Origin of the sequence: Paenibacillus sp. GCM10023252 (genome assembly GCF_042653305.1) — a bacterium.
GTDB lineage: Bacteria > Bacillota > Bacilli > Paenibacillales > Paenibacillaceae > Pristimantibacillus.
Genome location: NZ_JBHSHW010000028.1, coordinates 1 through 57,509, shown reverse-complemented (window position 1 = coordinate 57,509; position 57,509 = coordinate 1). Strand labels below are relative to the sequence as shown.

General features: G+C 51.8%; 53 protein-coding genes and 1 pseudogene (1 of these 54 running past the window's edge). 28 read left to right on the top strand and 26 right to left on the bottom strand.

Going from position 1 to position 57,509, the window contains the following annotated elements; genetic code table 11:
- From ACFO9Q_RS15980 to ACFO9Q_RS15970, 3 genes are all read left to right on the top strand, one after another.
- On the top strand, positions 1-1,994 hold the 3' portion of the coding sequence (locus ACFO9Q_RS15980; protein WP_379183811.1) for a hypothetical protein. 121 nt of this gene lie to the left of the window's left edge; the window shows 1,994 of its 2,115 coding nt (coding positions 122-2,115); its start codon lies beyond the left edge, outside the window; its stop codon occupies positions 1,992-1,994.
- A gap of 51 nt (positions 1,995-2,045) precedes the next feature.
- Positions 2,046-2,663 (top strand): NAD(P)-dependent oxidoreductase, encoded by a 618-nt coding sequence (locus ACFO9Q_RS15975; protein ID WP_379183809.1) that lies wholly within the window; start codon positions 2,046-2,048, stop codon positions 2,661-2,663.
- A 157-nt stretch (positions 2,664-2,820) separates the two neighbouring features.
- Entirely contained in the window at positions 2,821-3,879 is a 1,059-nt protein-coding gene (locus ACFO9Q_RS15970; protein ID WP_379183807.1) for a hypothetical protein, read from the top strand.
- Between the two features lie 45 nt (positions 3,880-3,924).
- Here the strand turns inward: ACFO9Q_RS15970 and ACFO9Q_RS15965 are convergent, their stop codons facing one another.
- Together ACFO9Q_RS15965 and ACFO9Q_RS15960 are read right to left on the bottom strand one after the other, a co-directional pair.
- Positions 3,925-4,359, bottom strand: coding sequence for a DUF6442 family protein (locus ACFO9Q_RS15965; protein ID WP_379183805.1), 435 nt, complete (start codon positions 4,357-4,359; stop codon positions 3,925-3,927).
- Entirely contained in the window at positions 4,349-4,558 is a 210-nt protein-coding gene (locus tag ACFO9Q_RS15960; protein WP_379183803.1) for a helix-turn-helix transcriptional regulator, read from the bottom strand. Before ACFO9Q_RS15960 ends, ACFO9Q_RS15965 begins: the two co-directional genes overlap by 11 nt.
- A 204-nt stretch (positions 4,559-4,762) precedes the next feature.
- On the opposite strand from ACFO9Q_RS15960, the gene ACFO9Q_RS15955 reads away from it, so the two are divergent.
- Positions 4,763-6,505, top strand: a complete 1,743-nt coding sequence (locus tag ACFO9Q_RS15955) for an ABC-F family ATP-binding cassette domain-containing protein (RefSeq protein WP_379183801.1) — start codon at positions 4,763-4,765, stop codon at positions 6,503-6,505.
- Positions 6,506-6,907: 402 nt separating this feature from the next.
- Complete coding sequence (locus ACFO9Q_RS15950; protein ID WP_379183799.1) at positions 6,908-7,681, top strand: TerC family protein; 774 nt, start codon at positions 6,908-6,910, stop codon at positions 7,679-7,681.
- 181 nt (positions 7,682-7,862) lie between these two features.
- Here the strand turns inward: ACFO9Q_RS15950 and ACFO9Q_RS15945 are convergent, their stop codons facing one another.
- On the bottom strand, positions 7,863-8,705 hold the full coding sequence (locus ACFO9Q_RS15945; protein ID WP_379183797.1) for a LysR family transcriptional regulator: 843 nt from the start codon (positions 8,703-8,705) through the stop codon (positions 7,863-7,865).
- Positions 8,706-8,849: 144 nt separating this feature from the next.
- Here ACFO9Q_RS15945 and ACFO9Q_RS15940 point away from each other — a divergent pair, with 144 nt between their 5' ends.
- From ACFO9Q_RS15940 to ACFO9Q_RS15920, 5 genes are all read left to right on the top strand, one after another.
- Entirely contained in the window at positions 8,850-10,301 is a 1,452-nt protein-coding gene (locus ACFO9Q_RS15940; RefSeq protein WP_379183795.1) for an NAD-dependent succinate-semialdehyde dehydrogenase, read from the top strand.
- Positions 10,298-10,963 carry a type 1 glutamine amidotransferase domain-containing protein gene (locus ACFO9Q_RS15935; protein ID WP_379183793.1) on the top strand — a complete coding sequence of 222 codons (666 nt, stop codon included), beginning with the start codon at positions 10,298-10,300 and terminating at the stop codon, positions 10,961-10,963. The genes ACFO9Q_RS15940 and ACFO9Q_RS15935 overlap by 4 nt, the downstream gene beginning before the upstream one ends.
- Positions 10,964-11,000: 37 nt before the next feature.
- A complete protein-coding gene (locus ACFO9Q_RS15930) occupies positions 11,001-11,981 on the top strand; it encodes a zinc-binding dehydrogenase (RefSeq protein WP_379183791.1) in 981 nt (326 codons plus the stop codon).
- A gap of 28 nt (positions 11,982-12,009) precedes the next feature.
- On the top strand, positions 12,010-12,303 hold the full coding sequence (locus ACFO9Q_RS15925; RefSeq protein ID WP_379183789.1) for a putative quinol monooxygenase: 294 nt from the start codon (positions 12,010-12,012) through the stop codon (positions 12,301-12,303).
- A gap of 214 nt (positions 12,304-12,517) precedes the next feature.
- Positions 12,518-13,294, top strand: coding sequence for a TerC family protein (locus tag ACFO9Q_RS15920; RefSeq protein WP_379183787.1), 777 nt, complete (start codon positions 12,518-12,520; stop codon positions 13,292-13,294).
- 67 nt (positions 13,295-13,361) lie between these two features.
- Here ACFO9Q_RS15920 and ACFO9Q_RS15915 read toward each other — a convergent pair whose 3' ends face one another.
- Positions 13,362-13,625, bottom strand: a complete 264-nt coding sequence (locus ACFO9Q_RS15915) for a hypothetical protein (RefSeq protein ID WP_379183785.1) — start codon at positions 13,623-13,625, stop codon at positions 13,362-13,364.
- Positions 13,626-13,640: 15 nt separating this feature from the next.
- Positions 13,641-14,030 (bottom strand): hypothetical protein, encoded by a 390-nt coding sequence (locus tag ACFO9Q_RS15910; protein WP_379183783.1) that lies wholly within the window; start codon positions 14,028-14,030, stop codon positions 13,641-13,643.
- Positions 14,031-14,241: 211 nt separating this feature from the next.
- On the opposite strand from ACFO9Q_RS15910, the gene ACFO9Q_RS15905 reads away from it, so the two are divergent.
- Positions 14,242-14,472, top strand: coding sequence for a small acid-soluble spore protein H (locus tag ACFO9Q_RS15905; RefSeq protein ID WP_379183781.1), 231 nt, complete (start codon positions 14,242-14,244; stop codon positions 14,470-14,472).
- A 321-nt stretch (positions 14,473-14,793) separates the two neighbouring features.
- On the opposite strand, the gene ACFO9Q_RS15900 is transcribed toward ACFO9Q_RS15905, so the two are convergent.
- Positions 14,794-16,260 (bottom strand): PLP-dependent aminotransferase family protein, encoded by a 1,467-nt coding sequence (locus ACFO9Q_RS15900; protein WP_379183779.1) that lies wholly within the window; start codon positions 16,258-16,260, stop codon positions 14,794-14,796.
- A 102-nt stretch (positions 16,261-16,362) separates the two neighbouring features.
- On the opposite strand from ACFO9Q_RS15900, the gene ACFO9Q_RS15895 reads away from it, so the two are divergent.
- Positions 16,363-17,748, top strand: a complete 1,386-nt coding sequence (locus ACFO9Q_RS15895) for a pyridoxal phosphate-dependent decarboxylase family protein (RefSeq protein ID WP_379183777.1) — start codon at positions 16,363-16,365, stop codon at positions 17,746-17,748.
- 158 nt (positions 17,749-17,906) lie between these two features.
- Here ACFO9Q_RS15895 and ACFO9Q_RS15890 read toward each other — a convergent pair whose 3' ends face one another.
- Together ACFO9Q_RS15890 and ACFO9Q_RS15885 are read right to left on the bottom strand one after the other, a co-directional pair.
- A complete protein-coding gene (locus ACFO9Q_RS15890; RefSeq protein WP_379183775.1) occupies positions 17,907-18,338 on the bottom strand; it encodes an HIT family protein in 432 nt (143 codons plus the stop codon).
- Positions 18,339-18,492: 154 nt separating this feature from the next.
- Positions 18,493-19,161 (bottom strand): DNA alkylation repair protein, encoded by a 669-nt coding sequence (locus ACFO9Q_RS15885; protein ID WP_379183773.1) that lies wholly within the window; start codon positions 19,159-19,161, stop codon positions 18,493-18,495.
- 171 nt (positions 19,162-19,332) lie between these two features.
- Here ACFO9Q_RS15885 and ACFO9Q_RS15880 point away from each other — a divergent pair, with 171 nt between their 5' ends.
- Genes ACFO9Q_RS15880 through ACFO9Q_RS15865 form a run of 4 tightly spaced genes read left to right on the top strand, consistent with a single transcriptional unit; the run spans position 19,333 to position 22,371 of the window.
- A complete protein-coding gene (locus ACFO9Q_RS15880; RefSeq protein WP_379183771.1) occupies positions 19,333-20,628 on the top strand; it encodes a phytoene desaturase family protein in 1,296 nt (431 codons plus the stop codon).
- Positions 20,606-21,472, top strand: coding sequence for an RNA polymerase sigma factor SigJ (gene sigJ / locus ACFO9Q_RS15875; RefSeq protein WP_379183769.1), 867 nt, complete (start codon positions 20,606-20,608; stop codon positions 21,470-21,472). The genes ACFO9Q_RS15880 and sigJ overlap by 23 nt, the downstream gene beginning before the upstream one ends.
- A 20-nt stretch (positions 21,473-21,492) precedes the next feature.
- Positions 21,493-21,768, top strand: coding sequence for a hypothetical protein (locus ACFO9Q_RS15870; protein ID WP_379183767.1), 276 nt, complete (start codon positions 21,493-21,495; stop codon positions 21,766-21,768).
- An 18-nt stretch (positions 21,769-21,786) separates the two neighbouring features.
- Entirely contained in the window at positions 21,787-22,371 is a 585-nt protein-coding gene (locus ACFO9Q_RS15865; protein ID WP_379183765.1) for a Crp/Fnr family transcriptional regulator, read from the top strand.
- Here the strand turns inward: ACFO9Q_RS15865 and ACFO9Q_RS15860 are convergent.
- Positions 22,368-23,147, bottom strand: coding sequence for a DUF4386 domain-containing protein (locus ACFO9Q_RS15860; RefSeq protein WP_379183763.1), 780 nt, complete (start codon positions 23,145-23,147; stop codon positions 22,368-22,370). The genes ACFO9Q_RS15865 and ACFO9Q_RS15860 overlap by 4 nt on opposite strands.
- Positions 23,148-23,344: 197 nt before the next feature.
- Here ACFO9Q_RS15860 and ACFO9Q_RS15855 point away from each other — a divergent pair, with 197 nt between their 5' ends.
- Entirely contained in the window at positions 23,345-24,088 is a 744-nt protein-coding gene (locus ACFO9Q_RS15855) for a Bax inhibitor-1/YccA family membrane protein (protein WP_379183761.1), read from the top strand.
- 153 nt (positions 24,089-24,241) lie between these two features.
- Positions 24,242-24,733: an SRPBCC family protein gene (locus tag ACFO9Q_RS15850; RefSeq protein ID WP_379183759.1), complete on the top strand. Its 492-nt coding sequence runs from the start codon at positions 24,242-24,244 to the stop codon at positions 24,731-24,733.
- A 605-nt stretch (positions 24,734-25,338) separates the two neighbouring features.
- On the opposite strand, the gene ACFO9Q_RS22945 is transcribed toward ACFO9Q_RS15850, so the two are convergent.
- The 3 genes from ACFO9Q_RS22945 to ACFO9Q_RS15835 all read right to left on the bottom strand — a co-directional run bounded on the left by ACFO9Q_RS22945 (position 25,339) and on the right by ACFO9Q_RS15835 (position 28,114).
- Positions 25,339-26,247 carry a M15 family metallopeptidase gene (locus ACFO9Q_RS22945; protein WP_417621742.1) on the bottom strand — a complete coding sequence of 303 codons (909 nt, stop codon included), beginning with the start codon at positions 26,245-26,247 and terminating at the stop codon, positions 25,339-25,341.
- 75 nt (positions 26,248-26,322) lie between these two features.
- Positions 26,323-27,426 (bottom strand): HAMP domain-containing sensor histidine kinase, encoded by a 1,104-nt coding sequence (locus ACFO9Q_RS15840; protein WP_379183756.1) that lies wholly within the window; start codon positions 27,424-27,426, stop codon positions 26,323-26,325.
- A complete protein-coding gene (locus ACFO9Q_RS15835; RefSeq protein WP_379183754.1) occupies positions 27,419-28,114 on the bottom strand; it encodes a response regulator transcription factor in 696 nt (231 codons plus the stop codon). The genes ACFO9Q_RS15840 and ACFO9Q_RS15835 overlap by 8 nt, the downstream gene beginning before the upstream one ends.
- Before the next feature lie 171 nt (positions 28,115-28,285).
- Between ACFO9Q_RS15835 and ACFO9Q_RS15830 the strand changes: the two genes are divergently transcribed.
- A complete protein-coding gene (locus tag ACFO9Q_RS15830) occupies positions 28,286-29,779 on the top strand; it encodes a protein adenylyltransferase SelO (protein ID WP_379183751.1) in 1,494 nt (497 codons plus the stop codon).
- 83 nt (positions 29,780-29,862) lie between these two features.
- Here ACFO9Q_RS15830 and ACFO9Q_RS15825 read toward each other — a convergent pair whose 3' ends face one another.
- From ACFO9Q_RS15825 to ACFO9Q_RS15810, 4 genes are all read right to left on the bottom strand, one after another.
- The gene (locus tag ACFO9Q_RS15825) at positions 29,863-30,876 is read right to left on the bottom strand and encodes a FecCD family ABC transporter permease (protein WP_379183937.1); all 1,014 of its coding nucleotides are present in this window, start codon (positions 30,874-30,876) and stop codon (positions 29,863-29,865) included.
- 2 nt (positions 30,877-30,878) lie between these two features.
- Complete coding sequence (locus tag ACFO9Q_RS15820) at positions 30,879-31,895, bottom strand: FecCD family ABC transporter permease (protein ID WP_379183749.1); 1,017 nt, start codon at positions 31,893-31,895, stop codon at positions 30,879-30,881.
- Between the two features lie 4 nt (positions 31,896-31,899).
- Positions 31,900-32,856: an iron-hydroxamate ABC transporter substrate-binding protein gene (locus tag ACFO9Q_RS15815; protein WP_379183747.1), complete on the bottom strand. Its 957-nt coding sequence runs from the start codon at positions 32,854-32,856 to the stop codon at positions 31,900-31,902.
- A 137-nt stretch (positions 32,857-32,993) separates the two neighbouring features.
- Entirely contained in the window at positions 32,994-33,398 is a 405-nt protein-coding gene (locus ACFO9Q_RS15810) for a winged helix-turn-helix transcriptional regulator (RefSeq protein ID WP_379183745.1), read from the bottom strand.
- A 179-nt stretch (positions 33,399-33,577) separates the two neighbouring features.
- On the opposite strand from ACFO9Q_RS15810, the gene ACFO9Q_RS15805 reads away from it, so the two are divergent.
- Positions 33,578-34,372 (top strand): SDR family NAD(P)-dependent oxidoreductase, encoded by a 795-nt coding sequence (locus ACFO9Q_RS15805; protein ID WP_379183743.1) that lies wholly within the window; start codon positions 33,578-33,580, stop codon positions 34,370-34,372.
- A 106-nt stretch (positions 34,373-34,478) separates the two neighbouring features.
- On the opposite strand, the gene ACFO9Q_RS15800 is transcribed toward ACFO9Q_RS15805, so the two are convergent.
- Positions 34,479-35,540, bottom strand: a complete 1,062-nt coding sequence (locus ACFO9Q_RS15800; protein ID WP_379183741.1) for an LLM class flavin-dependent oxidoreductase — start codon at positions 35,538-35,540, stop codon at positions 34,479-34,481.
- 196 nt (positions 35,541-35,736) lie between these two features.
- The gene (locus tag ACFO9Q_RS15795; protein WP_379183739.1) at positions 35,737-36,318 is read right to left on the bottom strand and encodes an NAD(P)H-dependent oxidoreductase; all 582 of its coding nucleotides are present in this window, start codon (positions 36,316-36,318) and stop codon (positions 35,737-35,739) included.
- A 116-nt stretch (positions 36,319-36,434) separates the two neighbouring features.
- Here ACFO9Q_RS15795 and ACFO9Q_RS15790 point away from each other — a divergent pair, with 116 nt between their 5' ends.
- Positions 36,435-37,499, top strand: a complete 1,065-nt coding sequence (locus ACFO9Q_RS15790; protein WP_379183737.1) for an AraC family transcriptional regulator — start codon at positions 36,435-36,437, stop codon at positions 37,497-37,499.
- A 63-nt stretch (positions 37,500-37,562) separates the two neighbouring features.
- On the opposite strand, the gene ACFO9Q_RS15785 is transcribed toward ACFO9Q_RS15790, so the two are convergent.
- The 3 genes from ACFO9Q_RS15785 to ACFO9Q_RS15775 form a co-directional block, all read right to left on the bottom strand.
- On the bottom strand, positions 37,563-38,441 hold the full coding sequence (locus ACFO9Q_RS15785) for an SDR family NAD(P)-dependent oxidoreductase (protein ID WP_379183735.1): 879 nt from the start codon (positions 38,439-38,441) through the stop codon (positions 37,563-37,565).
- Positions 38,438-39,355 carry an SDR family oxidoreductase gene (locus ACFO9Q_RS15780; protein ID WP_379183733.1) on the bottom strand — a complete coding sequence of 306 codons (918 nt, stop codon included), beginning with the start codon at positions 39,353-39,355 and terminating at the stop codon, positions 38,438-38,440. The genes ACFO9Q_RS15785 and ACFO9Q_RS15780 overlap by 4 nt, the downstream gene beginning before the upstream one ends.
- 76 nt (positions 39,356-39,431) lie before the next feature.
- The gene (locus tag ACFO9Q_RS15775) at positions 39,432-39,860 is read right to left on the bottom strand and encodes a MarR family winged helix-turn-helix transcriptional regulator (protein ID WP_379183731.1); all 429 of its coding nucleotides are present in this window, start codon (positions 39,858-39,860) and stop codon (positions 39,432-39,434) included.
- A 152-nt stretch (positions 39,861-40,012) separates the two neighbouring features.
- On the opposite strand from ACFO9Q_RS15775, the gene rlmN reads away from it, so the two are divergent.
- Together rlmN and ACFO9Q_RS15765 are read left to right on the top strand one after the other, a co-directional pair.
- Positions 40,013-41,101: a 23S rRNA (adenine(2503)-C(2))-methyltransferase RlmN gene (rlmN, locus tag ACFO9Q_RS15770; RefSeq protein ID WP_379183729.1), complete on the top strand. Its 1,089-nt coding sequence runs from the start codon at positions 40,013-40,015 to the stop codon at positions 41,099-41,101.
- Positions 41,102-41,279: 178 nt separating this feature from the next.
- Positions 41,280-42,419, top strand: a pseudogene (locus ACFO9Q_RS15765) (DEAD/DEAH box helicase); the annotation flags it as partial.
- Between the two features lie 102 nt (positions 42,420-42,521).
- Here the strand turns inward: ACFO9Q_RS15765 and ACFO9Q_RS15760 are convergent.
- The 5 genes from ACFO9Q_RS15760 to ACFO9Q_RS15740 form a co-directional block, all read right to left on the bottom strand.
- Positions 42,522-44,813 (bottom strand): AraC family transcriptional regulator, encoded by a 2,292-nt coding sequence (locus ACFO9Q_RS15760; RefSeq protein WP_379183726.1) that lies wholly within the window; start codon positions 44,811-44,813, stop codon positions 42,522-42,524.
- A gap of 71 nt (positions 44,814-44,884) precedes the next feature.
- The gene (locus tag ACFO9Q_RS15755) at positions 44,885-46,498 is read right to left on the bottom strand and encodes an extracellular solute-binding protein (RefSeq protein WP_379183724.1); all 1,614 of its coding nucleotides are present in this window, start codon (positions 46,496-46,498) and stop codon (positions 44,885-44,887) included.
- Between the two features lie 35 nt (positions 46,499-46,533).
- Positions 46,534-47,406, bottom strand: coding sequence for a carbohydrate ABC transporter permease (locus ACFO9Q_RS15750; RefSeq protein ID WP_379183722.1), 873 nt, complete (start codon positions 47,404-47,406; stop codon positions 46,534-46,536).
- 12 nt (positions 47,407-47,418) lie between these two features.
- Positions 47,419-48,390, bottom strand: coding sequence for an ABC transporter permease (locus tag ACFO9Q_RS15745; RefSeq protein ID WP_379183720.1), 972 nt, complete (start codon positions 48,388-48,390; stop codon positions 47,419-47,421).
- A 170-nt stretch (positions 48,391-48,560) separates the two neighbouring features.
- On the bottom strand, positions 48,561-50,399 hold the full coding sequence (locus ACFO9Q_RS15740) for a hypothetical protein (protein WP_379183718.1): 1,839 nt from the start codon (positions 50,397-50,399) through the stop codon (positions 48,561-48,563).
- Between the two features lie 188 nt (positions 50,400-50,587).
- Between ACFO9Q_RS15740 and ACFO9Q_RS15735 the strand changes: the two genes are divergently transcribed.
- The 5 genes from ACFO9Q_RS15735 (at position 50,588) to ACFO9Q_RS15715 (ending at position 57,138) form a co-directional block, all read left to right on the top strand.
- Positions 50,588-51,070, top strand: coding sequence for a hypothetical protein (locus tag ACFO9Q_RS15735; RefSeq protein WP_379183716.1), 483 nt, complete (start codon positions 50,588-50,590; stop codon positions 51,068-51,070).
- 270 nt (positions 51,071-51,340) lie between these two features.
- Entirely contained in the window at positions 51,341-52,990 is a 1,650-nt protein-coding gene (locus tag ACFO9Q_RS15730; protein ID WP_379183714.1) for a response regulator, read from the top strand.
- Positions 52,987-54,813 (top strand): histidine kinase, encoded by a 1,827-nt coding sequence (locus tag ACFO9Q_RS15725; RefSeq protein WP_379183712.1) that lies wholly within the window; start codon positions 52,987-52,989, stop codon positions 54,811-54,813. The genes ACFO9Q_RS15730 and ACFO9Q_RS15725 overlap by 4 nt, the downstream gene beginning before the upstream one ends.
- Positions 54,810-55,940, top strand: a complete 1,131-nt coding sequence (locus tag ACFO9Q_RS15720) for a substrate-binding domain-containing protein (RefSeq protein WP_379183710.1) — start codon at positions 54,810-54,812, stop codon at positions 55,938-55,940. The genes ACFO9Q_RS15725 and ACFO9Q_RS15720 overlap by 4 nt, the downstream gene beginning before the upstream one ends.
- 136 nt (positions 55,941-56,076) lie before the next feature.
- Positions 56,077-57,138, top strand: coding sequence for a galactose ABC transporter substrate-binding protein (locus ACFO9Q_RS15715; RefSeq protein WP_379183935.1), 1,062 nt, complete (start codon positions 56,077-56,079; stop codon positions 57,136-57,138).
- Positions 57,139-57,509 lie beyond the last annotated feature (371 nt).

The following is a 57,509-nucleotide window of genomic DNA, read 5'->3' as shown; positions in this document are numbered from 1 at the left end:
GAACGGATGTCGGTGGTCTATACCGCTTACATAAAGAGGAAGAAAGATGGATTCAATTGATGGATTCGTTTGGTCTGACTGAGCGTAATTTCTATGGCATTGATTCTGTTGCACTTGACGCCCAGAATTCCGACGTTATATATGTAGCAGCAGGTAAATATTGCAAGGATGAAATCATGCAATACATCGAAACAGATGATATTGAAGAAGATCCTTGTGATGTCCTTAGGTCGCGAGATAGAGGTATGACATGGGAGAGAACGAACCTTAACAAAGACTTTAGAGGCAACCTAGTCGTGCGATGGAATGGTGAATGTATTGCTGTCGATCCATCGAATAGTGATTATGTTGTCTGTGGTACTCGAAGTGATGGTCTCTACATCATGGAACAAGCGACGAGTAACGATAATTGGAGACAGCTTACTGGTGTTCCAAACGGAATGAAAGGATACGGGATCAGAAGTGTAATGTTCGACCCCAATAGCGTTGCAAATGGCAGGTGTCAGAGATTTTTTGTTGGTATATGCGGTGAAGGTGTATATGAAACACTAGATGGTGGTGAGACATTCAAAGTCATACCAAACACACCATTGATGCCGAATCGAATGAGTATGAACAGCGAAGGTGTCTTATTTATCTCAGCCGGCTATTGTGGTGCAAAAACCACTGATGTGACACGTGGGGTGTATAGATATGACTCAGGTATGACTACAAATATAACACCTGATCCCGTTTACGAAGAATATACGGGTATATCTGTTGATCCAACCAATCCAGATCGAGTCGTGTGTTCGGTTAGGTTTAATGGCTTCTGGAATCCTATCTATATTACCCTTAATCGTGGAGATAGTTGGGAATTAGTTACGAATCAATCTATAGCTCATGCAGATGTACCATGGTTTCCAAGTTGCTACTTTAGTGCAGCCACTTCCAGTGTATTAATCAACCCACATAACCCAAGCCAAGTGTATTTTACAGACTGGTATGCGATCTGGCGAACAGATGATATATCACAGCAACCACGTCATTGGAAGTCTTATACACAAGGATATGAATCTATGGTCAGCTTCACTATGATCTGTCCTCCAATTGGAGCTGCCATCATTACAGGAATTGCGGACAACGATGGTATGCGTCATACAAATTTGCAAGAAAGTCCACTAAAGAAACATGGTGGTCCAGCGATGCAAGAAACAACAGGAATTGACTTCTGTGAAAGTAATCCCAACTTCATAGCTAGAGTGGGCTCTTGGGAATGGGGTAAGACTGGCGGCGGCGGCTATTCTACTGATAATGGTGTAAGTTGGAAAGCATTTGAAAATTGGCCTTTTGGAGCAAATGGTAAGTTAGCTATGAACCCAGTAAATGAAAATAACTTTGTTGTTCTTCCCATTGGAGACACGCCCAAAGTCACATTTGATGCAGGTGTCACATGGCAGGAGTCTGTAGGTGCACCCAAGGGTAGTGTTGAGAAATTTTGGTCTAATAATCATTGCGTTGCTTCTGACAGAGTTGTAAACAATGTGTACTACATCTATCATCGTGGTGAAGTTTATAGAAGTACCGATGGCGGCATTAACTGGATGAAAGTCAGTGAATTACCTTTAGAGACTTTCTCAAACATTAAAGCAATGCCTAATAATAAGGGCCATGTGTGGGTTAACCTGAACCATTACGGCTTATACACTTCCTGTGATTTTGGAGATACCTTTACCAGACTGAATCATGTTGACCAAGCTTACTTATTTGCTTTTGGCAAGGGGCTTAGCGAGGACATACCTGCAGTCTATGTATATGGCCGTGTGGATGGTGTTGAAGGTATTTTTAGATCTGATGACAAGGGTACCACTTGGATTCGTATTAATGATGATGCAAACCGTGTTGGTAATGATCCTAACTGTATGGAAGGCGACAGACAAGTATATGGTCGTGTATATATCGGTACGAATGGCAGGGGCTACTATTACGGAGAAAAAGAAACCTGTGGCGGTTAACCACGTAGTTGTTAAGAGCCGAAATAAACAGGGAGAGTCGTGTAGATTATTATGAAAATTATTGTTTTTGGTGCAACAGGTGGTGTAGGTCAATCTGTCGTGCAACAGGCCTTAGAGAATGGGTTGGAGGTAACGGCGTTTGTACGGACACCAACAAAGCTAGATGTCATGCACAAGAACTTAAATATTGTACAAGGAAATGCATTCAATCAAGCAGAAGTCGCAAAAGCGATTGCTGGTCATGACGCTGTCGTGTCTTGCTTAGGCTCTAGTCAAGGAATGAAAAAATCAACGGAGCTCCAAGAGATGGTGAAAAATATTGTTACGGGCATGCAGGAGCATGATGTGAAACGAATTGTCTACACCGCATCAGCGGGAATTCATAAAGAACTACCAGGCATAAGCGGGAAACTGATCATGCGAATGCTTAAGAATGCCCTAACGGATCATCGGGCTGCTTTTGATTATATTGAAGCAAGTGGTCTGATCTACACCATTGTTAGACCAATGGGGTTAACCAATGGTTCGTATTCAGGTAAGTATAGAGAATCTGCAACGAGCGTACCTGAAAAATCAAGATCAATACCTCGTGCCGACGTGGCCCACTTTATCATAAAAGTATTAAAAGATGCACATTATGAAAACAAATCGATCGGAATATCTACGTAGAGGATGCCGTGCGACAGCAGCTTCGTTAGAGGCTGCTTGTCCACGGCATTTTTGCGTCCAAAAAACATCATTAAGAGTAATTGGTTATAAGGTCTTACGCTTGGTGCGGAAAAAGGATATTATAAGATGAGAAATTAGGTAAAAGGGAGAGATTGGATTGTCAAAACGATTTTTTGCAGAGGATAGTTATTGGAATACGAAGATCGAAAATAACCCGAAAATAATCTCTCGATCGGATCACTTTATTAAACTGTTGTACGAAGCAGATGCAGCTAGTGGGTTTCATATCAATTTGAACGCATGGACCATTCCGGTATATGAGGTTACAAAAGACACGCCAAGAGTTAACGTAGCCAAAAGAATGAAAAATCACACGGGTGAGGGCAGCGCTTTCTATAAAAACTCGGAGGCTTATATCCAGCAGCAAGCCGATCACCCGCAAGGTCACGGGCCTGGATTCGGAATGAATGTGCCCATACCTGAGCACGCGGTGCCGGATAAGGAATCCGATTCGCATATGGCGTTGGTTGATTACGACCAGGGGATCGCATGGGACATGTGGGCGGCTGAGCGGAGATCGGACGGTACATGGTGGTCATGCACGGGCATGACCTACGATTTGTACGGCAGCGGGGTATTTGATCCGAAAGATTATGCGATACATAACGGTGAAAGCATTCACTTGTACGGACCATCTCGCGCATCGGGTGTTCCCATTATTGCTGGTCTGATCATGCATGATGAGATCACCGCGGGAAAAATTGAACATAAGCTGGCATGTGCATGCTCATGCGTTGGGCTGTTGGAGCATGTGTATCCGCCGGCGATATGGACAGATGGCGCATACCCCAATGGAATCCCGGAGGGGACGTTGATTCAGCTTGATCCCGAGCTGGATTTAGAGGCATTTGGCTTGACCCGCGAGGAGAAGATCATCGCCAAGGCGCTGCAGGAGTATGGAGCCGTTATGACCGACTATGCGGGCGGAGTCACGTTGTATGGAGAAGGCCTATGGTCGAACAAGACGAAGAACTGGGATGGCTTATTGGATGAAGAAGGCTTGAGGAAGATTCCGTTCAGCAATTACAGATGCATTGAATCCGGTGTGACGGTTGAAAAAGGGATGGTTCCTATGCCGCATAAGCTGCTATTTAAAACCTATTACGATCAAACGGGCTTGCCGGAGCATTTAGATCTGAAAGAAGAAAACGAATGAATTGGAACTAGGTAGTATTGTTGACGCGCAGAGTGGAAGCTTACGTTACATCTCCTTATAGTACTTGAACCGGTAGTACGTGCAGTATCCTACGATAAACACATAAGCAAATACCAATAGAAATAACACGGTTAAATCTATATCCATTAAGGCAATGGGTATGATTAAGGCACCAAACATAAAGATCATCATGTCATATGCTTTTGCTTTTGCCCGATTCACGATGGCCAAGTTACGCTCATCTTTCTTTTCGATCTCTAGCTGCTTTGCGGCTACGGGGTCTTTTTTCATTGCGCGATGGACGACTATTTCTCCCATACCGTGACCGAACATACTACAGCCAAGCCCATAACAGATGTAAGGTAACGCTCGCAGCAACCCTTGTGGATCCTCCATTGTTCTCATGAAGTACAGACCACCTGCTAGCAGTACCAAGCCGACAACGGTGAACATATAAGTTGATGTCGTTCTAATTGACATGTTCATCCTCCTCATAGATAAAGATATCTTCGATACTCATCCCGAAAAATCGGGCAATCTTGAACGCTAAAAGAATCGAGGGGTTATATCGTCCGTTCTCCAGCGAGCCGATGGTTTGCCTTGACACTTCAAGAGCGAGTGCTAACTCCTCTTGCTTAATTCCGCGCTGCTTGCGGATTTCTTCTAAACGGTTGTTCAAGGTGTTCACACTCCTGATGGAAAGCTAGCTTTACATAAGAGGAGTATATGGCGCAATGCATTTAATGTCAAGCACGCTTTCCATTTTGTAATGGATTGTAGTTGGTTGTAAACCGTGTTACGCTAACAACGGTTAGCGCAGCATCTGTGAGCTGCAAAGCAGCTAGCCATCGACACAAATCCGGTTATAAAGAAAGGCCATACGATGATAAAAGCAGATGGATTATCCTTCTCATTCCCACATAAAGAATTATATAAAAACGTCTCATTCACGTTCGAAGAGAAACAACATTGCGCGTTCATAGGAACAAGCGGCAGTGGAAAAAGTACGTTAATTGATATACTGATGGATCCAGACCGATATCTGTTCGAGGGCAAGCTAGACATTGACCCGACTTGCAGAATAGGGCATGTGAGTCAATTCTCACTGCTCGACAAAACGAAAAAAACAACCGTTGTAGAGTATATAGGGGAAGCTTATTATAAGCTGCATCAGGAAATCACAGCTATATGTGCTGAGATGGAAACCACGTCGGATATGGAGTCGTTATTGGAAAAGTATCAACTCGCACTAGACGCATTAGAGGCAATCGGCGGGGATGATTACGAGAGCAACATGCTTAAGCAACTTAATCTCGCTAACCTCATGAGACTTAAAGATCATCGGGTATCCGACCTGAGCGGCGGGGAATTCAAGCTGATTCAAGTGATCAAGGAAATGCTTAGCCGTCCAGACTTCTTGATCATGGATGAACCAGATGTGTTCTTAGACTTCGATAACCTCAATGCGCTTAAAAACCTGATTAATGCTCACAAAGGAACCCTGCTGGTTGTTACGCACAACCGATACCTGTTGAATCATTGCTTCAACAAGATCTTACATCTTGAGAACATGGAGATCCAAGAGTTCGATGGGCGGTACATCGAGTATAACTTCTCCTTGCTTCAGACCAAGATCGAGCTGCAAGAGCTGGCAATCGCTGAGGAAGAAGAAATCGAGAGATACGATAAAATTATCGATAATCTTAGAGAGATTGCAACGTACAACGCTGACGCCTCTAGAGGGAGAGCATTAAAGGCGAGAGTCAGGTTCCAAGAGAGATTGGAAGCACGAAGAATTAAAGCGCCATTCGTGGATATTAAGCAGCCGACGATCCACTTCGATGTCGATCATGTCATAGAAGAAGACAGCACGGTCATACAGGTCAGTAATTACAGTGCTGCCTATGAGGAGTTGGTCTTGGACAAGGTGAGCTTCGAGATCAAATCTACGGATAAAGTAGCGATTATCGGACCCAATGGTACCGGGAAGACGACGTTACTTCGAGCTATTTTCAACAATAAAGAGGATTCCATTGCCATACATGCGGATGTCAAAATGGCGTATCTATCTCAGAATCAAGGTGAAATGCTGCAGGATTCTCATACCATCCTGGAAGAGTTCATGGAGGCAGGGTTCAACACGTATGATGACGTTAGAAAGCATCTGACAAGCTACGGCTTCGAGGGAGAGATCGTTCATCAACGAATAGAAGCCTTGTCAGGTGGAGAGAGGAACCTGCTTCAATTAGCTAAGGTGTCTGCCAGCAGAGCTAACGTATTGCTTCTTGATGAACCGACAAGCCATCTGGACACCTATACACAGATTGCGCTGGAGCAAGCCATCCAGGACTATCAAGGTGCGATCCTCATGATCTCTCATGACTTCTACTCTGTTGTGAATGGGATGGATTATGTCCTAATCATTGAGGATAAGACGATTAGAAAGATGAGCATGCGAAAATTCAGACAGATGATTTATGCGAGTCATTTCGACCAAGACTATCTAGCAACGGAGCAAACGAAAAAAGCGGTGGAAATGAAAATAGAATTGGCCTTGAAGGATCGTAACTTCGAAGGGGCCAAAGCATTGGTTGATGAGCTCGAAGCGCTGATTAAGCTGCTGTAAGTTGCAATAGGGAAAGACACTGATGGATAGAATCTCAGTCAGAATAAATAGTAAAGCAAAGGCTGCCTACTCGGCAGCCTTTATTCGCGTATGATTCTATAATGGAGATAGGGTGAATAGGATGTCGAGTGAGCTTCATATCTGGATGGAATTCCCTATCAATACTTGGCTGAGTGTCTTCCAATCCTGCAAGAAGCGATGCCGATGACGGCCTATCAAGCGCTGAGAATAACCGAGGCTCCGGCCTTCTTCTTGGAAGCTGTCCATTCTTCTTCTAAGCTGGAGTTCTAGTGCTGCCCAGATACGATGCCTAATGTGGAAAATGCCTTGGAACTACACCAACAACCCTCGCGTATAGGTTAGAAAAACCGCATCTCATCATTCATTATCGGAGGGGAAGGTATGGAGGACATATGGCTGCAGTATGCATGGACGTTGCTCATATTAATTGGACTGGAAGGCTTGTTGTCAGCGGATAATGCACTCGTGTTGGCAGTTATCGCGAAGCATCTGCCCGATGACCAGAAGAAAAAAGCGATTAACTATGGCATTGTGATGGCTTTTGCCTTCCGGTTCGTTGCTCTGTTCGGGATCTCATTCATTGCGACGGTGTGGCAGCTGCAGGCGATTGGGGCGGCGTACCTGCTGTATCTTGGGCTGAAGCATATCATTAAGGCGGTTATGAGCAGGAGGAAGGGCGCGCCGGCACATGCGGAAGCCAAGGAATCCTCCGGCAGCGGGTACTGGACCACCGTAGGCAAGATCGCGCTCGCGGACCTGGCTTTTGCCATTGACTCCATTCTAGCCGCGGTTGCTCTTGCGCTCGGCCTTCCAGACTCTCCGCTGGGAGACTTCGGCGGGATGGACGGCGGACAATTCATCGTCGTCGTGGTCGGCGGTATTGCGGGACTCATCTTAATTAAGTTCGCGGCAACATGGTTCGTGAAGCTGCTAGCGCAGCGGCCTGCTCTGGAGACGACCGCGTATGTCATCGTTGCGTGGGTAGGAGTTAAGCTGGCCGTCATCACGCTGGCTCACAAGGATATTGCGGTGCTCGATTATCACTTCCCGCACAGCACAGGCTGGAAGCTGTTCTTCTACGGCATTCTGGTCGCGATCGCGGTTATCGGCTGGTTCGCCCCTTCGAACAAGCGAGCGGAGGCGGGTCAGGTCTAAGACAATTCGTTTGGTTAAAAAAGGCATCCAACGAGAACGTGGTGGGTGCCTTTTTCTGTGATGCGGAGGAAGTCTGGCTTGGAGACCCAAGGCATCATCCAGCGGGCATTGTGCCGGGAATATGCTGATCGGGTGCGGCTTAGGCAGGGAGGACGCAGCTTCCCTGCCCTAGGAGCAGCGCTCACTTCAACATCGCAAGCACTTGCTTCCCCACCCGCTCATCCCTCGCAATCAAGGACACCTTGCGCTTGATGTCGAGCCCCTCGATCGGAATGGCTCGAATAGCAGGGGACAGTCCCGCGGAGAATATGTCAGGCAGGATGGAGATGCCGATATTCGCTTCGATGAACCCTAATATACTGTGGCCGAACTCAATCTCAGCCGTAATACGCAGCTCGGCTCCTCTCTTGAAGAATGCCTCCTGGATTAACGTTCGCGCATCACAGGTCTCTAACAGCATGACGAATGCTTCGTCTCGAATCTCCTCGAAGGTGACCGAATCGACCTCTCCGTACTTGGGGTGCGCTTGATTGACGAACAACATGAAGCCCTCTGTGAAAACAGGAGTAGAGAAGTACGGGTGTGAGATGCCGTAATCATCGAATAGAGCGACGTCGAGCTTCCCTTCCTGTAATCCGCTCAGCAATTCGAGATAGCTGTGCGAGATCTTGAGCGTGTAATCGGAGCCCTTCGCACAGGCAAGCTTCTTAGGCAGGTAGGATGCGGCGATGCTTGGCCAAGCCCCGATCGTAATGCCCATCAACCCTTGCTCCACCGCAATCGCCTTCTTAACGGCTGTCCATTCCTTCAATATATCTTGACTGGCTGTGAGCAGGCGCTCGCCCGCACTAGTCAGAGTCACACCTGTCGTAGAGCGATGGAACAAGCTGGCGCCAATCTCGCTCTCCAGATTCTTAATCTGCTTGCCCAGAGCAGGCTGGCTAATATGCAGCAGCTCACTTGCCTTGGTTAGGCTCTGTGTCTCGGCTGTTGTTCGGAAGGCCTCTAACCATTCCATTCGCATCGTTGATCCCTCATAACGTTCGGTTATCCCCCTCTAACATAGAGGAAGTTCCATCTCTGGTACCCAGATGATAACCTATGGATGTGCCAATCACAACTGGCAGCCGCTTGGCGGACAGGTGACACGATGAAGGGGGCGAAGCACATGTTCATTCAGAGGAACGTAATAGCTGGAACGTGGTATAGCACACCGGAGACGATAACTGTTCGTAACCCGGCTACGGAGGAAGTGCTCGGCACGGTTCCAAGATCAGGCGCTCGGGAGGCGCTGGAGGCCGTCGATGCCGCGGCGTCTGCGTTAACGAGCTGGTCCACGACCTCTCCATACGAGCGCAGCAGGCTGCTGCGAAGCTGGCACGACAAGATTGAGGAGAATCGTGAAGCTCTCGCGACAATCATGACGCTCGAACAAGGCAAGCCGCTCCACGAGGCCCTTGGTGAGGTATCATATGCGAATCAATACGTGGCCTGGTACGCGGAAGAGGCGAAGCGTATATACGGAGAACTCATTCCCGCTTCTTCCACGGACAAGCGATTGTTCGTGCAGAGGGTACCGGTTGGCGTCGTTGCCGCGATTACCCCTTGGAACTTCCCGGCGGCTATGATTACACGCAAGCTGGCACCGGCTCTGGCGGCGGGCTGCACAGTCGTACTGAAGCCTTCGGAGGAGACGCCGTTCACCGCACTGAAGCTGGCCCAACTGGCGGAGGAAGCCGGTATGCCGAAGGGTGTCATTAACGTATTGACCGGTGATGCCGCAGAGATTGTTGGTGCCTGGCAGAGCGATTCGCGAGTGCGCAAGATCTCGTTCACGGGATCTACGCCAGTCGGCAAGCTCTTAATGGAGCAAGCCGCGGGCACGATGAAGAAGCTGTCGTTAGAGCTGGGCGGACAAGCCCCCTTCATCGTTACCGACAAGGCAGACATAGATGCAGCGGTCAAGGGAGCGATCCAAGCCAAGTTCCGCAATGCCGGACAAGCCTGCATAGCGGCCAATCGGTTCCTCGTGCAGGAGAGCGTCGCGGAAGAGTTCGTGACGAAGCTTGCCGAGCAAGCGTCGCAGCTGAAGGTGGGCAACGGGCTGGAGGAAGGCGTTGCGATTGGACCACTTATCAACAGCAAGGCATTAACCAAGGTGTCCGAGCATGTTGAAGATGCGGTTCGGAAGGGCGCTGTCGTCGTAACGGGCGGGAGAGCGGTGCCTAAGGGCAAGGGACACTTCTATGAACCGACCGTACTGCGGGAGGCTGCCGATGACATGCTGTGCATGACCGAAGAGACGTTCGGACCGGTTGCACCGGTCGCTACGTTCAAGACGGTAGAGGAGGCTGTCCGGCGCGCGAACCAGACTCCTTATGGGTTAGCTGCTTATCTCTACACTCAAGATATTAATGAAGCACTTGCCATTACCGAGAAGCTGGAGTACGGCGTGATTGGGTTGAATGATGGACAGCCCTCTGCCGCGCAAGCCCCCTTCGGCGGGTTCAAGGAGAGCGGGCTGGGCCGGGAAGGCGGAAGAGAAGGAATAAGCGCATATCTGGAAGTGAAGTATATATCGATGGGAATTCAACCAACTACAGGAGGCAATTACACATGAGTAAGCAAATATTGATGGTCGTAACGACAGCAGATAAAATGACAGAGGAGCACGCAACGGGCTTGTGGTTATCCGAGTTCGGCGAGGCGTACCTGCAGTTCGCAAAAGAAGGGTATGACATTACAGTAGCCAGCCCAAGAGGCGGGAAAGCGCCTGTCGACGACCGCAGCTTGGAAGGCGGAGTGCCTCAGGACATTCTGGACACTGCTGTATACTTGGAGAATACGTTGAAGCTGGAAGATGTGAAGGACGGCTCCATCTTCGATGCAATCTTCCTGCCAGGCGGACATGGCACGATGTTCGACCTTCCGGACAACGTCAAGCTGCACGAGCTGCTGCGTAATCAGTATGAAGCGAATAAGATCGTCGCTGCGGTCTGTCATGGACCAGCTGGACTCGTAGGCGTTAAGCTGTCCGACGGCACTCCGCTCGTAGCGGGCAAGACGGTAACAGCCTTCACAGATGAGGAAGAGCGCGCAACGACACTGGACCGGTTCATGCCATTCCTGCTGGAGACACGTCTACGCGAGCTGGGAGCAACGGTTGTAGCAAGAGAGAACTGGGCTAACCATGTACAAGTGGACGGCAATCTCATTACCGGGCAGAACCCGCAATCCACGATCGCTGTTGCTGACGAAGTCGTGAAGCAGCTGCGAGGCTAATCGCTTGCTGAATCGCTTAATAATGGGGGAATGAACGATGAAGGCATTACTGCTCAGAGAGAAGGGCCAGTGGAGGGAGATGGAGGTCGAAGAGATCGAGACTCCTCATCCAGGACGGGGTGAAGTGCTGGTCAAGGTATACGCAGCAGGGCTGAATCCCGTCGATTATAAAACAGGGACAGGCGGCAATCCCGCCTGGTCCTATCCTCATATACTTGGTCTGGACGCAGCGGGTACAATAGAAGCCGTTGGAGAAGGGGTGAGTGACTGGAAGCAAGGGGACAGGGTCGTCTTCCATGCGGACTTCAGGAGGCGTGGCGGATTCGCGGAGTATGCCGTAACGACAGCTCATACGATCTCACGCATCCCGGACTCCATTGCATTCGTCGATGCAGCCGCTCTGCCGACTGCCGGCTATACCGCCTACCAAGCCTTGTTCAAGAAGCTGCCGATGGACCATATTCAGACCATTATGATCCACGGCGGTGCTGGCGGAGTAGGGGGCTATGGCGTCCAGTTAGCCAAGCATGCAGGGAAGACGGTGCTGTCCACCGCCTCTTCGCATAACCGGGACTATGTACATTCCCTTGGCGCAGATTATGTCATCGACTATGGGAACGAGGATGTTAAGGCTAAGGTGATGGAGATTACGAATGGCCGAGGCGTAGATGCGGTGCTGGATACGGTCAGCCGGGATAGCGCAACGAACTCCCTTGATCTGATCGCTTATGGCGGGCACCTTGCCCACATAGCTGGAGCCCCGGACTATACGCATATTAAGCCGTTCACGAAGGTCATCTCCTATCATGAGATTGCGCTTAATGCGAATCATCACCACAACGACTTCGCAGCGGAGTCTGATCTGGCGAAGATCGGTTCCGAGCTGATGCAGCTCATGGAAGAAGGCAAGGTCATCTCACTGCTCGAGAGAACCATTACATTAGCGGAGATTCCTCAGGCGTTAGCTGAGCTAGCAGACCGTCATGTGAAGGGTAAAATCGTCGCAAAGCTTATATAAGATATTGCGATTGGAGGTTGTCGAACGTATGGAGAATATCGTCATTACAGCGATTCTTAAGGCCAAGCCAGGCCATGAAGCCGAGCTCTATGAGGCGATGAAGCGGGTTGTTCCCTTCTCACAGAGTGAGCAGGGATGTATAACTTATAAGCTGCATCAATCAGCGGATGATCCGGCAGTCTATGTCTTCTATGAGATCTGGCAGGATGAACAATCGTTGCAGAAGCATCTGGCCTCCGATCATTACCGCGCGTACCGTGAACAAGCAGACCAATTAGCGGCTAGCCGTGAAGTATACCGCTTGCGGATGGTTACAGTCTAATTCATCTGTATATCGTGAAGGACCTCTAGCTTAGAGGTTCTTTATTTTTTTTGTTACATAATTGACTTAAGGACGTATAGTTATTTGCGCTTACTCTGAAGTTGGGACTCATTGTTGGAATGCAAAATGTGACAACTGTTATTTTTTCATGTGACAGCCTCAGAGTGGCATACTATAATTGGACATGTTACATATACAGAGAGGAGTTAATACTGTGGATTCAATATGGTTAGAGTATGGATGGGCATTACTGGTACTTATTGCATTAGAGGGGTTGCTGTCTGCGGATAACGCTCTGGTGCTAGCTGTTATTGCGAAGCACTTGCCGGATGACCAGAAGAAGAAAGCAATCAATTATGGAATTATCATGGCGTTCGTCTTCCGCTTCGGTGCACTGTTCGCGATATCCTTCATTGCGAATGTGTGGCAGATTCAAGCGATTGGTGCCGCTTATCTTCTATACCTCGGACTTAAGCACATTATTACAGCCAAGTTCGGCAAGAAGAACGAAGCAATCAGCGAAGAAGTGGAGAAGGAATCAGCAGGCAAGGGCTTCTGGCCAACAGTTGGTAAGATTGCGATCGCGGATCTTGCATTCGCTATCGATTCAATCCTTGCTGCAGTAGCCCTCGCGCTTGGTCTACCTGATTCGCCGCTTGGTGACTTCGGCGGGATGGACGGCGGTAAGTTCCTCGTCGTCGTGTTAGGCGGTATCGCAGGCCTTATCCTCATCAAGTTCGCAGCAACCTGGTTCGTCAAGCTGCTTGAGGATCGCCCAGCTCTAGAGACTACCGCTTATGCAATTGTGGCCTGGGTCGGCGTGAAGCTTGCTGTCATTACACTGGCTCACGATGATATCGGCGTACTGGATCACGACTTCCCGCATAGCACAGGCTGGACGATCACCTTCTACGGTGTGCTGGTGGCTATTGCACTCATCGGATGGTTCGCCCCTGGTAAGAAGAGAGACATGCAAGTGGATAAGATGTAGTTCTACATTACAGAAGCGGCCGCCCTTAACGGATGGCCGCTTTCGTTATTTTACACATCTGCTGCTCTTAAGCTTCCCCCATCTTCAGCCCTTCAATATCATGCTTCTGCACGATGGGCTCCAGCTCGTCCACCACGCGGCAGATCATGTGCGCCTTCAGCGTATGCGGCAAGGTCTCATAGAAGGAGCGGGTTACCTGCATATCAAGGCGCTCATGGTTGTTCGCGCCCGGCGCGTCGACACCCAGCACAAGGACGGGCCTTGCCGTGTTGGACTGATTAGCGGTTCCTCTATGAATCGTCAGCGCCGAACGGACGGAGATATCACCCATCTTCGGCAGCTTCTGCTACGCACGGGCTTCATACCGATCATATAACGACTTCGGCGGGAACATGCCATATTCGAACGTCTCCGCATCGTCCCATTGGGTGCCTGGCGCAATCTCGAATGCCCCCATATCGGCTTCGACATCAACGGTTGTCACATTGAAGGCGAGCGAGTTCACCCTCCTGCCCTCCACGAAGCCTCGGATCTCCTCTGGATGAATCTCCGCGTAATGCCGCTTGGGACCGTATCCGATCGCCCCGCCTTCCCGCTGAAGTGCTGACGCGTACAGCCTCTCAATGTCTTCTCTGAGCTTGCCTGCCCATTCCCGTGGGAGAGCGCCCTTGAGTCCTGTTAGGCCAGGACCGTATAAGGCCCCCATAATTTCCGCTGCATCATAGCTTGCCGACATGTGAATTGCACCTCCGGTGAATATAAGATGGGTCCATTATAGAGGAAGCGATTGGCGGGAGGAATGACATTCCATTGGCTTTGGTGGACATTTTATAGGTGAGATAGCGGGTTCATACCTTCTTCATCATCAAGTTCTGTGGTCATGGAACGAATATAACCATCCCATCAGGCAGACACTGTAGGGAGTAGAAGTTAGAGGAGGAGCAGGCATGGATATACAACGAGCACAGGAGATTGCTGAGTCGCCGACGATGGCTGATGTGACCTACAATGGGGTATCGGTGTACATACAGCATATCGATCAGGAGAAGGAGCTGGCTAGAATCTATCCGCTGGACCAGCCGGAGGAGGAGCAGGAGGTTCCTGTCCGCAGTCTCGTCGATCGTTCGGCGATGTTGGTGATGGAAGTGGAGCAGATGTCCTGTCGGGAATTAGAGTAATGTATAAGAGTGCAGCAGGCGAAGTAGGTGCAATAGGCTAATTACGAAAATGAAGAACCCTCCTAGATATAGCAAAGCTCCCCGCAGCCTTCGTCATCGAGGTCCAGGGAACAAAAAGCTGTAACGGGCAAGAGTAAGGGGCAATGACCACTTTGATTGTTAAGGTGGTCTTTTTTATTTTGCTTTGCTATACTCAGAGGTTGATTTTGCCTTGGTGAAAAGTGGTTCATTAAGCTATCGTCTCCCGTTAGCGTAATCATCTATCTGCTCAGGATAATGTCTATCCATCTTTAATAGTAATTTCCCTGCTCAGTAACTTCTCTATTCATTCTTCTTTTCATGTAAATGTAATTCCATAATCCGACAGAACTCAATAATGCCTTCTTCAAGTTTCTGATCCTCTAGATAGGAGTAACTAATTCTCATATGGTTATACTGAGGTTCACCTGGATAACATGCTGAACTAGGCAAAAATGAAATATTGGACTGTTGTGCTTTTACAAGTAGTTCATCTGTATTTCCTCTACTAGGCAAAGACACCCAAATGTTTAGTCCTCCCTTTGGTATGATCCACGTAACGCCTTTAGGTGCATATGTATCTAACAGTGCAATTGTTCTATCTCTTCTTATTTCAAGGGCAATACGTAACTTTTCTAGATGTGTATGCATTCTAGTTGAACTTAAAAATGGAATCAACGCTTTTTGTGTTAAAAGTGGACTGCCGAGGTCAGCACAAGATTTGGAAGTTAACAATCGCTGATGAACGGTCCCATTTGAAACCACTGCGCCAATTTTACAACCGGGAGCTAAAGCTTTGCTGAACCCTTTTAAATAAATAACATGACCACTATGATCCAGGGATTTAATCGTAGGTGGTGGTAGAAGATCATCAAAATAGATCTCATTCCATGAGTCATCCTCAACAATAAGAAAACCGTGCCTTTGTGCTAATTCTAATAAATCCATTCTTCTCTCTACACTTAAAACCGTACCTGTTGGATTATGAAACGTTGGAATCGTATAAACCACTTTTGGTTTTTTGGTTAAACATAAAGAAGCTAAAATAGTTGTCTGCATACCATCTTCATCCATAGGAATAGGGATAATATGAGCACCTCGATTTCGAAAAACGTCAAGTGCAGCCGTATATGTGGGTGCCTCGGTAATAACAATGTCTCCTGGACCAATAAAGGTTCTTGCAACGAGATCGATTCCTTGCTGAACACCATTTGTAATTATGATCTCGGAGCTTGTTGTTTCGACTTGGCAATAGTGTTGTAAATATGTTTTGATTACTTCTCGAACTTCATAATCGCCTTGAACTGGGCCATAGCGGGCTACAATTTGCGAATCATCCTGCAAAATTCGGTTTATTTCTTTCGTTATATAATTTGAGGGTAATAATCCTGGATGTATAATCGCACTAGATAATTTAATCGCATTTTCAAGCCCCATATTTAACATGTATTGTGAACGCTGAATATAATCTGGGATGGCTATCTGCCAATCAAAATTGCTAATATTTTGAATCCCGCTACTATGCTTCAGTTCATGTTTTCTAACAAAACCACCCCTCCCATGCTCTAAGTGAATATAGCCATTTTTCTCTAAAAGGGTGTAAGCCTTGCTTACTGTAACGAAACTAACTTGATTTTCTTTTGAAAATGTTCGGATTGAAGGCAATTGGCTACCTTCTTCTAAAGCACCTATGCGTATTTTCTCTGCTAGAATATTTGAAATCTGATTAATTAAAGATAGATCGGATTCGCGATTAAGATTTATTTTCATATTACTCCCCACTGTTATAGTGCATGATTGACTGTTATACATATCACTATATATTGTAAACATAGTGAGCGGCAAGAAAAGTGTTAGAAGAGGAGATTGTAGATGATGAAAGTAATGATCGAAGATCACACTAATATGGAACTTGTACTAAAAGAAGTGGTGCAGCATGCGACCCATTTTTTTAATGACATGGAAGATAGACCGGTATCGATTCAATCCTATGAAATGCCTAAAAAAGAATTATCTAAAATTGGTATTGGAGCAAGTAAAACGCTTGAATATTTCACGCAACACTACGCGAAAGGCTTAAGTGGAAGTGCTGGCTCAAGATACCTGGGATTTGTCACTGGTGGCTCGACACCTGCATCCATTGTAGGAGATTGGTTAGTTAGTATTTATGATCAAAATGTATCTAGCTCACAAGATTCAATTGCTGGTTTAATTGAAGTTGAAACGATTGATATGTTAAAAGGATTATTTAATTTAAGTAATGATTACAGTGGTGCCTTCGTAAGTGGTGCAACCATGGCGAATTTTGTAGGACTTGCTCAAGCAAGACAATGGGTTGCACACCAATTTGGCATAAATACTTCAATTGAAGGCTTGTACAATATGCCACCAATCCAAATATTGAGTGGCGCCCCTCACTCCAGCATTTTTAAAGCAACTTCTATGCTAGGCATAGGTAGAAAAGCCATCAATCTAATACCTTGTCAGGAAAATCGTGAAGCGATCGATATTGAAAGATTAACTGAATTTCTGGAACAAAATAAAAGTGCACCATGTATTGTTGTTGCAAATGCTGGAACAGTTAATACGGTAGACTTCGATGATTTAGTTGCAATTGGGCAGCTTAAAAAGAAGTACCGCTTTTGGTTACATGTGGATGCTGCCTTTGGAGGTTTTGCTGCTTGTTCCCCTATGTATAGAGAATTAGTAAAAGGAATGGATTATGCTGACTCTATTACGATTGATGCACATAAATGGCTTAATGTTCCCTACGATTCTGCTATGCAATTTACTCGTCATAGGCAACTTCAAGTAGAAGTATTTCAAAATAACGCAGCTTATCTTGGAGGTTCTATTGAAAATCCAGATTTTTTTGATCTTACACCTGAAAATTCTCGGCGATTTCGAGCATTGCCAGCCTGGTTTACGCTGAAGGCATATGGAAAATGTGGCTATCAAAATCTTATCGAACAAAATGTAGAGTTAGCGATGCAACTTGGAAATAAAATAAATACTAGTAGTCACTTTAAACTTTTATCTCCAGTAAGATTAAACGTCGTTTGCTTTACTTTAGATAAGGAAGTAATAACAACCGAAATGATTAAGCAATTCCTTGCACGTTTAAATCAACAAGGAAAAGTTTACATGACTCCAACTATATACAAGGGTGTTCCTGCAATACGTGCTGCTTTTAGCAACTGGCGTACAGCAGAAAAAGACTTAGAGATAATATGGGATGCATTAATTGCCTCAGTTTAAGTCTAATTCCTTGGATTTTTAGTTGAAAAGCAGAAAGGCTAAGGCCAGAAAGGCCTCCAAGTATATTACTAAGTATTGGAACTATCCTGCCCGTTACTTCAATAACAACGGCAGCCGACGTTTGGGCGGCTGCCGTGATGTATTTGCTACCGTCCCCATTAACGTAATAGCTGTTCATCGAACAGAGCAACTAACACCGCAGCAGTTTCTTTTAAGCGACCTTTGGCATTTGTTGAATCTACAGGCTCTAACCAACCAAAACCGTCAGATTCGTAGCGAGGGAAGACATGCATATGATAATGGGTCAAATCATTGAACGTCCCGTTGTTTTGAAGGATAGTAATACCATGTGGTTGGAAATGTAATTTTAGCAGCTTAGCGAGGAAACTGGATGTACGCATGACCTCAGTTGCAGTTGCTTCATCTAAGTCATCGACATCGCGGAAATGTTTCTTTGGCAGGATCAGCATATGTCCCTCATTTAAAGGGGCGATATCTAGAATGCAAGTGATCCAATCATTTTCATAAATAATATTGGATTCGACCTCTTTATTGGCCAATTGACAACCTAAACAAGTACTCTCGGACATCTTTCTTCCCCCTTAGTACTGTTGCAAGTGACTCTTACCGTTTACACGATGCTTTGCTACTTTCACGTATCTCTCTCGTTATAAAGCAGTTTGGAGTATCCAAAGGGGTAACTGGCAAAGAACCGACATGGATCCAAAGATTTTCTAGTGGTCACTAATTATTCTGTCGTTTGTTCACTTCAATCGCAATGAACTCCGGCAGATAGCTGGGAGTACATCCTTTTGCTACAATCTCATCTCTGTAAAGCCCCGTGTTCTCACCAAGCTTAATACAACGTGCACGATTCTTCTCATCATAGATGCCTATCCAGCCTGCGGTGAAATTCATAGCCCATTTAACTTCCGGTTCTTCCTGCATAATATTAGCTTCCAACTTAGACAGTAAGTCTGAGGTGTTATCAGGCGGTGCTTGTCCCGTCCATCTCAATCGCGCTTGATAATACCAGAATGCTCGCCTCTGAAGAGCAGAAGGGCTATTCTCCCATGACTCCATCCATGCAATCGTCTTTTTGTCTTTGGAGAGCTGATTAGCCATTAACCAATCCATTAAGTTATTACGCTCATCATATGTGTGAGTCTGCATATCCTGATCAAGCTTACTTAGCAATTCTTGTAATAGAAGTTTTTTATCCATAATTAAGATTGCTAATAGTCTTGGCATGTACTCTTCGGTTGACCAAAGCTCCATAGCTAGTTCATGATTTTTTTTAATGTCCTTTGCGATTTTGCGTAAGTCGCCTAGCTTAGTTTTACTATTGATTTGAGCAAGAATGTTTTCTGCTTTTGAAAAACGTTTTATGTCTGCACCTTTATTTTCGTTCAATTTATACAACTCCTTAATATCGCAGTTGTGCGTATCCAAAGCTTGCTTCATTAGTAATGTAACACAACTCGTATTAAAGCTATCTCCACCTATAATATAGGCTTTATTATTGTCACATTCCACCCCCCTCCCCCGTCATACGGGTATCATAACAAGAGAGGGATGATTCGAATGATGAACGTTGATGTAGCCGTGGTTGGTGGAGGAATAGCGGGATTGACAGCAGCCATCTATGCTGCGAGGGCAGGCAAGCGGACGATACTGCTGGAGAAGCAGAATCGCTTGGGAGGCCGGGCGATTACGAACAAGAAGAATGGAGCTTACTTCAACTTAGGCGGGCATGCCCTGTATGATGGAGATGCGCTGGCAACGTTCCGTGAACTAGGTCTGCGTCTCGAGGGCAATCAGCCTTCCATAGATGGATACGGGGTATGGAAGGGGCAGCTGCTAACCATGCCTATGAGTGTGAAGTCTCTCCTCGCGACTCCTCTCTTGTCCTGGAGAGGCAAGGTCGAACTCGCCTCATGGCTGGCCAAGTTCAGCAAGCTGGATACCCGGCGCTATGATCACCTTAGTCTTCGGGATTGGGTGGAAGGCAATCTGCAGGATCCTATGGTCAGGAATGTCTTCTACTCTCTGCTGCGTACAGCAAGCTATGTGACCTCGCCAGACTTGCTGGCTGCGGGCCCGGTGCTGAAGCAGCTCCAGCGTTCTCTGAATGGCGTGCTGTATCTGGATCGAGGATGGGGCGCTATGCTCGATAATCTTAGAGATATAGCCGCGGCACAAGGGGTAACGATGCTGACGAGCAGCCAGGTTACCCAAGTCCAGCACCAGGATGGAGCCGTACAGCAGCTAAGCTGTGAGGACGGCACGATCGTGGAGGCGAAGCATATCATACTGGCCGTTCCTCCTGCTGCTGCGCTCCAATTGGTACAGAATGCCGAAGCAACCTCCCTCCATGCCTGGGTGAAGCAAGCAATCCCGGTCACAGCAGCCTGTCTGGATGTCGCCTTGCGCCGCCTCCCGAAGCCGAAGCAGCAATTCGTCTATGGCATTGATCAAGCCGTCTTCCTCACGAATCAATCTCGTGCGGCTCATCTCAGTGACGATGGCGCACAGGTCATCTCTGTCCTGAAGTATCAAGGCGAGGACAATAATACGGAAGCCGATCTGCGTGAGCTGGAGGGGCTTCTTACCTTGGTCCAGCCAGGCTGGCGGGATGAACTAGTTGCGAAGCAGTACCTTCCGAACATCACCGTGTGCCACGACTTCATGCATGTCAGACGCGGGCAGCTCCCGGGTCCGGCCGTTCCTGAGATTCGCGGCTTATATGTAGCAGGGGATTGGGCTTCCCATGGCGAACTTCTCGTGGATGCCGCTACGGCCAGTGCGAAGAGGGCGGTAGCTCATCTGCTCACACAGGAGGAGGGGAAGCCCCAGTATGCACATCGAACAGTTATATAGCACGTATCGCAAGCCGCTCTTCTCCCTGGCTTACCGAATGCTGGGGAGTGTCATGGACGCGGAAGACATGGTTCAGGAAGCATTCCTTGCTTATGATCAGCTGCCAGACCGAGCAGCCATCCTTAATGAACGGGCCTTCCTATATAAAATCGTGACTAACCGCTGTCTTGACCTTCTCCGTTCGTCCGCGCACAAGAGGGAGCTCTATGTGGGACCATGGCTGCCAGAGCCCTTATTGGATGGGGAGCGGAATGATCATGATCCTTCCCAGGTCTATATGCAGCGGGAATCCCTTTCTACCGCCTATTTACTGCTCTTGCAGCAGCTGAACGCGGTGGAGAGGGCCGTGTTTCTTCTTCGCGAGATTTTCAACTATACGTATGATGAGATTGGGGATATGGTTGGCAGAAGCACCGTGAACTGCAGGCAGATCTTCCATCGCGCGCAGCGAAGCATCCACTACCAGCCGGATCTGGCTCCTTCCATCTCGGTGGCCGAAGAGAAGGTGCGAGAGTTCGTGAGCTCTCTCCTGCAGGGAAATAGGGCGAAGCTGCTTGAGCTCGTCAGCGAGAATGTGGTGCTCTACTCCGATGGAGGAGGCAAGGTTAGAGCGGCTGGGGTTCCGGTTGCCGGGATTGAGCAGGTGCTGAAGCTGCACCAGAATCTGCTCAAGATGTACGCGGGGAGCTACACCTACTCCTTCCTGACGGTGAATGGGGGGCCAGGTATTCTCATTCAGATGAAGGGCGAGCTTCGCTATATCTATTCCTTCGGATGGGAGAACGATCAGATTCGGACCATCTACACGGTTGCGAATCCGGATAAGCTGAGGCATGTGCAATGACAAGAAGGAGCTAGAATAACTTGAATCAAGTAGATGAGATAGATGATCTGAAGGAAGATATGATGGATAAGAAGAGGTTAGCCTATCCTAGGCTTAAGCTTGTATTCGATGTAATCGGCATCATTGGGGTCGTTATGCTCGTGGTGAAGCTGGGACTGCTGCTCCTTCGTCGATTCACAGAGCTGGACTTCGTCCCGGAAGGCGGGAGCTTGTATCTGAACATAGGATCCTTGCTCCTCATGGTGGTTGGGGGCATTGGATCAGGGGTGCTTAAGGAGAAGTACGTCAGAGAATGAAGGGGGGAGCCGGTCAGAGTGAAGTCTATTCTGTTGAAGTATATGAGTCAGCTCACCACTCTCTCTGCGGAAGAGCAGCAAGCTATTGTAGATGAGATTCAGGTGGAGTCCTTCAAGAAGGGAACGATCCTCCTCCGGCAAGGAGAGGTCCCCGTGAGCTGTTACTTCATCCTGAAGGGCTGTGTCAGGCAATACTCTGTAGACGAAGCGGGCAGGGAAGCCACCTCGAACTTCTACACCGAGGAACAAGCGATTGCTCTGTTCAACCAGCACAAGCTGGATCAGTCTTCGGAATATACCTTCGCCTGCCTCGAGGATTGCGTGTTGATCGTCGGCCGTCTGGATGAGGAAGCTGCCATGTACCGCAAGTACTCACCGCTGGAATCGATGACGCGCAGGATGGTCGAGCAGAGCTTCGGTCAGGTGCAGGAGCAATTCGCAGCCTTCATCGCCGCTTCCCCCGAGGAGCGATTCCGAGGACTACTGCGCAGCCGCCCGGAGCTCATCCGCCGAGTCCCTCAGCATCAGCTGGCAAGCTATCTCGGGATGACGCCGGAGTCACTGAGCCGGATTAAGAAGAGGGTGCTGCCTCAGACGGATTAGTGGGAAGCTGGTTGACCAGGGCTAATGGGATTATCGAGATTAACGGAATTAACGGGACTATTAGCAGGCGGAACTGCCTTGCCACCTCTTGAGAGCAGCCATACAGCAAGCGCAAGCTCCCCTGCTGCCATAGGAGCGGTTAGGATGGCCTCAAGCAGACGAATGAACGAATCATAGTCCGGTATGAGCAAGTGACAACCATGAACCATCACATAACCTGTGCCTGCCAGCAGCAATAATCCGCCAATCCATCTCGGCATACGCAGCGGCTGCATAGCGATGGTCCCTACTACTAGCAGATGTGTGCCGAATACGATTAATCCCAATGACCACATGGTGTCAAAAGCCTGCACATACAGCATGGTCTGAGCTTGAAGCTGATCGTTAGGCATGCCAGATTCGGTGTTCATCGTGAGCAGACGAGCATAGATTAAGTTCATGACGGCCACGCCTAATAAGGCGGTGTAGAGGAGCCGGAGCCAGGCGCCCAGCAATGCCATCGGTTGATTCGTCGGCTTCAGATAGAGATACAGAGACCAAGCCGTAATCAGGTCGCAGATTAGAATAAGAGTCCAGCCTGCGATGCCAGCAAGGAATAGACCAGCATGTGTCGTTAGGTTCATGTAGGTGACCGCAGCATCCCCTTGCTCCAGCAGACGGCCATGAACATAGCCATAGGAGAACATGGCAGCGAGAGCCATAAGCAGGAGGGCAGTGCCAGCGGTCAGAGCATAGCTTCGCTGGTTAGGTCGTGGGTGTGATGATGTTCTTGTCATTTTTTTAGGAGAACCCCCTGCTTCATCTTAATCGTGATACGCTCATTGTACTTGGTATGGGGGAGCAGCTCCTTGACTTAAGTCAAGGAACGGAACAAGACGGAGAGGCCGGCATGGCCAGACAAGTTCATACATTACAAAGGTCCTCTGTCGTGTTAAAATCTAGGTAAATATACCTGATAGGGGGACTTGCATATATGTTAGGAAGAAGTGGTAATCCAACGCTTAATGAGAAGACGTTCGAGCGCGGCGGCGGTCAATTGTACTCCGGCAGAGAAGCGATGACGATTGAAGGTACGGTGAACAAGATGTTCATCCTGCTCGCCATTCTGCTCGGAGCGGCGGTCGTCGTCTGGTCGATGTACTTCGATGGGCAGAACGTGATGCCTTACTTATTAGGAGGAGCGATCGGCGGACTCATCACTGCGCTCATCATTAGCTTCGTGCCTCGGACAGCGCCTTACCTCGCTCCGGTGTACGCTGCGCTTGAAGGACTGTTCCTTGGAGCCTTCTCCGCTAGATACGAAGCGCTGTACGGAGGCATCACACTTCAGGCTGCGCTGCTGACCATGAGTGTATTCGTGGCCTTGCTGGTCGCCTACCGGACTCGTCTCATTCAAGCGACGAAGAACTTCCGGCTTGGCGTGTTCGCCGCTACGGCTGGTATTGCCTTAATGTACTTAGGCAGCATGGTGCTGGGCCTGTTCGGTATTACGGTTCCTTACTTGCATGAGAGCAGCCCGATCGGGATCGTCATCTCGCTCGTCATCGTCATCGTTGCTGCACTGAACCTCGTGCTGGACTTCGACTTCATCGAGTCAGGCGCTCAGCATGGGGCACCGAAGCATATGGAATGGTACGGGGCATTCGGTCTCATGGTCACGCTCGTGTGGCTGTACATCGAGATTGTGCGCTTGCTGTCCAAGCTGCGCAGCCGTTAAGCTGCGCTAAGGGATATATAGGTTGCAAGGGAAGAGCGCTCGGCTGGGATGCGGCGGGGTCTCTTCCCTTTTTTTGGGGGAACACATGCATGAAGAGACTTGGTATCGGTGAGAGTATAGCTAATAGAACTTAGGAGATTGGGGCAGTGGGTAATGAGCGTGAAGCAATGGTCCGCAGAGATTGAGATCCATGCGCCGATTGAGCAGGTCTGGTCGTACCTGGACGGGTCGCTTGCGCAGATGCAGAAGATTATGCCGCAGGTGGTAGCGAATGATCCGGTGAAGGTGACAGAGGAGAAGGTAGGCAGCGTCTACCGTCAGCAGTACAAGGAAGGCAAGCGGATTCAGGAGTATGATGTACATACGCTCGAATACGCTAACCATCCTGGAGACAAGAGAGTGAAGATCGGATTCACCTTGGCGAATCTGTTCGAGATTACGGCCTTGTATGAGCTGCACGAGGTGAGAGAGGGTGTCACGAAGCTAAGGTATACGGCGACGAACAAGCCGCTGAAGTGGTTCGTTAAGCTGTTCATGGTGTTCGCAAGCGACAAGGTCGTCGTGAAGTTCCTGGAGCGGGTGAGAACGGTGGCCGAGGCCGAGGCAGAGACAAGGGCGAGTGGTGACGCGAGGGTGGATGGCTAGTGTGCTACCCCTTGCAGCTGCCTAGGGCAGGTGGATGCCGAGGGAGATGGTCGGCATTGACCGCTATGCCGTTAAGACCTCTGAGAGGTCTTAACAGAACATTCCACCCACTGGCGGGTGACCTTAAGACCGCTGAGGAGTCTTAAGCAGCCGTCTAGGCCGACTACTGAGGGATTATTGATACTTAAGACCTCTGAGAGGTCTTAACAGAACATTCCACCCACTGGGGGGTGACCTTAAGACCGCTGAGGAGTCTTAAGCAGCTGTCTAGGCCGACTAACAGAGGGATTATTGATCTTAAGACCGCCGAGAGGTCTTAAGTGACCATTCCACCCACTGGCAGGTGACCTTAAGACCGCTGAGGAGTCTTAAGCAGCCGTCTAGGCCAATTACCAGAGGGATTAACAATACTTAAGACCGCCAAGCGGTCTTAATCTTACCCCGCTTAACCTTCCCCCACTACCCCATCAACTGGCGGAGAGTGCCCCCCTTGTTGACTCGACCCCTAACCCTGCTCTCAGACATAATCGCCGCTTCAATGCTGGGGATTATTAATGTCGGTACGTTTTTTCATATGTGATATGAGGTCTGTACCTATCATCACTTCAGGGATGCACCGTCACGATTACCCCGTCCATATTGTTCCCGGAGAGCTCGTATTGCTCATCAGCGCCTAGAGGCACCTGAACCTTCCTGTCCTCTCTAACCGGATAGTACATCACTCGGTAGACAGCCCCCTTAATCGTAGCAGTGAGAGCAGGGTTGTCCCTCAGATAATCCAGGTACTCCTCCAAGGTCAGATTCTTCTCTCTCATGATGACGCTGTGCGGCAGGCCGACGTAGCGGAAGTGCCAAGGCTCATAGCGGATGCCTGTAATGTCTGTCTTATCCTCGGGGTAGCGCAGGATGAACCCGTAGGACCAGGCATGCTTCTTCAGCCACTTGCCTTCAGGCGCACGGCTCATCTCCTCCTGCGTGGAGCCGATATCAAGGGACAAGCCCAGATTATGCTCGCTGTAGCCCGCGGGCAGAGCATAATCCTTGCCCATCAGCTGATAGAGCTCATCCTGCTTCGCAGCATCCCGGTACCCGCTGTTCAGCTGATAATGACGAACCCCATCCCGGTCAGCCGCAGCCATCATGCCAAGGAATGGACGCATCACGCTCCTGGAAGCCTGGATGGACGCATCCAGCAGCCCGTATCCTCGAACAAGCTCCTCATGGTGGGCCAAGGTGACGACGTCGGACTTCACACCCTCGGACCGTACGGGGTGATCCTTATTCACTAGCAGCAGGTTCCCTTGGTAGACATGCTTAGCAGTCAAGGTTATCATCACGGATGGCTTCCCTTGGACCTGGTCTTGCACGTGAGTCTGCTCCTTAGCCTGGACCTGCTGGCCTGCCTTCTGGTGAACAACCAGCTTCAATTCCGACTGCGATCTATGCTCTTGCGCTGCTCCATATCCGATCATCAGCACTATAATCATCATCATGCCCCACATTCTCACAACCATTCTGCCTCCTCGATCCACTTATGAATCCAAGGATACGGCAAGAAGATTAAGAAGAAGCGGGCAAGCTCATTAAGTTTATCTTAAATCTGGTGTGCCGCGAGGCAGCCTCACTTCGAACACCGTGCGAATCACACTGCTCTGGGCCGTAATCGTCCCTTGATGCTGCTCCACGATATTCCTCGCAATATATAATCCCAGGCCGGTGCTTCCCCCGTGATGGGTACGAGCCTGGTCCCCCGTATAGAACATGTCGAAAATATACGGAAGCTCCGCCGCCGGGATCGTGTCCCCGTAATTGATGACCTGAATGAGCACGTCCTCCTCCTCTGGAACGCAGCGAATATCAACGAATTGACCATCCTTGCCGTAACGAATCGCATTGGACAGGAGATTCTCGAATACACGGGCCAGAATATCGCCGTCCCCGGCAATCATGAGATGAGGAGTCACTTCCAGTCGGCTCGCCAGGTCATTCTTCTCATAGAGGGGATACATCTCCTCATTCAATTGGATGAGCAGCTCACTCATATCAATGGGCTTCTTCTCAATCGTTATTCGTCCGTCATTCATTCGCGTAATATTGAACAGCTCATCAATCAGCTTCTCCAAGCGCTGTGACTTGGTGTAAGCAATAGCGGCATAATGCTTCACCTGATCGGCTGTCAGCTGGTCATCCCTCAGGATGTAGTCCAGATAGCCAAGCACAGACGTCAGCGGTGTTCGCAGGTCATGGGCCAAGTTCAACACCAACTGATCCTTGCTGCTCTCTGCGAAGTCGCCTCTCTCCACCGCTTCCTGCAGCTTGGCACTAGCCAGATTGATTGCCTTCCCCACGTCGCCGAACTCGTCATTGGATGGGAGGTGAACGCGATGCCCGAAGTCACCGCTGGCCAGATGATGAATCCCCTTCGATATCTCCTTGAAGTAGGCGGCGTAAGGCTTCGTAAGCAGGAAGAAGAACAGGATGGCTAACGGAATGAATACGATCAGGAAGAAGTTCAGGTCACCGAATTCATAGATGCTACGGCGGAGTATAGCTAACGGGTCGCCAGCCTGAACCCCTTCATAGTAGGAGCGCAGAGCTCTGTATAACAGATACGTAATGGTGCCGGAGAGCAGCAGACTTAAGCCTAGCAGCACGATCATTCTGAACCGGAAGCTTCGCATCACACTACTCATTGAACGTGTACCCGACTCCCCATACCGTCTTAATCCGCTTATTCTTGTGCTGGTCCTCACCGAGCTTCTTGCGCAGCGTGCGAATATGGACCATGACCGTATTCCCGCTCTCGTAATAGGCCTCACCCCACACCTGTTCGAAAATATGCTCCGCACTAAACACCTTCTTAGAATGGCTCGCGAGCAGGTACAGAATGTCGAATTCCTTCGGCGTCAGCTCGATGTGCTCCCCATGCTGGATAACGGTGCGCTTATCCGGATCAATGACGAGTCCTCCGGCTTCAAGAATCGAGCTCTTGCCCGTTATCGGCTGATTCAGCAGCTTGGAGCGGCGCAGCTGGGCATTAACCCGGGCTACTAACTCCATCGGGTTGAAGGGCTTGGTCATATAGTCATCGGCCCCCATGACTAGTCCTGTTATTTTATCGAGATCGGTAGTCTTGGCGCTTAGGAATATGATGGGCATATGATGCTTCTCCCGAATGAGACGAGTCACCTCATATCCATCCAGCTTGGGCATCATAATATCAAGTATGACCAGATCAATGGAGTGAGAGGCAATTGCCCGCACGGCTTCCTCCCCATCCGACACCTTCAGGAGATGGTATCCCTCCCTCTCCAGATGCAGGGCAACCAAGTCCGCAATCTCTCTCTCATCATCGGCTATCAATATCGTCGTGCGATTCATATCGGTTAATCGCTCCTTCGTCTCATTAGGTAAGATATATACATAATGTCCCTGGATAGTCAACTTCAGCGCAGCAAGCGCGGGCAAGCCACGGCGGGTAATTAAGGGTATAATGAATGGATAAGAACAGACAATCCGATAGTACTCTCATCGTACGGAAGGAGATACCTAATGACCATCGACCAATCATCCCACTCCAGTGAGGCGGGCTGGAACTTAGATAACAGCTATACCGGTCTGCCTGAGACATTCTATACGCTGCAGACGCCGGTCCGTGTTCGCGCTCCGAAGCTCGTTGTACTGAACAGCCGTCTGGCGGAATCGCTGGGCTTGAACCCTGACGTGCTGAAGGGCGCGGCGGAGGTATTCGCAGGCAATGAGATTCCTGAGGGGGCCCAGCCTCTGGCTCAGGCGTATGCGGGGCATCAATTCGGACACTTCAACATGCTGGGCGACGGTCGGGCGCTGCTCATCAGCGAACACATCACGCCTGCAGGAGAGCGCTTCGATATTCAGCTTAAGGGTTCGGGACGGACACCATACTCCCGCGGCGGCGATGGGCGGGCGGCGCTTGGGCCGATGCTGCGTGAGTATATCATCAGTGAAGCGATGCATGGGCTCGGCATTCCCACGACCCGCAGTCTGGCTGTAGTGACGACCGGAGAAGAGGTCATTCGCGAGAGTGTCCTGCCAGGTGCGATCATGACCCGGGTGGCAGCGAGCCATCTGCGGGTGGGCACCTTCCAATACGCCTCGCAGATGGCGGAGCGGGACGATCTTCAGGCGCTGGCCGACTATACGCTGAAGCGGCACTTCCCTGAAGCGGCCGCTGGAGGTGAAGGAACGGGAGAGGGGCGGTATCTCCAGCTGCTGAAGGGAGTGATCAAGCGTCAAGCTTCACTCCTCGCCAAGTGGCAGCTCGTTGGCTTCATCCATGGAGTCATGAATACGGATAATATGGCGCTCAGCGGAGAGACGATCGATTATGGACCATGCGCGTTCATGGATACCTATGACCCGGCTACCGTATTCAGCTCAATTGATCGACAAGGACGCTATGCCTATGGCAACCAGCCGGGGATTGCGGCATGGAACCTAGCCCGATTCGCGGAAGCGCTGCTGCCGCTGCTGCATGAAGATGAGGATGGGGCGGTTGCACTCGCACAGGAAGCAATCGCTGGGTTCGCGGAGCACTATCAGCAGCACTGGCTGGACGGCATGAGAGCTAAGCTGGGGCTGTTCGGGGAAGAGCAGGAGGATGAGCAGCTGTTCCACGACCTCCTGGGCCTGATGAAGGAACACCGTGCCGATTATACGAATACATTCGTTGCCTTGACGACTGGCAAGCTGGAGGAGTCCCCGCTGTCCTGCGTGAAGGAATTCGCACAGTGGCAGGAGAGATGGCAGGCAAGGCTGGGGAGACAGGCACAGTCAAGAGAGGACTCCGAGCAGCTGATGCGCAGCAGCAATCCGGCAGTCATCCCGCGCAACCACCGAGTGGAAGCCGCGCTGGAAGCAGCGGAGCAGCGTGGAGATTACAGCGTCATGGAGTCGCTCGTTGCGGTGCTGGCTAATCCTTATGCTTATTCACCAGAGCAAGCCGAGTACGCGGAGCTGCCAGGTGACTCCCCAGACCGGCCATATAGAACGTACTGCGGGACGTAAGAGCGGGTTGGATAGATAGACAAATGTAAGAAGGCTGCCCGTCACAGGGCAGCCTTCTTAGGTTAGGAATAGTGTTCATTCCGCTATCCTCTGCGCAGCAGAAGCAGCATGAAGTATGGTGCGCCTATCAGCGATACGATGATGCCGGCCGGAATGCCGCCGGAGGTGGGGATGTTACGCCCGATCGTATCCGCGAGCAGCAGCAGCCAGCCTCCAATTAGGATAGCCACGGGCATGAACAGCTGGAAGCGGGGGCCGACCAATGCCCGAGCGATATGAGGAGCCATGAGGCCGATGAAGGCAATGCCTCCGGTTACCGATACAGCTGACGCTGCAAGGGCGACGGCTGTGAGCAGCAGCATGGTTCGTTCGCGATTCACGGACACACCTACTCCTACGGCTACTGCATCGCTAAGTCCGAGCAGATTCAAGCGATTCGCCTTCCAATATGCGTACGGCATCAGGACGAGCAGCCAGGGCAGGAGAGCGAGGACGAATGGCCAGTCCGTTCCCCATATGTTCCCCGCCATCCACTTCGCGATGAAGTCGACCTTGGTCCGGTCCGCGGAGGAGATCAAGACAATCATGAGCCCGGAGAACGCGAAGGCGAAGCCTACTCCATTCAATACCAAGCTGATGGGCTGCAGCCCTCCGAGCCTCTTGTTGTAGGACAGCAGGTAGAGCAAGACAGTCGTTCCTATGGCTCCCACGAAGGCGACGAGTGGAATCATGAAGGCGAATGTCCCGATATCGATAGGCATGAACAGGAAGAAGACCGCAATAGATACGCCAGCTCCTGAGTTGATGCCGATGATGCCGGGGTCTGCGAGATCATTGCGGGTAATGCCCTGCAGGATGGCGCCGGACAAGGCAAGTGCCATCCCTGCCAGCAACGTCACGAAGATACGCGGGAGTCTCAAGGAGTAGAGGACGAACTCTTCTTTGAAGGTTCCATGGCCAAGCAGAGTGGGAATGAGCCGATCATAGGACAGCTTGGCAGAGCCTAGTCCCATCCCTGCAACGATCGTTGCAAGGATAAGTACTGCCAGTATGAGCAAGATGAACCGCTGCTTCTTAACAAGTGGGGATCCCTTCATCCTCATGAGAATGCCCTCCCTGCTCTGCGTGCAACAATCAGGAAGAATGGCAAGCCCAATATAGCTACAATCGCGACGACCGGCGTCTCGAATGGCGCATTAAGCGTCCGGCCGACGGTATCCGCTGCCAGCATGAACGTGGACCCGACCAACGCGGACATGGGCAGCACATAACGATAATCTGTTCCGACGATGGCTCGTACGACATGAGGAATAGCAAGCCCGACGAAGGCAATATTGCCAATCAGAGCCACAGAGGCTCCTGCAAGAATGATGATGACCGCGAATAAGACAGCTCTAACCTGTGCCGTTCGCTGACCGAGGCCAACAGCTACTGATTCATTCAAGCTTAGAATAGTCAGTTGCCTGGACAGCAGCATAGCAACGAATAGCCCGCCCACGATACATGGAATAACAACCTGGAGCTGGCTCCAGGTTGTTCCAATCATGCCTCCAGCCGTCCACATGGAGACGTCCTTCGACACCTTGAATGTAATGCCGATGCCTTCGGCAATCGCTAGGAGGAAGGCAGATACAGCCGACCCGGCAAGTACGATGCGCAGAGGGGACAGGCCGCCTTGCCGGAGCGAGCTTAGCCCGAACACCATCCCCGCACCTACAGCCGCACCGATGAAGCAGGCAACCATCGTGAAGGAGTAGCTGGCTGATGTGCCGAAGGCAATCGTCATCGCAAGCGCTGCATTAGCGCCGGCGGTCAGCCCGAGCAGACCGGGATCCGCAAGCGGATTCCTCGTCATGCCTTGCATGATCGCGCCAGATACGGCAAGAGCGGCTCCGACTACGATCGCAGCAATCTCTCGAGGCAGCCGAATCTCACGAATGATGAGAATCTCCTCGCTGACTGCATCAGAGGTCATGCCAAGCCACACATCCTTCACCGATATATCTGCTGCACCGAACACCATGGCAGCAACGAAGGCTCCGAGGAGCACAATCGCAGCTGCGATGAACTTGTAAGCAATGGGGATTCTACGGCGAACCGTACGAACTGAACTCATGCTCTTACTTCCCTAGGAAGGACTGCTTGAAGAAGGCTAGCTGCTTCTCAAGCGTGACAGGATCACTGAAGGATGCGCCATTGCCGAGCATCTCATATACCCGATTGTTCTTCACTGCAGGAATGTTCTTGTACGATTCCGTCTGCTGGTAAGCCGTATCCGCATCGGTGTACTTGCTCAGGATGACATAGTCGCCCGCATATTCCGGAAGCACTTCAGCCGAGATCGTGTAGTAGCCGGCCTCTAGTGCGACCTTCTTGACGGATTCCGGCATCTTCAGCTTCATGGCCTGATAGAGAATCTCGGTACCGCGAGCCCAGTTGTTGCCGTACACGTACAGATCCTTCCCGAAGCTCTCGATGACGGATACGGTAGCATCCTCGCCAATCTTCGCGCGAATCTCTTCCCCAGCCTTCTCAGCCTCAGCCTTGAATTCATCGACCCAAGCCTGAGCTTCCTTCTCCTTGTTCAGCAGCTTGCCGATCTCAACGTGCTGCGTCAAGTAGTCAGCCTTGCCCCAAGTATAGGTGACAGTCGGAGCAATCTCCTTCAGCTTATCTAGATTCTTAATATTCGACAGTCCAATAATGAGATCAGGCTCCAGCTCAATGATCTTCTCCAGATTCTCATCGGATACTTCTGCAACATCCTTCATCTCCTGCTCGAAGGTAGGGTTCGACTTCGACCAGACATCTGTGCCTACAACGTTCACTCCGAGGTGGAGGACATTGCCCGTGAAGCCGGACAGCAGGATGACACGCTGTGGATCAGCAGGAACCTCAACCGGTCCTGTCTCGGACTGGTATGTAATCGTGGTGGCTTCCTTGTTCCCGGAGTTGGCGTTGCCTTCAGCCTGGCTGCCTTCGGCGCTGTTGCCTGAATTGCTGGTACTGTTACTGCCGCAAGCACTGATTAATAGAATAACGAGCAAGAGCAGGAATGGAACGGATAGCTTCTTCATATGAACGACTCCTCGAATGATAGTAATGTATTGATTGATAATAATTATCATTGTCAACGAGAATAAATTTAACTCGATTTAAGCTTAGTGTCAAGTCGTAATTCATTATAAGGTGATGACACTGGTGATCATTACACCTAATGATTACCAGTGTCATGCTGCCTGTTCAGGATGCCTTCCTCTAATACGTCATACTTATTATCATAATTCCGCTCGATATGTCTCTCCCCCCATAGGCACAAGGAGTCTAGAATGCTCTTCAGAGACCAGCCGTAATCCGTTAGGGAGTATTCTACTCGTGGAGGAACTTCGTTATAGACCTGGCGGTGAACAATCTCGTCTTCCTCTAATTCCCGTAGCTGCTGGGTAAGCACCTTCTGTGTAATGCCTGGGATCAAGCGCTTAAGCTCGCTAGTCCGCTTCGTACCTAGAATGAGATAACATAAAATTAATACCTTCCACTTGCCGCCGATTACTTCAAGGGAAGCTTCAACCGGTATGTTGTACTTGTGAATGATGATCTGTCCCTTCCGCGAATTCATTATTCTAGTTACTTATAAGTACCTTGGATACTTACAGGTGCTATTGCTACTTATAAGTGCGTACTTCTCAGTCTGTCCATTCTCCATCATAATAACAGACATGCAAAGTAACAAGCGATTGCGTAGAGCTCAAGCTTGGGCTTCATATATCAGACATTGGAGAGGGGATAGTTAGACATATGGATCTTAAACTTAGAGATAGATTAGTGTTGGTTACAGGCTCAACAAGCGGAATAGGTAAAGGCACGGTCAAAAGCTTCCTGCAAGAAGGGGCAAGAGTCATTGTGAACGGCAGAACGGAGCAAACCGTTAAGTCAGCCGTGGAAGAGCTGTCTACGTATGGTACGGTATATGGAATTGCGGCCGATGTAGCAAAGGCTGAGGATTGTCAGCAACTGGTGAAGCAAGTGAATGAGATTGGCAGTCTAGATGTGCTCGTGAATAATACTGGCATATTCGAAGTCAGGCCCTTCGCTGAGGTGACAGATGAGGAGTGGCTGAATTATTACCAAGTGAATGTGTTAAGCGCCGCAAGGTTATCACGTGCATTCCTGCCAGGCATGATGAGTCGCAACTTCGGCAGAATCATTAATATTGCCAGTGAGGCGGGCATTAAGCCTTACCCGGAGCTCATTCCTTATGGAATGACCAAGACATCCTTGATTACTCTATCAAGAGGGCTTGCCGAAGTGGCTAAGGGAACGAGAGTGACTGTGAACTCCGTTCTTCCCGGCCCAACATGGACTGAAGGATTCGCCCAGTTCATTACTGATCTGGCTGCAGAGAAGGGGCAGCCGCTTGATACCTTCATTACGGAGTACTTCAAGCATGATGTCCCTACCTCGCTCATTCAGCGGTATGCAACAGTGGAGGAGGTCGCGGATACGATTGTATTCCTAGCTTCGGAGAATGCTTCAGCAATCAACGGTGCTGCTCAGCGGGTTGAAGGAGGAATTATTCAATCCATCCTGTGAACGATGTAGTTCATACCGAGGCCCGATGGGCACCTGACCTGATCCATCACTCACTCATCAACACGAATAGACTGGCTGCATCCACGCAGCCAGTCTATTCTCTATATCACGACAGCTTAGCCAGCTCCTTGTGCACAATCGGCGCCACCTTGGTGCCGAGGAGCTCAATTGCGCGCAGCACCTCGCGATGCGGCATCGTGCCGACATTCACATGCAGGAAGAAGCGGGTGACACCAAGGTTCCTGCGCAGAAGAACGATCTTCTCCGCCACGAACTCGGGGTCTCCGACATAGAGCGCGCCTCGCAGGCTGCGAGCTTCATCGAAGGCCGAGCGGGTATAAGGAGGCCAGCCGCGCTCACGTCCAATGACATTCATCTGGACCTGCGTAGGTGGGAAGAACAGGTCTGCAGCCTGATCCGTCGTCTCCCCGACGAAGCCATGCGAGTGCGTCGCAATCTGCAGCTTGCTCACGTCGTGGCCAGCCCGGGCGGCCGCTTGCTTGTACAGATTGACGAGCGGCGCGAACCGCTCCGGCATGCCGCCGATGATGGCGAAGGCAACGGGAAGGCCGAGCGTGCCTGCGCGCACGGCAGACTCTGGCGACCCGCCAGTCGCAATCCATACGGGCAGCGGGCTCTGCACAGAGCGCGGGTATACGCCCAGATTGTTAATTGCGGGGCGGTGACCGCCGCGCCAAGTGACCTTCTCTGAAGCGCGGATGGCGAGCAGCAGCTCCAAGTTCTCCTCGAACAGCTCATCATAGTCGTCGAGGCTGTATCCGAACAGCGGGAAGGACTCGATGAACGACCCCCGGCCCGCCATAATCTCTGCCCGCCCATTCGATAGTCCATCCAGCGTCGAGAAGCTCTGGTAGACCCGAACCGGGTCATCCGACGACAGCACCGTCACTGCGCTCGTGAGCCGAATCTGCTTCGTCAGCCCAGCCGCTGCTGCGAGTACGACAGCAGGCGCTGTGCCGGCATAGTCTGCACGGTGGTGCTCCCCAATGCCGTAGACGTCCAGACCGACTTGGTCAGCCAGCACGATCTCTTCGACCGCATGGCGAAGTCGCTCCGCATGGCTCATGATCTGTCCCGTCACCGGGTCCGGTGTCGTCTCCAGGAAGGTGCTAATGCCTATCTCCATTCGTGCATGGGGCTGCGTCATCTCTTCATTCCTCCATCTGTAGCTTCATCGTTATCCTTATAGTTATTCCCTAACCAATACTATACTATATAATGTATCTAATTAATAGTGAGTATTAGGCATTGGGAATCAGGCGTTAAGAGAACTGGCTAATTGTTAGTGAAAAAAGAGCAGCAACCCCGCAGTATCTAGGGGTTTGCTGCTCTTGTGCTGTCGCCTACCCGCGCTTCCGTCCCAGCTCCTCCACCTCAGTGAGCCACTTCGCGCGCTGCTGCTCTGTGGAGGAGTTAATCGGGCTGAGCTCGGTGATGCGCACCGGGTTGATGCCGCAGAACTGAAGGACATTGCGCCTCACCACTTGATGCCCGGCCCGCTTATATAGGAGGCGGTTGTACCAGGAAGGGGTGTCCAGCGTGACGATGAGCCTGGCGGACCGCCCCTTAAGCAGCTTATCCCAGGTCATGGAGTTCGGACGGGTCTGGTAGGCGAAGCCTGGCAGCAGCACGCGATCGAAGAATCCCTTCAGCAGCGCTGGTGTGGTGCCCCACCAGATTGGATAGACGAAGACGAGGTGATCTCCCCACTTAATTATCTCTTGCGCTCGAAGCAGGTCGTCCTCCAGCTCCATCCGCTGCTGATAGCCATGCTTCAAGATCGGATCGAACGTTAACGAACCGAGATGCAGACTGCGCACCTCCGCTCCGCTTGCCGTCGCACCCCGCTCATAGGCTTCAGCTAAGGCTGAACTATAGCTTGCTGCACTTGGATTGCCATTCACGATCATTATTTTACTACCCATATTCTTCCTTCCTCCTCGTACGTGATAAGATAGATTAAGCATAATCTAGAGGAAGTCCATGGAATATGATGAAGGATGCCGGAATGTTATTCAATCACGCAGGAGGTGCTGAAGTCATGCCATCAAGACTCGCGGCGGATCAGGAGTCAATCAGGCCGAGCTATACAGCGGAGATCGGAGTGAGTGTCTCCATGGTCTATCCTATACTGAGGACGCTGGTAGACAAGGGCCTCGATAAGGATGCATGGATAGAGAAGGCTGGGTTCGACGTGGCGCTGCTCCGTGATACGGAAGCGAAGGTGGAGGATGAGCACTACGAGCGACTAACGGACTTAGCTGCTGCGATGGTCTCGGATGAGCTGTTCGGCTTGCACCAGGGTCAGAGTGTAGAAGTAGCCGACCTAGGAATCGTGGGCTATGTCATGCTGCATTCAGGGACGATTGGCGGGGCGCTGGCTGCCTATCAGAGGTACAATGCCCTCGTCTGCAACAATTATAATATCCACTGGGAGCCGGATGGTGATGACGTCGTGCTGACCATTACGTATCACCATCCGCATCGGCCTCCGGCTCGTCACTGCGTGGAGGATATGACCAGCTCACTGTATCATCTGATGGTGCGGCTGGCATGCCGTCCCATCGCGCTGCAAGGGGTACGGTTCACCCATGCACTGCCATCGCTAGCTGGGGAGCAGGCGTATGCCGATGTGCTAGGTGTAGTGCCGGAGTTCGAGGCTGCTGAGAGCAGCTTCCGAATCCGGAGGGAAGTGCTTGACTATCCTGTCTTATTCTCAGATGCCAAGCTGCTAGCGACGTTCGAAGCGATGGCCGAGGAGGCTAGACGCCGTCTCGTACAGGGCCGGCAATTCTCGGATGAGCTGCATCAGTGGCTGCTGAAGCAGCTGCCGAAGGCGTTGCCTAGCTTGAAGGAAGCGGCGCGTGCTCAGCATATGAGTGTGCGAACTCTGCAAGTAAGGCTGCAGCAGGAGCAGACAACGTATCAGGAGCTGCTGAATCAGGTCCGCAAGGAGCTGGCGTTCAGTTACTTGGTCCAGCCGGATTACAAGATCGGGGAGGTTGCCTACTTGCTGCACTTCTCCGAGCCAAGCGCCTTCCAGAGTGCCTTCAAGAAGTGGACGGGAGTCACACCGCGGCAGTATCGGCAGGAGAGCATCCGCTGATCCGCTCATTCGTTGATTCGTTGATTCGCTGAGATAGGCAGAGATGAAGACCGACGGGAAGAATCAACGTGATTCTCTCCCCTTCGTCATGGTTCGATGAATCATTCGTTCACTCAGCTCCCACAGACGAGCACCAACGGCTGCGTCTGCCCGGTCAGGGGAGATGCTGAGCTTCGCTTGGCGATGATAGAGCCCGGCCTGTCCGGAGCCCATTATCCTATCCATCTCCTTCGACAAGGCCAGCTGGAGCGGGGCCTCGGCACCCTCCCGCGCATTCAGCACAGAGGAGCGGAAGAAGAAGCCCATGAGCTTCATCATAGCCTGCGGGAGCTCGCGGCGAATCTGTGTCTCTACGGCTCCGGGATTCACAGCGAGACACTGCACCTGCTGACCCTTGAACCTTCGGGCAAGCTCAACGATGAACACATCATTCGCGTACTGCGCTTGCCCGAGTCCCTTAAGTCCGCCAATCCTCATCGCTCCCTCCAAGTCATCCCAATGAAGCTTCCCCTTCCTTGTACTGGAGGCTGCAATCGTAATGACCCGTGACGGCTGGCCTTGAATAAGCTTATCCGTGAGCAAGGCAGTCAGGTAATATCGGCTTAAGTAATCCACCGCCCACGTTCGTTCGATGCCATCCTCGGTCAGATCGCGCTTAGGCAAGATGATTCCCGCACTGTGCACAAGCAGCCCCAGACCTTGCGGACAGTGATGGATGATTACCTCTGCCACACGGTTAACCTCCTTCATGAGGCTCAGATCGGCTTGGATGTAGACAAGCTGATCATGATAGGCTGCGTGCTGAGCCGCCACCTGAGAACCCTTCATCGCGTTCCGGCCGACGAACAGCACCTTGAACCCCTGCTCCAGCAGCGGTCCAATCATCTCCCTGCCGATCCCGTCTGTTCCCCCTGTAATGACAGCTGTAGATCGATTCATCATGGCCTGTTCCCCCCTTCATAGCTTAGTCCCTCACGGATGATCCATCGCTTCAGCGAGTCCTCGATGGATGGTGCTGGGCCGAATACTTGCTCTTGTCTCGTCAGATCGGCCACATAGCTGCCTGATTCAACGAATCGGACGGATGGAGCAAGACCCTTCACCATAGGATTGAACAGCCCAATGAAGGAGAATAACAGCTTCGCCAGCCAGGGCGGAGGTGTCGACGTCTTAATCTCCCGCTTCAGCTCCTTGCTCAACAGGGCCGCAAGCTGACCAATACTGACCGATGGCTTCGCTCCCAGATCGATAATCTGTCCATGGGCCTGCTCATGATCGAGCGCCATGACAAGTGCCCGCGCTACGTCCTCTGAGAGTATCGTGCTCGCTGACGCGTCCGGGGAGATCATCGTCCGAATGGTTCCCTTCCTCACAGCTTCAGCCGTGAGCAGGGTGTCCAAGAATCCGCCAGGCCGCAAGGACACGAAGGGAACCTGCTTCTCCTTCAAGTAATCCTCAACTAGCTTCTTCTGGTGAAAATGAGGCACATCCAAGGCCCGATCCGCCGCCAGAATACTGGTGAACACAAATAGTCGCAGCTTCGCCTTCGCTGCAGCGTCCACCAGATTGCGGTTGCCATGGTCATCGACAGACGACAGGCTGTCACCGCGGCGCCGACCCGAATACCCAATGGCGGTTGTAATTAACGCATCCATGCCGTTCAGTGCAGGAGCCAGTGTCTCCGGCAAGGTCAGATCCCCTCGAACGATCTCTACCCCTTGTGCTTCGAGGGAAGAGGCATCACTTCCTGGGCGCACCAGGGCACGTACCTGCTTCCCCCTAGTCAGAAGTTCCTTCACTACCTTGCCTCCCAAGCTGCCGGTTGCTCCAACCACTAATACTCTCATCATCTTCATCTGCAATCTCTCCCTTGTTCTCTAATTGTTTAGAACTAAACAATATAATCAAAAAAAAATAATCTGCAAACTCTGTCTACAAGCTCTGATCAACCTTGCGAAGAAGTCTTAACAGCTCTTCTCTCTCTTGCTCCGTTAAGACGTTGAACTTGTCCGATACGAACTGGTCATGGTCAGGTATTACTTCCTGGAGGAAGGCTCTTCCCTGTTCGGATAGGGAGACAGAAGCGGAGCGCCCTTGTCGCTTCTTCATAATGTAGCCGGCGTCCTCAAGCTTGTCGATCAGCTGACTGACATTCCCCTTGGTCACCGCCAGACGCGTTGCAATCTCTTGCTGCATCATGCCGTCCGTGGCAGCGAGCTGGTTCAACAGGGACAGCTGAGGCGCTGTAATCTGCCGCTCCTTCAGCGGATATTCGGCCATGCGGCCTATCTTCTGGGCAATGCGAATCATTCTTAGCCAGATCATGACGGCGTTGTCGTTAGAGCGAATGTTTTTATCCATGACGATAGTTTATAACTGAACAATGAGGAAGTCAAGTGAGCAACTAGGAAGTGTGGACTGAAGCATAAGGGGACACAGCCATGTTGTGTCACTTGCCCGATTGGGATAGAATCTATAGAGGAGCACCAATTGGAAAAGAGGAACAAGAACACATGTCGACTCACGTAGAAACCCCTACCCCAATAAAACCATCCATCTATGGATTAACCTTAGAGCAATTAACCGCGTGGCTTGGTGAGCGCGGGCACAAAAAATCTCGAGCCGTTCAAGTATGGGAGCTTCTCTATCGGAAGCGGGTGACGGACTTCGCCGCAATGGAGGGTGTGCATGCGGAAGCGATCAAGCTGCTGCAGGACAGCTTCGCGATCCAGACGCTGACCGAGCATACGAAGCAGGAATCGAGTGACGGAACGATTAAGTTCCTGTTCAAGCTGAGCGACGGCAACCTCATCGAGACCGTCATGATGCGGCACAAGTTCGGACTGTCGGTCTGCGTCACGACGCAGGTGGGCTGCAACATCGGCTGCAGCTTCTGCGCCAGCGGACTGCTGGCGAAGAGCCGGGATCTGACGAGCGGCGAGATTGTCGAGCAGATTATGAAGGTGCAGCTGAATCTAGACAGCAGGGAGCAGGGCGAGCGGGTCAGCCATGTCGTCGTCATGGGCATCGGCGAGCCGTTCGACAACTACGAGCATATGTCGAACTTCATCACGGTCATTAAGGACCACAAGGGACTGGCCATCGGGCCTCGGCATATTACGGTGTCGACCTGCGGGCTGGCGGACAAGATTCGTGAATTCGCGGACAGCGACCTGCAGACGAATCTGGCGGTGTCGCTGCATGCGCCGAATGACGAGCTGCGGACACGGATTATGAAGATTAACCGTGCCATTCCAATTGCGAAGCTGATGGATGCGATTGACTACTATCTGGAGCGGACCAATCGCCGCATCACGCTGGAGTACATCCTGCTGAAGGACGTGAACGACCAGCGGGAGCATGCTCTGGAGCTGGCCGCCCTGATCGGGGATACCCGCCGCGCTCTTGCTAACGTGAACCTGATTCCGTACAATCCGGTCGATGAGCATAGCCAGTACCAGCGCAGCACACAGGAATCCATTACAGCCTTCTACGACACGTTGAAGAAGCAAGGAATAAGCGTCAGCGTCCGCCTCGAGCACGGCGCCGACATCGACGCTGCTTGCGGTCAGCTGCGCAGCAAGCAGATGAAGGAAGCTTAATATGGCATAGCAATATAAGCATGATAAGCTGCAATGTAGTAAGGCATCTTCGAACAGTCATTTCTGTTTGAGGATGCCTTTTTGTGGGAAGACGAGCCGATGGGTGCAATAGTGTGGTATCCTTATGTATTCGATCCTGGACAGAATAGAAAATAATTGTATAAAATAGGAGACCTTCATGAACTTCAATGACTTAAATATTGCGCCAGCTATCTTAAAGGCGTTAACCAAAGAGAATTATACGCAGCCTACACCGATTCAGGAGCAGGCGATTCCAGCTGTGCTGGCTGGCCGAGATCTGCTCGGCTGTGCGCAGACGGGAACCGGGAAGACCGCCGCGTTCTCCTTGCCTACTATTCAGCTGCTAAGTCAGCAGCCGCGGAAGGGGAGCGGGAAGCGCCAAGTGCGCTCGCTCATTCTGACCCCGACGAGAGAGCTGGCTCTGCAGATTCTGGAGAATATGCAAGCGTACGGACAGTTCACTGACCTGCGGTATACAGCCATTATTGGCGGTGTCTCGCAGATGAAGCAGGAGCAAGCGCTGCGGCAGGGAGCCGATATCGTCATCGCTACGCCAGGCCGGCTGATTGATCTCATTAACCAGAAGCATATCGACCTGCAGCACATACAAGTGCTTGTACTCGACGAAGCCGACCGCATGCTGGACATGGGCTTCATCAACGATGTGAAGAAGATTATCGCTCTGATGCCGAAGAAGCGCCAGACGCTGTTCTTCTCCGCGACGCTGCCTCCCGAGATCTCTAAGCTCGTGAAGACGCTGCTGGTTGATCCGGTCAAGGTGGAGATTACCCCCGTATCCTCTACGGCAGAGCGAATCGAGCAGGCCATCTACAAGGTGGACAAGGACAACAAGCAGAATCTGCTCGTCCATCTGCTGAAGGACAAGGCGATCGTCTCCGCCCTCGTCTTCACTCGCACGAAGCACGGAGCGGACCGCGTCGTTCGCGGCCTGAACAAGGTGGGTATTACCGCCGCCGCCATCCATGGCAACAAGTCGCAGACCGCCCGCCAGAATGCGCTTAGCAGCTTCAAGAGCGGCAGCACTCGCATCCTGGTGGCGACGGATATCGCAGCGAGAGGCATTGATATTGATGAGCTGTCTCATGTTATCAACTTCAATCTGCCGAACCTTCCCGAGACGTACGTTCACCGGATTGGCCGGACTGGCCGCGCGGGTCTAAGCGGAATCGCCATCTCCTTCTGCGAACGGGAAGAGCTCCCGTACCTCAAGGACATCGAGAAGCTGATCAAGAAGTCCATTCCGGTCGTGGCCGACCATCCGTACCCGATGGCCGCCGCGGCTTCCAGCCGGTAACGGTAATCGAGAACATGAGCAAGAGCGCTGACCGCGAGGTCAGCGCCTTTTTTTATAGCCGCATTACGCTTGACGATGATTCGATTAAGCCGGAGGATTCTTGACTGTGGCTGTGTCTTCCATCTGTTCCGAGCGGGTCCCCCCAGGCTCACAGCCCCTCTGGTACTGCTTGGGCGTCTGCCCGTATCGTTCCTTGAAGATGCGAATGAAGTGATTCGGGGAGTTATAGCCTAGCTCCGCGGCAATCTCCAGTACCGACAGCTTCTTCTCCTCAATCAGGTGCAACGCGGCCTGCAGCTTGCGATCCGTCACGTATTCGGTGAACGTCATTCCGCTGCTTGCGCGGAACACCCGGCTTAAGTAAGCGGAGCTGATGCCAACTTGGGAAGCGATGTGCTCCAAGCTGAGCTCGCGGAACGTGCTCTCTTCAATAGCGGAACGAATCTTCACTTGCAGGTCGCTCTCGCTGCTTCTGCGCCGCTCTTCCATATGGGCAATCGCGACGCTGACAAGCTTGCCCATCCATTCTTGAACCGCGCGCAGTCCCCTAAGTGCTCGGAACTGCTCACGAATATCTGACCCGAACATAGCGGAAGTACTGAAGCCAAGCGACTGCAGCGTCTTGCGCAGAGTAGATACCATATCGAACAGAAGATGCTTCACATACGACACGGTATAATGCTCTATCCGTATATCTTCCACAACGGTGTCGATTAGCCGCAGCAACGCCCTCTCATCAGCGACGCGTATACCCTGCTCCAGCTCGTTCAACAAGCGCAAGGCCCGGTCTGACTGTATCTGCCCCCTGTTCGCCACATCCAGATCCTCATAAGCAAGGGGAGTCCGATCCTCGTACAGATAGCTATACTTCGCGGCCTCTTGCGCTTCCTGGAAGGTTGCGGCGATAGCGCCTTCCTCCATCTCCTTAGTTGTGCCTATGCCAAGCACCGCCTGCACGCCTGCCTGTTCCTGCTGAGCCCATGCCGCTAATAGGAGGCTTACTTGCTGAATGGCCTCCCGCATAGGAGCGGCATTCTCCGTATAGATGAAGCCGTGTATGTAACCGCTCTGTCCTCTTACTGCCCATACCTGACCCTCGCTCGGTGCTTGCTCCAATTCCTCAATCAGGCGGTACACTTGCACCATCTCACTCTCGAACTGCGGATTGCTCTTGAGGGGATACTCGATATTGAACCCCGTAACATACCCGCCTTGCAACGCTGAACCGATTAGGGCCTGCTGGGTGATCGACGTGTTCACCTGCTGCTCGCCCTGCAGAAGACCCCATATATAATGATGTCGAATGACCGCTTTATTGGCATCAATCGTCTCGTTCAGATGCGTAATCGTATTGGAGTACGTACGAATCGCACGATTAATGGGCTTATGGATCTTACGCGTCAGTACATACGAACCAAGGATGCCGGCCAACACCACCAATCCGCCTAAGGCATATAGAATGGTCCTTAGCCTGTTCACCTTCTCATATAACACATCTCTAGGTGCCAGAGACAAGTAGCGCCATTGGTTATATTCCGACTTGTTCATGGAGATCATGTACGATTCACCATGCCAGTTGGCTGCGAATTCATCCTTCTCAGCGTTACGGACAGCTTGCCTTATGGCAGGGCTAGTGGACAAGCCATGCAGGTCCAGTGAGTTGTTCTGATTGTGTGCGAGAATATCCCCGTCCTCATTAACGATTAGAAGCATGCCATCCGTATTCGGCTTCATCTGCTGAAGCATCTTCCCGATAAGCTGCACATCAATCTGAATACGAATAACGGCCTGACGCTTGTCGATAGGTGCAGAATACGGGATGCTTCGCAGGTAAGTGACATACCTTCCCTCTTCGGAGGAGCTCGTTGCTGACGGAGGGAACCACATTACATTGTCCTTAGCCTTCTGCAGAATGCTCTTCCAGCTTGCTTGAATCGCAGGGCTGCACCCTTCGTTATCCATATAGCAGAAGCGTGAATCGAATAATAGCAGCTTGGTTCTCGGGTAATACAGATCAACCGAATGTGCGAACGGGAGCTCCCTCTTAATCTGGTCCAGCTTCCTAATCGCATCAAGCAGTGCCTTGGTGTTGCCCCTGACGTCATTCGTAGCTTCGTAGAACGCTTCGTTATAGGTGTAGAAGTCGGTGAAGCTGCGGTTCACCGTTCTCAACATTTCATTAATTAATTGCTGATCAATGGTGCTGCGAAGGTGAGTGGCGCTCTGAACATTATAAGTCTCTATCTCTTCCTGGTAGGCAGGCAGCACATATTGAAGAACGACTGCCTGCGATACCAAGGTGACAAGGAGCACCAGCAGCGCATTGAACAGGAAGATTCGTGCGAAGAAGGGATTGTTCATCATCCATTGTCTCATAGATTCTACAGGCCTCCTTCGCAATCATCGTCTAATGTTGTTCGACATGCGTGCTCGGCATCCCTCCCGGCCTACTTGCCGAGCATCTTCTTGTACTCTTCGTTGACGTCCTTCTCTACCAAGTCTCCGCCATTGGCCTTGAAGGTCTGGACGAAGGTATCGAAGCTGTCAATACTGGCTTCTCCCAGGATAATATTAAGATACGAATCAACGACCAGTTTACCAAGATTGGTCTTGTTTTTGCCGTAGGATTCAACAGTTGGTGTGATCGGAGGGGTATAGCCTGTCGATTTATATTTATCTGCGAATGCATAAGTGAATGGGTCATTCTTTTTGGTATATTCCGGACTTTCTATGACATTGAATATCGCAATCCCTTTCTTCGCTCTCTCAGCCGCACCTAATTGGGGTTTTAGATTCACGACCATCTCATTCTTCACCGTCCAATCCTCCCCTTCTATACCCTGGAAGGCCAGCATGAAGTAATCATAATCCGATATGGTAGCCTCAATCATTCTCAGGAACGTCTCCACGATTCGCGGATTGCTTGCTCCCTTGGTTGTCAGGCCGAAGGGTAGACCGTGCACGCCCCACTGAACATTGCCCGACTTGCCGTCTGGACCAACGGGAGCCTTGCCGAGCACCAGCTTGCCATTCGGCTGGGACTTCAGGAAGTTCTGGTATTGCGTCCCGCCCTTATCATCAGGATTATCCGGGTTCATCTCATTGCGCCAGTGGTAGAACATGCCGCCAGAGGTCATGCCAATCTTGTTGTTATATAGTGCTTGTGAATCAGCCCAATAGCCGCTGGTGTTCTCCGAAGTGATGAATTCAGGGTCGATGAGCTCTGCCTTGTACCACTTCTGCAGCAGGGCGAGCGCCTCCTTCATCTCAGGCTGAATAGCGGCGAAGGAGATGACTCCATCCTTCACGATATAGTCGAGATTGTCTGAGTTCTTAATGGCACCCTTGAAGCTGGAGATGCCAGGCTTCCCGAACGCGCCTAGAATACTCGGCAAGGCATAGTCTGAGATGCCGTACGTATCCTTCTTGCCATTCTGATCCGGATCATTGTTGCGGAACCTGGTAAGCGCTTCTTCCACTTCCTGCAGCGTCTCAGGCGTCTTCGTGATGCCAACATTCCGCAGCCAATCCTCGCGCCATACCGTAACCATTGGATAATCGCCATTGATATTAATATAAGGCAGTCCGTACAGCTTGCCCTCGTACGTTACCCGCTGCCAGGCATCTGGATAAGAATCGACCAGCTTGGCATAGTTCGGGGCGTACTTGCGAATGGTCTCTTCCTCAATCGGCGCCAGTACGCCATTGTTGACGAGCTTCGGAATATCATCGGTGATGCGCAGGGTGTCCGGCATCTCTCCTGCCGCCAGCTTGATGCTCAGCAGCTCGTTGTACTTCTGATTATCGAGATACCATACCTTGAACTTAGCACCGAACTTCTCCTCCACCATCTTCAGAATCTTGGAGTCCGGATCCGGTTCTCCGTAATTGTTGTAAGCCAGCCATTCAATCGTGACGGGCTCCTTCGGGTCTGCGGTTGCTGCATTCTGCGTGGGACTCGGTGTGTTGCCGGAATTGCCTGAGCCGCTGCAACCGGTGAGAGCTCCTGCTAAGAGTGAGCCTACGAGCAGCAATGAAGCTTGAGTACGGTAAGATCTCATGAATAGATTACCCCCTATTAATTTTTATGGAACATTCAACCCTTAACCGAGCCAAGCAGCGTCCCTTGGACAAAATACTTCTGAAGAAACGGGTAGACGCACAATATCGGAACAATAGAAACAACGAGTGTGGCCATCTTCATGGACTCCAGATTCTGCGCTTGTGCCTGCATCTCTCCCCCAACCGGGATCTGCTGCCCTTCCAGAATGATTCGGCGCAGGATAAGCTGCAGCACTTGCTTCTTGTCCGTCTGCATGTACAGCATGCTGTCGAACCAGGCGTTCCAATGGTGAACAGCTGTGTACAGCGCGACTGTAGCGAGTACCGGCATAGACAGCGGGACAATGACTTTCCACAGAATGTACAGGTCATTCGCACCGTCGATCTTAGCAGATTCCTCCAAGCTGTCAGGCAGAGCGGATATGAAGTTGCGCACGATGAGCAGCAGGAAGGTATTAATGGCCCCCGGCAGCACCAGCGCCCCAATGGAGTTGATCAGTCCCAATTCCTTAACTAGCAGATACGACGGAATAAGTCCGCCGGAGAAGAACATCGTCAGCACGATTACCCCGGTCCACAGCCTGCGGTTGGGGAGTGTTCGCTTGGACAGGGGATAAGCTCCCATGAACGTAAGGATAACGGTCAGCGAGGTAGCTAGCAGCGTACGAACGAAGGTGTTCTGGTACGCTTGCCAGATCAGGTCATATTGGAACACCTGCTTGTAGCCGGTAAAGTCTAAGGCTGTCGGGATGAGATGCAGACCGTAGCTGTTGATGACTTCAATAGGGCTAACCGACACCGTCAGTACTTGCAGGAAGGGCAGCAGCGTTGATACCGTCAGCAGGCTGAGCAGGGCGTAGATGACTCCAATGACGATTCGGTCGGTAATGGATGAAGATCGTTTCATGGGCTAACCCTCCTACAGAATCGTGTCATCGCTGAACCGCCTTGCTATTGCGTTGGCAGAGAGGACAAGAACGAGTGCTACGACATTTTTGAACAATCCAACTGCAGCAGCGTAGCTGTAATTCATCTTAGCAATCCCTTCCGAGTAGGTATAGGTGGAGATGACGTCTCCGACACTCATGACCTTGGCATTAAGCATATTGAATACCTGTTCGAAGTCGTCGTTGATGATGGACCCGGATGATAGAATAAGCATGATGACAATAACCGGAGCGATGGAGGGCAGCGTGATGTACCACATCTTGCGCAGCCTGCTGATGCCATCTACATCTGCGGCTTCATACTGCTCGGGATTAATGCCTGCAATCGCTGCCAAGTAGATAATCGTCTGGAACCCTACATGCTTCCAGATCTCCGAGGTGACTAGAATCGTACGGAACCAATCGACGCTCGCCATGAAGAACACGGGCTTGTAACCTAGAGATGTGATTATATAGTTGATTGGACCCCGGCTTGGAGACAGAATCTCAATGAGGAGACCGGAGAGGACAACCCAGGACAAGAAGTGAGGCAAGTAACTGATGGTCTGAACGACCTTCTTGAACATCGGCTTCATCACTTCGTTCAGCATAAGCGCGAGCAGGATGGGAGCCGGGAATCCGAAGAGCAGCTTGTAGAAGTTAATAATCAGCGTGTTCTTGAGTACAGGCAGGAAGTACATCCCGCTGAACAATTGCTTGAAGTTATCGAGTCCAACCCACTCGCTTCCCGACAGCCCCTTCAGCAGCTTGAAGTCCTGGAATGCCATCATCACACCGTAGATCGGTCCATAATGAAAAATTCCGTAATAGAGTAACACAGGAGCAAGCATGAGGAACATGTACTTGTGCAAGCGGTACTGCTTCAGCCGGCTCGCGAGTAGACTGTCTCTCTTAGTTGATGATGCGGCAGATGGCGATGGCGACACTTGCGTCTTGATCGTCAATCACTCCTTTCCCTTGAACGTGATGCTCATTATTGTGGAAGCGCTTCCTTAAATGAGTCGCCCCTATCGTAACACCGTACGATAGGGGCGACAATGCGAATATGTTGATATAATGGCGGTTATATGACCTTCTGTCCCAAATGGCGGTTACATGACAAATGGTGAAATAGCTACTTCTCCTTCACTGCTGCGGTGAACGTCATCTCAACCTGAGCCGCCCGCGGCAGCCCGTCCAGCTTGATTCTTGTGCGGTAGACCGTTAATGGTTCATCCTTATGCGTACGTTCTGCCAGCTGCTCGACAACCGCACTCCCAGCCCCCTGGCATCGGAGAGTGATGTAGCCCTTCTCCCCAATCCATGTAATGGAGGAGTGATCGATTACCGGGCAGTGGAGGCTGATGAATAACTCTTCAACCGTGTTGTTGTCAGCCTCGAATTCGAATGTATCGATGAGATGGAGGGCAGCTTGCTGATCGTTGTCGGAATTAGAGCTCCATCTAAAGGCTCGTTGTATTCGGGACAATCCTGCTTCATCCGGATAGGCGCGTGTCAGATCCAGCTCGATGGAAGCGGTATGAATATGGCCCTCGTATGACGCTATGACGGCCTCATACCTTCTGCCTGTACCTTGGCAATGTCCATTAATTACGGGCACTGAATGTCCTTCCGAGCTGTTGTGGGTAAGGCTGTAACGGTTCGGTCCGAAGTATTCCTTCGTATAGAGCCCCATTCCGAGATCAGCAAGAAGCGTCTCTCCCGCAATATGTACGAGGAAGTGGCCTAGATCATTATGGTTATGAGGCTCGTCATTATGCCCGCCCTTCGCCGAGAATGCGTATACCCCGGCATCCGTAACCTGACGATTCACCATCCAGCCTGCATCTGCGAATAGGTGGGTTCCCGCAGGAACAGGCTCCTCAAGCAGCTCTGGTCTTGTCCACAGCAGGCTTCGGACCACATGAGGCCAGCGATAGCACCCGTCAGTATGGAAGGGAGCGAGTTGGTTCATCTGAGGAAGCGGCTGCTGCAGCCGGCTGTGCAGCCTGCTGAGCAGTCCAGTATGGAGATGGTGCTGCTCCGGCGCGTCGGAGTAGTTGATGAACTTCTGGCTGCCCAGACTGGCATAGGCAGGGAAGGACGCTATGCTGCGTATCTTGTCCCCTTGCAGCAGATTAAGTGCCCCGCCTGTATATTCATCGAGCATATCGCAGAAGTAGACATAATAGCCGAATCCGTAAGTCCAGTAAGTAATACCCTCCTGACAGCAGCCATCCTCTCCATATCCTTGCAGGAAGCATTCCATTGCGCGAATGACCCGGTCTATCATGCCAGCCAGCCGTTCACGGTCCTCTACCAGCAGCATGGCCGCCATACCGGCAGCACCAGCACAGACGGATGACCAGTTCGCCGTTGAGGACTCCCAGTGGAAGTGCGATGGATGGTGAAAAATCGGCTGCAGCACACGACGTTCCACCTCGCTGCGTACCCGATACTCGATCCACGGATTCAGCCGTCCAGCGAGCAGTGTGATGCACTCGGCGAGGGCATGACTGGTCTCCGCTGCGAACAAGTCGACGATCGACTCGGGCGGAATGCGTCCGCTCTTCACCTGCTCAAGGGAATGCGGCAAGTGTGCAGGCACGCACCACGTGTACTCGCTGCAGATGTCCCAGATTAGATTCTCCAAGGCTGGCAGATAGTCATCCGTCTCATCCATGAGCGTCGCTAGAGTTAAGGCCAGCAGCCGCTCGCGGCGGCGGAAGTACGGACGCTCATATTCAAGACGGGTTCCGATGGCTTCGAACTTATGGAAGGAGTCGAATGGCAGAGCGATTATGGGTTCTTCTCTGGCGCGGTCAGCGGACTCTCGTATCTCCTTCAGCAGCTTCTGCATATACGCTTGGCCGCGGATAGAGCGCCATGCGTCTAGGGAGCGCGCTTCGGGCAGAATGGCGCTGTTGCCTTCCGCCTCAAGAATCGCGCTGCGAATCATTCCGAATGTGTACATACCCAGCCTCCATATGGAATATTATGATGCGCTTTCTATTGTATAGGGAGCTATTCCCTAGCACAATGGCGATATGATGACGGGATGGCTCTCTCTCCCCTGACTGGTGTGTGCAGCATAATGAACCTTCCCCCAGGGCACACTCTTCTAGTTGGAATATATAAGCAAGACATGAGGAGGGTGTAACTATGATTAGGTATGCTGCCAGAATGCTCTTAACCTGTATGCTGGCTCTAGGATTCGGAATCGGAGCGGTGCCACTGATGACGGATGCGGCGGAGGGTCCCATATTCACGCATAAGGACGCCGTCCCCATGCTGTCCGAGCTGAAGCAGATCGGGCCGAATCAGCTGCAGGTGACCTATGACCAGCCGGTGGACGGAGCGAAGGCGATAGATCCTGCGAATTACTGGATTCAGAGCCAGACCGATGAGACGCCTATTGGTATTGCCACGCTTGGCAAGACCGATGCCGTCAAGCCGAGCAACGGACTAACCGCTGATAAGGTGAAGATTGTACCGAGAGTGGATTCGAATCAGAGCTTCGTTCTGACCTTCCACCAGAACATGGCACCAGGTGGGAAGTACAAGCTCATTATCTGCAACGTTACAGCACCTGGCGCACCGCCTTCCAGCGGCGATAACGGCAAGGCTGACTTCGTTGGCCAGTAAGCCAGCCCAGCCTAGCCCAGCCCATGTGCTCAGACTCGTCGAGTCCGGCTCAGGCCTTAGAGCGAAGTGCCATTCATGCGCTTGAAGCGGCTCGGCTGCAACCTATTCAGGCAGTCCTGCCAGCAGAGTTGTGTTCTGCTGGCGGGATTGCCTTTTTCTATTACCAACATGGGCCGGCACCTGTCCTAATCACTCCCACTAGCCAAGCGCAGCAATATGTCTCATACTAGTTGAGCATAATTACGCATCGCCTGAAGGGGGAACGACGTCATGTACAAGCTGCTGCTGGTCGAGGACGAAGAGGATGTGCGCGAGAGCATCCTGCATGAGGTGGAGTGGAACCGATACGGTTATGAAGTGATAGATAAGGCGGAGAATGGCAAGGATGCGATGGACTGCTTCGAGAGGGAGGTGCCCGATGTGGTCGTCACCGACATTCAGATGCCCTTCATGGACGGGCTGCAGCTGTCGGAGTGGATTCGCCGGCATCATCCCGGGACGAAGGTGATCATCCTGACCGGCTTCGATGAGTTCGAATATGCACAGAAGGCCGTGAAGCTGCAGATTGACGAGTATGTGCTGAAGCCGTTCTCCTCGCAGGAGCTGATCGATGCCCTGGTGAAAATAAGCAAGCAGCTGCAGCAAGAAACCGCCGACCGCGAGAACGTGCACCTGCTGGAGGAGCATTACCGCAGAAGTCTGCCGGTGCTGCGTGAGGTGTTCCTGTCGTCGCTCGTGTCGACGAAGCTTCGGCTGAAGGATATTCAGGACAAGCAGCAGAGCTATGACCTCGACCTTGGTGGAAGCGGTTACCTTGTGTCGGTGCTCAGCATGGATCAACCGGCAGCTGCGGTACTGGAGACATCCGATGAGCCGCTGTCACTCAAGGACTCGAAGGACCGGCAGCTGCAGCTGTTCGCCGTCCTGAACATCGCGCAGGAGATTGCAGGCAAGCACGGAATTGGCTATGTATTCCTGCATCAGGATCAGATCGTTCTGCTGGCGATCAGCCAGACGGGCAGCCGTGAAGCGGTCATGGAGCGGACGCTGGGTGTAGTAGAGGAGATTCGCCAGAGCATGGAGCGCTACCTGAAGCTGACCATTACGATCGGAGTGGGCACCGTGGGGGATAAGCCGACGGACATTCACTATTCGTACAGAGACGCCTGCTATGCGCTGGACTACCGGATGATCCTTGGCACGAACAAGGTCATCTGCATCGAGGACGTGGAGTCGCGCTATGTGAACAAGCTGAGGTTCGACGAGCTGAAGGAGCGGACGCTGCTCCGCGGGCTGAAGGTCGGGACGCCGCAGGAGATGAAGGAAGCCGTCGATGAGCTGTTCACCGGCGTCACCGATGCGACCATCTCGGTGAAGGACTATCAGATCTTCCTTGTGGAGATCGTGACGTCCATTCTGACCGCTGCGAAGGATCTGGAGGCGGGTATGGACGAGATCTTCGGTGCGGACTTCGATCCCTTCTCCGACATTCGCGGCTTCAACAATGTGGAGGAAGCGAAGGACTGGATCCTTCAGCTATGCCGCGGCCTGATGCAGCATATTGCCAGCCAGCGGCAGTCCACCTATCGTTCGCTCGTCGATCAGGCGAAGGACTATACGCAGGAGAACTATGCGAGTCCCGATATCTCCATATCCAAGGTGTGCAGCCATCTGCATATTAGCGCGGGGTACTTCAGCGGAATCTTCAAGCGGGAGATGAAGGTGACCTTCGTGCAGTATCTGCAGCAGATCCGGATGGAAGCGGCGCAGGAGCTGCTGCGGACGACGGATCTGAAGCTGTTCGAGATCGCAGAGCGCGTCGGGTTCGCGGAGCCGAACTACTTCAGCTACGCCTTCCGCAAGTATTGCGGGCAATCGCCGAAGGAATACCGCCAGGGGCTGGAGCGGGGGTCCTCATGATTCGCCTCGTCCTGCGAGTCTTCCGATGGCTGCTGTCCGTCATTACGGACACCCTGCGGGTGAAGAGTATCCAGTTCATTATTACCTTGGCCATCATGCTGATTACATTAACCGTCATGACAGTGGTCAGCTTCGTGCTGTACAACAAGTTCTCGGAGACGGCCGAGCAGAATACGTTCCTTAACAATCAGCAGATTGTCGATCAGGTGAACGCCAATCTGGAGGTGTATCTGAAGGGAATGGCGGAGACGTTCGAGTTCGCGGATGAAGAGGTGCTGCGCACGGGAGGTGTTCCGACGGAGGAGCTGAGAGACCGGCTGGAGACGATTCTTAGGACCAGAGAGGATCTTGTTAGTGTGTCGATTTTCACCCCGAAGGGTGTATCCATCGCGAACTACCCGGAGCAGCCGATGCGCAGCAACACGAGAGTGACCGAGCAGAGCTGGTTCACGTCGGCGCTGGACAATCCGAATCATCTGTCGTTCTCCCTGCCGCATATTCAGAATCTGTTCCGGGGGAGCTATACGTGGGTCGTCTCCATGAGCAAGGGTATTACGTATGCGGACGAACGCGGGCGCGTGGATGCTGTGCTGGTCATCGACATTAACTTCAAGACGATCGACGAGCTGCTGCGCAAGGTGTCACTCGGGCAGAAGGGCTACGTCTATATGATTGACAAGTCGGCCGGCAACATCGTCTATCACCCCCAGCAGGAGCTCATCTACAGCGGCCTGAAGTATGAGAATGTGGAGCAGGCGCTGAAGTATACATTCGGTACCTACATTGATCATTCCGCGGGGGAGACCCGGCTCATCACGATTAAGACGACAGATATCGTAGGTTGGAAAATCGTCGGAGTCTCGTTCATGGACGAGATCATCACGACCAAACGCAATATTGGCGGATTCATGCTGTGGCTCCTGCCCTTCGTGCTGGTGTTCGTGCTGCTCATCTCCGCCTATATGTCGGCGAGAATCTCCAATCCCATCAAGCGGCTGGAGCGCTCGATGGCGAAGGTCGAGCAGGGGGACTTCGACATCTACCTGCCTGTCAACGGAGACAACGAAGTCGGGCGGCTGTCCCGCCGCTTCAACATTATGGTGGGGCGCATTCGGGAGCAGACCGAGCAGATTATTGAAGAGCAGGAAGCGAAGCGCAAGGGGGAGCTGGAGGTGCTGCAGGCGCAGATCCATCCGCACTTCCTCTACAATACGCTGAACTCAGTCGTTCGGATGGCGGGCAGCGGCAAGAGCGAGGAGGTCATCGAGATGATTACGGCGCTGTCGCGCTTCTTCCGCATCTCGCTCAGCCGCGGTAAGCACAGCATCACGGTGCAGGAGGAGCTGGAGCATGTACGGAATTATCTCGTCATTCAGAAGTTCCGGTACAAGAACAAGTTCACCTACACGATTACGGCAGACGAAGCGGTACTGAAGCGCAGGACACTGAAGCTGATTCTGCAGCCGCTCGTTGAGAATGCCATCTATCATGGCATTGAGATGATGGTAGATCCGGGGGAGATTGTCATAACAGCAGCACTTGAGGGTGAGGAGGTCATCTTCCATGTGCGGGACAACGGGCTCGGCATGGCCCCGGACAAGCTGGCAACACTGCTCTCTTCCTCTCATTCCGCCTCAATCGTGCAGCTGCCAGGAAGCAAGTCCGACAGCGAGGGGTCTGGTGTCGGCGTGAGGAATGTGAATGAGCGAATCAAGCTGTACTATGGCAGCCGATACGGGCTGCGAATCACGAGCGAGCTGGAGGAAGGGACGGATGTGAGCATCCACATCCCTGCCCTGCTGGGAGAGGAGGACAAGCGATGAGGAGAGGTAGCAAAGGCCGCAGCGGGCGGTTCATGCGGATTATGGGGATCGTGCGGATCATGGGGATCATGGGGATTGTGCGGATCGAGCGGATCGAGCGGATCGAGCGGCACATGAAGATCATGCGGCTCAAGCGGGTCGTGCGAATTGTGCGCAGAGTGCGGATCGTCCATGTCGTGCTGGCGGCGGGGCTGCTGCTTGGGCTGCTGTCCGGCTGCTCCGCCAGTCCGGAGCTGTCGGCGACCGAACCGAAGCGGAAGATCGCGCTTATCCTCCGCTCAGACCAGGCAGACTTCTGGCGAGTAGCTCGCAGAGGAGCTGAGGAAGCGGCGAAGGAATTTGGTGTGGAGCTGACGATCAGCGGACCGCCCGATGAGGAGAATGTCGACGAGCAGGTGAAGGCGCTGAAGCGGAGCGCTGATGAGGGAGCCGAGGCCTACGTCCTTGCTGCGAACGACGACCGGGCTCTGTCGGAGGCGGTGGATGATATCGTGCCCGAGGATAGGCCGGTCATCGCCATCGACACGGAGCTGCATTCGAGCAAGGTGCGCGCATATATCGGCATCGATAACTATGAAGCGGGCCGCAAGGCGGGGGCTAAGCTGGCGGAGACGATTGGCGGCAAGGGCAAGGTAGCCGTCATGGGCTTCAAGCAAGGACAGCAGAACGCTGAGCAGCGGGAGCTGGGGCTGCTGGATGAGCTGGCGAAGCATCCGGACATTACAATCGTTACGAAGCAGTATTGCTATACGAATCAGGAGCTGTGCGCCGAGCTGACGCGCAAGGCAATCGTCATCCATAACGGGCTGAAGGGCATTGTGGCGATGAATGCGATCTCGTCTGTTGGAGTGGCGGAGACGATTCAGGATATGAAGCTGGCTGGTCAAGTGAAGATGGTCACCTTCGACAGCACACCGGAGGATATTGCCCTAATGCAAGAGGGAGTCATTGAGGCGACGATCATATTGAATCCTTTTAACATCGGGTATCTGGGGGTGAAGAATGCGGTGGAGGCGCTGGATGGGAAGAAGCTGGAGCGGCGCTTCAATACGGAGACGAAGGTCATTGATCAGGAGAATATGTTCTGGTCGGACAATCAGAAGCTGCTGTTCCCGTTCGTGAGGTGAGATGACTCTTGCAAGTGTGAAGACATGAGAATATCGATAGAACTGAGCAGGATATTGCATGTCGTTCTTCCTTGTCATCGCTGATAATGAGGAAGCAAGAGCTATACATTATATCCTTATGGAGGTCTTGATCATGATGAGAAAAAAGACGATCTTAGCGGTACTAGCCGCATCTATGGTTCTGGCAGCAGGCTGTTCATCGAATGCCGGCAATAATACGAATTCAGGTGCTGCAAATGGTGGTACGAATGGGGGCGGGGGCGGGGACTTGCCGAAGGTTGGCGTCGCTATCTACAAGTTCGATGACACGTTCATGTCGGGTGTACGCGCCTCCATTGCAGACGCAGCTAAGGGCAAGGCGGAGGTCGACATTGTCGACAGCCAGAATTCCCAGCCGGAGCAGAACAATAAGGTGGATCTCTTCATCACGAAGAAATATAAAGCGATTGCAGTCAACCCGGTCGACCGCACGGCAGCAGGCGTCATCATCGACAAGGCGAAGGCAGCAGACATCCCGGTCGTCTTCCTGAACCGCGAGCCGATGGCAGATGACATGAAGAAGTGGGATAAGGTCTATTATGTAGGTGCGAAGGCGGAGCAGTCCGGTACGATGGAAGGCCAGCTCGTCGTTGATTACTTCAAGGCTCATCCTGAAGCGGATAAGAACAAGGACGGCGTCATTCAATACGTGATGCTGACTGGCGAGCCGGGCCACCAGGACGCGGAGCTTCGCACCCAGTTCTCCATCCAAGCGATTACGGATGCGGGCATGAAGGTCGAGAAGCTGGCCGAAGACACGGCGATGTGGGACCGCGTGAAGGCGCAGGATAAGATGGCTTCGTTCCTCGCATCCAAGGGCGACAAGATTGAAGTGGTGCTGGCGAACAATGACGATATGGCGCTGGGTGCCATTGAAGCGCTGAAGGCGAAGGGCTACTTCAAGGACAACAAGTTCATGCCGGTCGTCGGCGTAGATGCAACTGCTCCAGCTCTGCAAGCGCTGCAAGAGGGTACGCTGCTCGGAACGGTACTGAATGACGCGAAGAACCAAGGCGCAGCGACGACAGCTCTGTCGGCGGTACTGGCGAAGGGCGAGACGCCTTCCAAGGACAACACGGGCTACGAGATTACCGATGGCAAGTATGTGTGGATCAACTACAAGGCGATCACGAAGGACAATATGGCGGAAGCGCAATAATTGTATTGGTTCCGGCTGGCCGGGCAGTGCGGTCGGGTGATTGAGCGATTGAGCGATTGAGCGGGTAGTGCGGCTGGGTAGTGCAAGCAGGCGATTTATCGTGTAGTGCGGTTGGGTGATTGGGCGGGCAGTGCGATCGGTGATCGAGCGCGGGTATTGCGATCGGGCGACTGAGCGGGTTAGCTGCCCGTCCTGCCGCATACCTAGCGGGAAGGACGATCCCTGACCTCCCCGTGGGGAATAGGTGCAGAAATGCACCTAATCCAGCCCTCTAGTGGGGAGAGTGCGAGGAATAGGTGCATAAACTCCTAGGCCCCGTAATGGAACTGGAGTCTCTCCTAACAATCTATTATTCTATAGATAAGGGAGAG

Excerpts from the sequence above, each read along its gene's own strand:
- ACFO9Q_RS15975 (WP_379183809.1), top strand. The coding sequence starts at position 2,046 with ATGAAAATTATTGTTTTTGGTGCAACAGGTGGTGTAGGTCAATCTGTC.
- ACFO9Q_RS15965 (WP_379183805.1), bottom strand. The coding sequence starts at position 4,359 with ATGTCAATTAGAACGACATCAACTTATATGTTCACCGTTGTCGGCTTG.
- ACFO9Q_RS15955 (WP_379183801.1), top strand. The coding sequence starts at position 4,763 with ATGATAAAAGCAGATGGATTATCCTTCTCATTCCCACATAAAGAATTA.
- ACFO9Q_RS15950 (WP_379183799.1), top strand. The coding sequence starts at position 6,908 with ATGGAGGACATATGGCTGCAGTATGCATGGACGTTGCTCATATTAATT.
- ACFO9Q_RS15945 (WP_379183797.1), bottom strand. The coding sequence starts at position 8,705 with ATGCGAATGGAATGGTTAGAGGCCTTCCGAACAACAGCCGAGACACAG.
- ACFO9Q_RS15940 (WP_379183795.1), top strand. The coding sequence starts at position 8,850 with ATGTTCATTCAGAGGAACGTAATAGCTGGAACGTGGTATAGCACACCG.
- ACFO9Q_RS15935 (WP_379183793.1), top strand. The coding sequence starts at position 10,298 with ATGAGTAAGCAAATATTGATGGTCGTAACGACAGCAGATAAAATGACA.
- ACFO9Q_RS15930 (WP_379183791.1), top strand. The coding sequence starts at position 11,001 with ATGAAGGCATTACTGCTCAGAGAGAAGGGCCAGTGGAGGGAGATGGAG.
- ACFO9Q_RS15925 (WP_379183789.1), top strand. The coding sequence starts at position 12,010 with ATGGAGAATATCGTCATTACAGCGATTCTTAAGGCCAAGCCAGGCCAT.
- ACFO9Q_RS15915 (WP_379183785.1), bottom strand. The coding sequence starts at position 13,625 with ATGGGTGATATCTCCGTCCGTTCGGCGCTGACGATTCATAGAGGAACC.
- ACFO9Q_RS15910 (WP_379183783.1), bottom strand. The coding sequence starts at position 14,030 with ATGTCGGCAAGCTATGATGCAGCGGAAATTATGGGGGCCTTATACGGT.
- ACFO9Q_RS15905 (WP_379183781.1), top strand. The coding sequence starts at position 14,242 with ATGGATATACAACGAGCACAGGAGATTGCTGAGTCGCCGACGATGGCT.
- ACFO9Q_RS15900 (WP_379183779.1), bottom strand. The coding sequence starts at position 16,260 with ATGAAAATAAATCTTAATCGCGAATCCGATCTATCTTTAATTAATCAG.
- ACFO9Q_RS15895 (WP_379183777.1), top strand. The coding sequence starts at position 16,363 with ATGATGAAAGTAATGATCGAAGATCACACTAATATGGAACTTGTACTA.
- ACFO9Q_RS15890 (WP_379183775.1), bottom strand. The coding sequence starts at position 18,338 with ATGTCCGAGAGTACTTGTTTAGGTTGTCAATTGGCCAATAAAGAGGTC.
- ACFO9Q_RS15880 (WP_379183771.1), top strand. The coding sequence starts at position 19,333 with ATGATGAACGTTGATGTAGCCGTGGTTGGTGGAGGAATAGCGGGATTG.
- sigJ (WP_379183769.1), top strand. The coding sequence starts at position 20,606 with ATGCACATCGAACAGTTATATAGCACGTATCGCAAGCCGCTCTTCTCC.
- ACFO9Q_RS15860 (WP_379183763.1), bottom strand. The coding sequence starts at position 23,147 with ATGACAAGAACATCATCACACCCACGACCTAACCAGCGAAGCTATGCT.
- ACFO9Q_RS15855 (WP_379183761.1), top strand. The coding sequence starts at position 23,345 with ATGTTAGGAAGAAGTGGTAATCCAACGCTTAATGAGAAGACGTTCGAG.
- ACFO9Q_RS15850 (WP_379183759.1), top strand. The coding sequence starts at position 24,242 with ATGAGCGTGAAGCAATGGTCCGCAGAGATTGAGATCCATGCGCCGATT.
- ACFO9Q_RS22945 (WP_417621742.1), bottom strand. The coding sequence starts at position 26,247 with ATGGTTGTGAGAATGTGGGGCATGATGATGATTATAGTGCTGATGATC.
- ACFO9Q_RS15840 (WP_379183756.1), bottom strand. The coding sequence starts at position 27,426 with ATGAGTAGTGTGATGCGAAGCTTCCGGTTCAGAATGATCGTGCTGCTA.
- ACFO9Q_RS15835 (WP_379183754.1), bottom strand. The coding sequence starts at position 28,114 with ATGAATCGCACGACGATATTGATAGCCGATGATGAGAGAGAGATTGCG.
- ACFO9Q_RS15830 (WP_379183751.1), top strand. The coding sequence starts at position 28,286 with ATGACCATCGACCAATCATCCCACTCCAGTGAGGCGGGCTGGAACTTA.
- ACFO9Q_RS15825 (WP_379183937.1), bottom strand. The coding sequence starts at position 30,876 with ATGAAGGGATCCCCACTTGTTAAGAAGCAGCGGTTCATCTTGCTCATA.
- ACFO9Q_RS15820 (WP_379183749.1), bottom strand. The coding sequence starts at position 31,895 with ATGAGTTCAGTTCGTACGGTTCGCCGTAGAATCCCCATTGCTTACAAG.
- ACFO9Q_RS15815 (WP_379183747.1), bottom strand. The coding sequence starts at position 32,856 with ATGAAGAAGCTATCCGTTCCATTCCTGCTCTTGCTCGTTATTCTATTA.
- ACFO9Q_RS15810 (WP_379183745.1), bottom strand. The coding sequence starts at position 33,398 with ATGAATTCGCGGAAGGGACAGATCATCATTCACAAGTACAACATACCG.
- ACFO9Q_RS15805 (WP_379183743.1), top strand. The coding sequence starts at position 33,578 with ATGGATCTTAAACTTAGAGATAGATTAGTGTTGGTTACAGGCTCAACA.
- ACFO9Q_RS15800 (WP_379183741.1), bottom strand. The coding sequence starts at position 35,540 with ATGACGCAGCCCCATGCACGAATGGAGATAGGCATTAGCACCTTCCTG.
- ACFO9Q_RS15795 (WP_379183739.1), bottom strand. The coding sequence starts at position 36,318 with ATGGGTAGTAAAATAATGATCGTGAATGGCAATCCAAGTGCAGCAAGC.
- ACFO9Q_RS15790 (WP_379183737.1), top strand. The coding sequence starts at position 36,435 with ATGCCATCAAGACTCGCGGCGGATCAGGAGTCAATCAGGCCGAGCTAT.
- ACFO9Q_RS15785 (WP_379183735.1), bottom strand. The coding sequence starts at position 38,441 with ATGATGAATCGATCTACAGCTGTCATTACAGGGGGAACAGACGGGATC.
- ACFO9Q_RS15780 (WP_379183733.1), bottom strand. The coding sequence starts at position 39,355 with ATGAAGATGATGAGAGTATTAGTGGTTGGAGCAACCGGCAGCTTGGGA.
- ACFO9Q_RS15775 (WP_379183731.1), bottom strand. The coding sequence starts at position 39,860 with ATGGATAAAAACATTCGCTCTAACGACAACGCCGTCATGATCTGGCTA.
- rlmN (WP_379183729.1), top strand. The coding sequence starts at position 40,013 with ATGTCGACTCACGTAGAAACCCCTACCCCAATAAAACCATCCATCTAT.
- ACFO9Q_RS15760 (WP_379183726.1), bottom strand. The coding sequence starts at position 44,813 with ATGAGACAATGGATGATGAACAATCCCTTCTTCGCACGAATCTTCCTG.
- ACFO9Q_RS15755 (WP_379183724.1), bottom strand. The coding sequence starts at position 46,498 with ATGAGATCTTACCGTACTCAAGCTTCATTGCTGCTCGTAGGCTCACTC.
- ACFO9Q_RS15750 (WP_379183722.1), bottom strand. The coding sequence starts at position 47,406 with ATGAAACGATCTTCATCCATTACCGACCGAATCGTCATTGGAGTCATC.
- ACFO9Q_RS15740 (WP_379183718.1), bottom strand. The coding sequence starts at position 50,399 with ATGTACACATTCGGAATGATTCGCAGCGCGATTCTTGAGGCGGAAGGC.
- ACFO9Q_RS15735 (WP_379183716.1), top strand. The coding sequence starts at position 50,588 with ATGATTAGGTATGCTGCCAGAATGCTCTTAACCTGTATGCTGGCTCTA.
- ACFO9Q_RS15730 (WP_379183714.1), top strand. The coding sequence starts at position 51,341 with ATGTACAAGCTGCTGCTGGTCGAGGACGAAGAGGATGTGCGCGAGAGC.
- ACFO9Q_RS15725 (WP_379183712.1), top strand. The coding sequence starts at position 52,987 with ATGATTCGCCTCGTCCTGCGAGTCTTCCGATGGCTGCTGTCCGTCATT.
- ACFO9Q_RS15720 (WP_379183710.1), top strand. The coding sequence starts at position 54,810 with ATGAGGAGAGGTAGCAAAGGCCGCAGCGGGCGGTTCATGCGGATTATG.
- ACFO9Q_RS15715 (WP_379183935.1), top strand. The coding sequence starts at position 56,077 with ATGAGAAAAAAGACGATCTTAGCGGTACTAGCCGCATCTATGGTTCTG.